Raw genomic sequence first — 57671 nt, 5'->3', positions numbered from 1 at the left:
TCAGTGCTTACACCGCTGTAATCAATTTGTACAGGAATAGAACCTATGATATAATACTTAGCTCCAATTTTATAACTAAACCTGTCAACTGCGTCTGCATCAGAATTAGCTTTAACAGTTCCGTAACCTAATCCTACTTTTACTGCTAGATTGTCCATAAGGAAATATCCACCTTCTAATCCAACATTGAAACGAGATCCGGCATCGTCTGAAAAAGTAGTGAATTGAATGCCAGTATTAGCTGTATGAGCAGCGCCAAAATTAGTGTTAGCTTCGATTAACCATTTCCCTTTAGAAGTTTGTTCTCCATCTTGCGCATTAGCAAAAGCTAAGCTAAATACTGCTACTGCAGTTAAAATTAATTTTTTCATGATAATTGTTTGTTTATAGTTTGAAGCAAATCTATATAAACGGAAAGGGATAATTACCACGGTTTTCAGGGAGTTTTTTTGTTAGATATTCCCTGTAAAATGGGAATTCTATTTTAATGAATTAACTTTTAATCTAAAGAAAATATATGTTCAGATTCTTGTAGTTTAATTCATGGTTTTCTTTTAATATTTTTTATATTCCTCATCTTATGTTCAAATCAAATCACTTTAACTTAAGTAGAAAAAAACTTATATTTCTTATAGTATTCCAATTTTGAATAGTAAATTAAAAATACTGAGCTAATAATTTAGCTTGTATATTTATAAGGATACGTCACTAATAATATTTCTATTCATCCAGCGAAAATAAGTCTATGTGAACAGTTTTATGATCTTTAAGAAATCTATTAGTAATTAAAAGTAAGTGACATTTTATTTGAAAGTAAAAACCCATCATAAAACGATTATAATGGGTTCTTTACTTATTATTAAATATGAATCTTAGAATTTATATACCAATCCAAGATTGACATCATCAAGATTTAACCCAATACGAAATGAATTCGTAGAGTCTGTAGCTCCATCATCTTTTGAAGTAGAGTATCCTAGTGCTCCCCAAAAAGCTTCAAGCGCAAAATGATCACTTAAGAAATAACTTACTCCAGGTCCTACATTGATGTCAAATCCGTCAGTTGTTGAATCAATTGTTGCTAGTTCTGTTTTAGCAGAAAAATAGTTCGCCCCAAATTCGCCAAAAATGGAAAACTTATTAGATGGTGTAAAATAATATCTACCAAATGCACCACCTGTAAATATGTTTGATTTTACATCAGCAGCAAGCGGTGCTTCTCGTTTTTGAGTAGTATAACCTATTCTAGCGCCTACCACAATATTATCTGATACGAAGAAACCTACTCTAGGAGTAATCTCAAAAGAGTTAGACTTGGCGTCACCAGTAGAAGTAGAGTTATACCCAAAAGATCCAGATACAAAAATATCTCCTTTAGCGAACCCTCCATCTTGTGCATTGGCAAAAGCTAAGCTAAGTACTGCTACCGTAGTTAAAATTAATTTTTTCATAATGTTTGTTTATTTGTTTATACCTTCATTAGTTACATTAATTGTGATTTTGTTACTCAAATTTTCTGTATTTTTCCCCTAGTATAGTCTAAGACTCTTAATGTCAGTAATCAATAAAATGTAAAATGTTGATTATTTTTTTATAATCCTTTTTTGATCACCATTTGCGCGTTTCTTTTGAGTTTTAGATAGTAGTTTTTTTATTTACTTATATATGGTTATAAAAAATAAAGCTACTTTTGGATATCAACTTATTTTTAATAATATGAATAGAAATAATTTAATATTACTACTAATTATCTTTGGTTTTATTTCTGGTAATGCTCAGAAAATCTCAGATGAAGATCCCTTATATGCAAGAGCAGGATTTAAAGGAGGTATTAATTATAACAGTATTTTAGGTGATGCAGATGGAACAGAAGCTAGAGTACGTATACATTTAGGTGTTGTGGTAGAATATCCTATTTCCAGTAAATTTTTTATACAAGGAGAATTATTGTATTCGGCACAAGGATATAAAGTAGATGTTGGTAGTCAGGAACAGAAAGTTAGCTTAAACTATTTTTCGTTACCAATTATAACGAAGACATATGTTACTGAACGTATTAGTCTAGAAACAGGACCGCAATTTGCATTATTGACTAATGTAGGAAATGATGATGTAGCTGATAATGATCCATTTTTTGATTCTTTTAATAATTTTGATGTTAGCTGGGCTTTTGGAGCAGGGTATAAGTTAGAAAGTGGTTTGTTTTTTCAGTTGAGATATAATTTGGGTTTAACCAATATTAACGACACAAGTGTGATTGACGTAACGAATAGAAATTCTGTTGCTCAATTATCAATAGGATATTTGTTTAAGACAAAAAATAATCGAAGAATCTTACGAGAACAATAAATGAAACTTTTAATATTAAACGGACCAAATCTTAACCTTTTAGGTAAAAGAGAGCCTAGTGTATATGGTAATCAATCTTTTGAAGATTTTTTTTCAGAATTACAAATGAAATTTAGGAATGTAGAGCTTGGATATTTTCAATCTAATATCGAAGGCGAATTGATAACTAAAATTCAGGAAGCTGATGATACTTATGATGGTGTTATTTTAAATGCAGGAGCTTATACTCATACTTCTATTGGTATTGGTGATGCGATCAAAGCAGTGACTGTTCCTGTCACCGAAGTACATATTTCTAATACATTTAGTAGAGAAGAGTTTAGACATCAATCTTATATTTCTCCAAATGCTAAGGGAGTTATTCTTGGTTTCGGTTTGCAGAGCTATGTGTTAGCGATTCAAAGTTTTTTATAATGCATAAAACCTATTTTAATTGGAGTAGTGGTAAGGATTCTTCTTTGGCATTATATCATATAATGCAACAAGAAGAATTTAAAATCTCTACTTTGTTAACTACTGTTAATAAGGATTATGAGCGTGTTTCTATGCACGGACTACGAGAATCTCTCTTAGATGCCCAAGTAAAAAGCTTAGGTCTTCCGATACATAAAATAAAACTTCCGGCAGATGTTTCTATGGCTTCTTATAACGAAGCCATGAAAAATAATGTAAAATATTTAAAAGATCAAGGAAATACTCATTGTGTGTTTGGAGATATTTTTTTAGAAGATCTTAGGAAATTTAGGGAAGATCAGTTGAAAAGTATTGAAATACAAGGTGTGTTTCCACTTTGGAAACGTAATACTAAAGAATTATTATTAGAATTTATTGATTTAGGATTTAAAGCGATTACTGTATGTGTAAATGCTAAATATCTTGATGAATCATTTTGTGGTAGGATTTTGGATGAGTCTTTTTTAGAAGATTTACCTGACAATGTTGATCCTTGCGGCGAGCACGGAGAATTTCATACATTCGTCTTCGATGGTCCAATATTTAGAAATTCTATTAATTTTGAAATAGGAGAGAAGGTACTCCGCGGTTATACGCCTTCAGATGATGATAATTGCTTTACTGATGACAACGACCAAACTTGGGACACTTCGTTTTGGTATTGTGATTTAATTCCAAACTAATTTTGATGTAGTGTTTTTTTGAATATAATTAGGTGTTTTTCCCCTTTTTTATGGAAGTTTTTTTATATACTTTTAACTATTCACACAGTTTATTCTAAAATATACTCTTATGATAGAACCTATTATCTTATCCAAAACGGATTCTACTCTGGCTAATACTATATTTAATAATTTGTTAGCAAACGAACCAGTTACACTTATATTAGTAATAGGTGATAATACTCAATCAAATGGAGCTGTACTAAAAATAACTTCTTCTATTAATTCCGATGATCATTTTTATAACGGAATACGAGTTGTACAGGCTCCGAATACTAGTTTTATTATAGATACATTAAAAAGATTACACGTTAGTCCTAGACTAGATGATATAGATTGGGATTCTATTGATTCTTATATACTTTTATCGATTTCTAATGATCATAATAATATAGGTAATGTCGTATTAGCTTCTAAATATGATAATCGATCAACCTATTATATAGAAAAATCAATTATGTTGGCAATGGCTTATGACCAAAACTTAAATTCATAATAATATGAGTGTTTTAAAAAATCTCCTTATCTTTTGTATGCTTGCTTGTTGCTATTTTTTAAGCATTAATACAGTTTATGCGCAGGATAAAAGCGAAAATGATGATCAAAAATTAGTGTTTTCTATTTTAGAAAAAGATAGAGATGCTCGATATCAGGATAAAGATTCCTCTTATGTTAATAATCGAATTGTAGATATCAATAGTGTTTTACAAATAGATTTAGATTTAGGAATTATTACATCAAAAATAGAAAGTAATACTACTGGTTTACCTGATAGTATTGGTGAAAAGATAAGTAAGCTTACAAAGGCTTTAAAAGAACGTAAAAAAGTCTTGAAAGCATTTGATAGTCTATTGAAAGGGTATGATTATGATGCATTCAAAAAAGATGCGAAGAAAAATTCAGAATGGGCTGCAGCTATGCAAAGATCGGCGATTTCTGTAGTTGACCTTTGGGATGTAAGTAGTTTTATAGAATTTGGAGACCCAAATGACAAGAATGTAAGTGCCAGACCTGGTCCAACTTATCAAAGAGCACAGATAGAACTAGAGCGCATGAGTAAGGAGGTAGAGGATTTTGCTGTTAAACAAGGAATCTATATTCAATTTGGAGCCTGGTTGTATAGGAAAAACAACCAAAATACTCCTTTACATATTCCAGGTTTTGATTCTATAAAACCGCAAACACCTTATGAGGTGGATAGATGGAGAGTAATCCCAACAAAAGATCAATTGGCTCAATTACAGGAAGCAAGTGCCTTAGCAAAAGAAAATAAGGATAAAGGGTTGTCAGTTCTTAAGGAGACTATTGATATTCAAGTAGAACAATTAGAAGAAGTACTTACAGGGCAGTTTAACTCACTCGTAGACTCATTGAATCAACAAGTACAACAAATAGTTGATGATAGAATTGAACCGATCAATACAGAGATAGAATCTTTCAAAGAAAATCTTGAAGGTTTTAAAAATGAGGTGAAACAACGTATTTCATATTATAAGGATTTGAATATAGACTCTCAACTTTCTATAGTTCAGGTGTTAGCCCAGATAGAAAGTGATGTTGATTTCATTAAAAATCAAGGACAGGCATTACTTAATCAAGCAACTAAATTGTACGATACTATTGAAAAACTAATCGATAGCACAGTTAACAATATCGATACTTTAGAGGAATTTGCAAATAGCATTAAAAACCAATTAAAAACTTGGCTAGATACTACATTAGAAAAAGCTAACATTACTAAAATAAAAGAACTTTTACAGGGAACTCCGGTAGATTTTGGGCTATTAAAATTTAGTGATAAAGTTTTTAGATTATCATTAAAAGATTTACCGAAACAAGCAGATTTGGATTTATATACTGCAGGAATTCGAAAAAGTGGAGACAGGATTGCATTTAAGTTTGAAGTTGCTTCTAAAGAAAAAACTATTTACACGGAAAATAGAGAAGTGTATATGTTTAGAATTTTGCCTCATATAGAAAGTACTGTTGGTGTAATTTTTGCTGATCCTCTGGCTAGGACAAATGTAAAAACACAATTTCAGATGGCTCCTTATTATAATTTGATTCTAAAGGGGTTATGGGATCAAAAAATAAGAAGAAAAAGTGTAGCGTATAATAGAATCTTTGATTGGGGTATAGGACTTCATATTTCTGCTCCTGATTTTGATGGCGATGATGTTCCTGAGTTAGGTGCGGGATTAGTAATATCCATACTACATGATTATGTGCAAACAGGAGCAGCCATTAATGTATTTACAGGTGATCCATATTGGTACTTCGGATTAAGATTACCAGTACCATCTTTTAATATAGGTTCGATCCCAACAAGTTCGAATTAAACCATACAATTTTTAGTTTTAAATACTTAGTACTATTAGTATTTACATACTATATGAGTACTCTTGATACGTAATCATGTACCAGAACAATTAATTAACAAAATGAAAAGATAACAATATTGGTGATTTAGATACTAATCTAGAAGAAATCTTTAATTATATCAGTAATGTGAAAAAAATTAATGTAACTATTTTACTTCTTTTGGTTTCTTTTATCAGTTATGAGCAGAGAAACAATATCAAATATGGAATAAAAGCTGGAGGTAATATAGCAACTATTGCGGGAAGGGAAATATTCGATGAAAATAATCCAAGATTCAGCTTTCATATTGTAGGATTATTAGAAATTCAATTGAGTGAAAAATTCTCATTGCAACCAGAATTGTTATATTCACAACAAGGATCGAGATTTGTGCAAACAATAGAATTTAGATCTGGTCCTAATGATGAACCGATGTTATTCGACATTGATTTTGATTTTAACCTAAATTATATACAATTCCTATAATATTTAAATATAGGCAATCAGAACATTTTAGTTTTAATTTTGGACTTCAAGTTGCCTATCTCATTACTGCAAAAGAAAAAAGTAGTTTTTCAGAAGAATTGGAAGGAGGGCAGGAAATAGAGAATGATATCAAAGATGGTTATAAAAATATTGATATAAGTGTAAAATAGGAGTAGCGTATAATTTTGAGACGGGAATTTTCTTAGAAGCATCCTAAGGATTAAGTGTTTTTAAAATTAATAATTTTTTGAAACTCCCTTAGAAGATAATGCTCAAAGAAATAGCGTTTTTCAGCTGTCTACCGGATATAAATTTTAAATAAAAGAGCCTTGTTTACAAAAAACAAGGCTCTTTTATCAAATTATTTAATACTTATTTTCTGTTTTATAAATGAATCACTTCATCATAAGCATCAGCTACAGCTTCCATAACCGCTTCACTCATGGTAGGGTGAGGGTGTATAGTTTTTAGTACTTCGTGACCAGTGGTTTCTAACTTTCTTCCTAAGACTGCTTCTGCGATCATATCAGTAACACCAGCTCCTATCATATGGCATCCTAACCATTCACCGTATTTAGCATCAAAAATTACTTTAACAAAACCATCTTTGGTACCAGCTGCACTTGCTTTACCAGAGGCTGAGAATGGGAATTTACCAACTTTAAGCTCATAACCGGCTTCTTTAGCTTGTTTTTCTGTCATCCCGACACTTGCGATTTCTGGAGAAGCATAGGTACATCCAGGAATATTACCATAATCGATCGCTTCTACGTGCATATCGGCTATTTTTTCTACACAAGTAATACCTTCTGCAGAAGCAACATGTGCTAATGCGGGACCAGATACAACATCACCAATGGCATAAACACCAGGAATATTAGTTTGATACCAATCATTTACCACGATCTTGTCTCTATCTGTAGCAATTCCTAATTCTTCTAATCCTATATTCTCTATATTCGTTTTAATTCCTACTGCGGATAATACAATATCAGCCTCAAGAATTTCTTCTCCTTTTTTAGTTTTAACAGTAGCTTTTACACCATCACCACTAGTATCTACACTTTCTACAGAAGAATTAGTCATTACTTTAATTCCAGCTTTTTTGAAACTTCTTTCAAATTGCTTAGAAACTTCTTCATCTTCTAGTGGTACTAGGTTAGGAAGGAACTCTACGATGGTTACTTCTGTTCCCATTGCATTATAAAAATGTGCAAACTCTACCCCAATTGCTCCAGAACCTACTACAATCATTTTCTTAGGTTGAGAGTTCAAAGTCATTGCTTCTCTATACCCGATTACTTTTTTACCATCTTGGGGTAAGTTTGGTAATTCTCTTGATCTTGCTCCGGTAGCAACAATGATATGTTTTCCTTCATAATCAGAAGCCTTTCCGTCCTTATCAGTAACAGTTACTTTACTACCAGATTTTAGTTTACCAAAACCTTCGATTACGTCAATTTTATTCTTTTTCATTAAGAATTGAACACCTTTGCTCATTCCTTCTGCAACGCCACGACTACGTTTTACTACTGCATCAAAATCTTTGTCAAATTTCTCCACTGTTAAGCCATAATCCGAAGCGTGTTTAAGATAGTCAAATACCTGAGCACTTTTTAACAATGCTTTTGTTGGTATACACCCCCAATTTAAACATACACCTCCAAGGCTTTCTTTTTCAATAATAGCAGTTTTAAACCCCAATTGAGAAGCTCTAATAGCAGTAACATAACCACCAGGTCCACTTCCTAATACGATAATATCATATGCGCTCATAAATGTGAATTTTTTGAAGACACGAATTTACGGATAATTAGGTTAACCAAAAAAGGTTTTAACCATTCCGTTTTTGTAATTATTTACATAAAAAAAACACTATCATATTGATAGTGTTAATTTTTTAAAAATATTAGCTTTTGTTAACATCTAAGATGTAGCTTTCATATTTAATCTAATGAAATTTTAACGATGTCATTTGCATTTAGTTTTAATGAAGATAGAACGTTTTCCATAGTATAAAGATCTATATTCTTATTTTGTGCAAAAGCGCCTGGTACAATTACGATCCTGAAGATTTGATTTTGTGTAAAAGACGTATCTAATGTTGTGAAATTATCTGATTCTAAAATGATTTCGAGATCAAATATACCACTCGGGTCGTCAAAAATAAAGTTATATCTGAATTGCGCAAAACCTCCATCAGTAAATAAAAATGTTCTTGGAAGCGGTTCCCATACTTCAACTCCATTATTAGCTGCTGTTGCAATTGGATCTACTACAAACACCAATGCTACATCAGATTCAAATACTTCAATTTGATTGGGGATAGTCACACCTATTGATGCGCTTATACCATCCGTAGAAGCAAAATCTACATTGTCTATTTCAAATACACTGGCAACATCTCCAGCCGGTCCTTCTGGTCCAGGTAAACCATCAAATCCTGGAGGTCCCTGATCTCCTTCACAAGCTGTAAATAGTATTGATGATAAAAATAAAAGTGTGAAAATCTTTTTCATAATGTGTAATTATTTGTTGTTTTGATATTGAATATGTTTATCAATAAGTGTTCCAAAGTATAAATTTTATTTTTTTTATGATTTATTAAAGTCGATACTTATTGAATTAACACAATAACGTTGCCCTGTTTCTGTAGGCCCATCATCAAAAATATGCCCTAAGTGGCTACCACAATTAGCACATAAAATTTCTGTTCTTATCATGCCATGAGTCGTATCTTTTATATACTCTACACTGCCTTCAATAGATTCATCAAAACTTGGCCATCCACATCCAGAGTCAAATTTGGATGTACTTTCAAATAAATGAGCATGACAACCCATACACTTATAGGTTCCATTTTCTGAGTGAATATTGTATTCTCCAGTAAAAGGACGTTCTGTTCCTTTTTGTCTCAATACTCTATATTGCTCTTCAGAGAGTTCTTTTCTCCATTCATTTTCTGTTTTATCAAAAGGGTATTTATTCATTATTTGGTTTGTTTTGGCTCGAAAATTAAAGCATCTCCATTAATACAATGTCTTTTTCCAGTAGTTTCTCTTGGGCCATCATTAAATACGTGTCCTAAATGCCCACCACAAGTTTCGCATACAAGCTCAGTTCTGGCATAGCCTAACTTATAATCCGTATCAATAGACACATTTCCTTTTACAGCTCTATCAAAACTTGGCCAACCTGTACCACTATCAAATTTATGTTCACTCTCATATAAAGGAGTGTTACATCCGGCACAATGAAAAGTTCCATTCGCATAAATTTTATTTAATGGACTGGAGAAAGGTCTTTCGGTACCAGCTTGTCTAAGGATGTAATATTGATCATTAGTTAGGATTTCTTTCCATTCTTTATTCGTTTTAGAAATAGCATATTCTTTCTGCTCTTTTTTGGTTTCTTTTTGGGCATTACCAGTACAACTTATCGTTAAAATGCTGATGAATAGTATTAAAATCTTTTTCATTTTATTCAAATTATAGTTTTATATATATATAGTCGTATATCAATGCCGTCCATAACACAAGAATTTCTATTCTGTAATAAAGTCAATTATTTTATCGATCACTTTCTGATTTCCAAGAATTTTTCTATGTCCTAATTTCTCAGTTAATAGTAGTTTCCCTTTGATTAATTTTTTAATAATCTCTAAAGCCTCTGTATATTGTACATCTACATCATTTTTATCATGAACAACTAATGTTGGAATTTTTACAGCTTCTGCAGAGATTCCACCAGAATAATTGTCAAGATCTTCTCCATAACGTTCATCGAGGTACTGTTTCATTAATCTACCAGTTTTCTGGCTTAACTGTAAGTTTCTAACAAATTCTTTAGTTATTTTAGTCACACTATTTGCCGTACCTATTATTACCAATTTTTCAATCATTAAACCAAATTTGGTAGCCCGTAATAAAGACATTCCTCCTAATGAATGCCCAATAGCACTATAAAATGGACCATGTGTTTTTTCTAACTGATGTATGGTCTCAATAAAATGTGGCATATTACTTCTTTTTCCGGGAGCTTCTCCATGTGCAGGAGCATCAAAACTTACTGTACTAAAACCTTTATACAATAATTGATCTGCAACCTTAGAAAGCTGAGTACCACTACCTGACCATCCGTGTACTAACAAAATCTTTTTATTCGAGTTTCCGTAATTATAAACAATTACTTCTCGATTTATCTTTTTTATTTTTACTTTTTCTTTCCGACTTTCTATTGCCATAGTCTTTTCTCGATCAGGCCTTTTGTACTTAAACGGAGTTAAGAATAAACGTGCCCCAAATCTAGAAGCTAAAAAAGGTGAAATCCAATTTAATACTTTACCTGTATATAAAATTGGTTTAGGTATAAGTAATGCTTGAACGGGTATTAGATCTTTATCAATCTTAGTCATTAATTAATGAATCAATTTTTATTTAAAATTAAAAGAACCAAAATGGTTGTAAGGAATATTATGAATAATTAACACTTTAGAAGAGGTTTGATGAATTAAAACGAAATATATTCTACTAATTCTTTTATATAAGTTTATAAAGTGCTTAATTTTGTTATCTTATTTTTTAATCTAAAAGCAAATGCGGGTGAAACCCACTGAAATAGAAAAAAAGGAACAGAAAGTACTTTATAATTATCAGGCTAGAGATATTGATAAGATCTTTGGACGTTTGCAAGAGTTTCCGAAAAGCTATAATTTACTCTATCAACTGCCTACTGGTGGAGGTAAAACGGTGATTTTTTCAGAAATTGTAAGAAGATACATAGAAACTACGAAGAAGAAAGTCGTAGTCCTAACACATCGTATTGAACTTTGTGATCAAACTTCTAAAATGCTTACTGAGTTTAATGTTAAAAATAAGATCATTAATAGTAATGTAAAAAAGCTTGAAGATCAGCATGAATATATGTGTTTTGTGGCTATGGTGGAGACACTTAATAATAGACTTAATGATGATCAATTAGAGATTGATAATGTAGGAATGGTGATTATTGATGAGGCACATTATAACTCTTTCCGAAAGCTTTTTCGTTTTTTTAATACTTGCTTTATTCTTGGAGTTACTGCCACCCCTCTTAGTTCTAATATGAAGCTCCCAATGAAAGACAACTACCGGGAGTTGATTGTGGGAGATACTATTAACTCTCTTATTGGAAAAGGATTTTTAGCTAAACCGATAACTTATACATATGATGTAGGTCTTGGTTCTCTTAAAATTGGTATGAATGGCGATTATACCGTAAAATCTTCCGAAGACCTGTATACAAATGCGCTGATGCAGGACAAGTTGCTAAAAGCTTATGAAGAAAGATCAAAGGGACAAAAGACATTAATTTTTAATAATGGTATAAATACATCTATTCAAGTATATGATGTTTTTAATAGAGCAGGATATCCGATAAGACACTTAGATAACACCAATGGTAAACAGGAACGATCAGATATACTAAAATGGTTTAAGCATACGGATAATGCAATTCTTACTTCAGTGAGTATTTTGACCACTGGTTTTGACGAACCTACGGTAGAAACAGTAATTCTTAACCGAGCTACGAAATCCTTAACACTTTATTTCCAGATGATTGGTAGAGGATCCAGAATACTTCCAAAAAAACCTGAGTTTTCTATTATCGATATGGGAAATAATACAGCTCGTTTTGGACTTTGGAATGGAGAAATGGATTGGCAGTCTATCTTTAGATCTCCTGATTTTTATTACGAGAGCTTAGTTAGTGATGATGATATAGAACGTAAGTTTAAATACGTAATGCCGGAAGAAGTCAGAAAACAATTTGGTAACTCTACTGAAATAGATTTTGATATCGAAGCAGAATATGCCAATACCAAAAAATATGGTTTACGTAGTAAAAGTGTTTTAGAAAAATCTATTGAACAACATGCTAGGATGTGTGTAGAAAATAGTGAAGATGTTTTTGATGCACGAATTCTTAGTAAATTATTAGATCAAGATATTGAATATAGAGTTCGTCGATATTCTTACTGCATTAGCAAAAGCACCAAAAATTATAGAGATTGGTTACAAGAGGACTATGGTCGAAAATTACGTTCCAAAATTAATCAAATGTTCGTATAATTATTTTATACTTTCACAATTAGTTTACCTAGGCTTTTTCCAGAAAATAGCATATTGAAAGCTTCCGGCAATTGATTAAATCCTTAAACAATAGTTTCTTTATATTTGATCAAACCATCTTGCACCAAAGGAGTTATTTCTGAAAAGTAATTTATCAATTCTTTGGCTGTCATTACATTTTCTTTTAATGCATAATGACGTTTATCAACTAATTTTTCTGGCCTTTTGGTATAAATTCACTGTTTGTTGCGAAATTCGTTCACTTTTTTGAAATGTATATTTTTCGATTGATAGTTCGGTTGTTGATTAATTCTTTAAGGCAATTTCAACAGCATTTTCGGCATGAATTTTTGTTGTATCAAATATTGGGATATCTACATCGTCTTGTTTTATTAATAAAGGTATTTCGGTGCAACCAAGAATAATCCCTTCAGCTCCGTTGTTTTCTAAATCTTTTATAATTCGTTTATATGCTTCTCTCGAATTATTTTTAATATTGCCAAGAACCAATTCCTCATAAATAATCTTATGTATGAGCTCTCTATCATTAGCATCTGGAATTATAACATCAATCCCATATTTCGCAAGAATTGTTCTATAAAAATCCTTTTCCATGGTGAACTTAGTACCCAAAAGTGCAAGTTTTTGCAACCCTCTAGATTTAATTTTTTTACCTGCAGCATCGGCAATGTGTAGAAATGGAATCCTTATATTTTTAATTATTTCATCACTGCATAAGTGCATTGTATTCGTACAAAGAATTATTAAATCTGCTCCAGCATTTTCTAATTGTTTTGCGGATTTGATCATGTGTTCAGTTAAACTATTCCAATCATCTTTTCTTTGTAAACTTTCAATTTCTGCAAAATCTACAGAAACCATGATAGATTTTGCAGAATGAAAACCGCCTAGTTGTTCTTTTATTATTTTGTTTATTAGTTCATAATAAACAGCAGAGGATTCCCAACTCATACCTCCAATTAATCCAATAGTTTTCATAAATCACTTTTTTTTTAAATTTCTATCTCCCCAATTAAATAAGGAACTGAGTATCCACTAAGAAAAACACGATCTCCATCTAGTTTACAGTGAATTTCACCACCTCTTTTGGATAATTGATATGCTTTTAGTTCTGTTTTGCCAAGTTTTTTTGCCCAAAAAGGAACTAAGGCGGCATGAGCAGATCCTGTAACTGGATCTTCTAGAGAGATTTCAGGATTGGCATCGAATACTCTAGATACAAAATCCGAATTTTTACCTTCAGTAGTAATAATTGTACATAGATAGGGGAGCCCTTTTAGAAATTCTAATTTTGGTTCTTCTGCTAATACTTCTTCTTCAGAACCAACAGTAATGATAAGATCTCTTCCAGCAAAAGCTTTTAATGGTTTAGCTTGGAAAGCTTGAAACACTTCTTTTGGAATATCAACAGGTTTAGGAGGTCGCGAAGGGAAATCCAATGTAATTGACCCATTATCTTCTTTTTTAGCTTTTAGAATACCACTTTTAGAAGAAAATGTTACTTCATCAATAGTTTTATCAATATAATTAAAAATTACATAAGCAGAAGCTAAGGTTGCGTGACCACATAAATCAATTTCTGCATAAGGCATAAACCATCTAATTTCATATATGTCGTCTCTTTTTACAAAATAACCTGTCTCTGCAAGATTATTCTCTATAGCAATATTTAATAATGTTTCATCATCTAACCAATGAGGTAAATGACAAATAGCAGCCGGATTACCCCCAAAGAGTTTTTGTGTAAATGCATCGATCTGAAATATTGGAATTTTCATAAGTTAATATATTTTTAGAATTTGACCTGTGTTTTTATTGGTTAGTATGTACTCATATATTTTTGTAACATCTTCGATTTCTACGGGTAGATACCCTGCAAATTTTTGATCTTTAGGAAAATCACCTGCTATTGCTCCAGGAGCGACAGTATTAAGTCGAATACCACGAGTAAGTTCTTGGGAAGCCGCATTAACAAAACTATGAATGGCACCATTAACTAAAGAAAGAGCTACTGCATTAGGCTCATAATGCTCCGCAAGAATCCCTGTGGTTAACGTTATTGAACCATTTTCTTTTAGGTAGTCTTTAGCTATATGAACAAGGTTTACTTGTCCCATTAGTTTACTTTTAATTCCTAGGTAATAATCTTCTTCTTTAAGATCAGAAAGTGATTTCCACGAGGCAGTACCAGCAGCGTTAATAACTGCATCTAATTGAGGTAATTTCTCAAAAAGTGATTTTATAGAATCTTTATCTGTAATATCAATAGGGTAAGAGTTATTGTTTCTATGTGCTGCATAGACTTCGTGATTTTTTTTAAGAGAATTATAAATTTCTTTTCCAATGGTTCCTGTTGCTCCTATAACTAAAATCTTCATAATTATATATTTAGTTTTATAAATATGTATCTATAAATTTTTTATAGATTATCTTTTATTTCGGTAATATATTCTTGAATAATTTCTTCATTTCTTTTAAAATATGTCCACTTTCCATGTCTAGTGGGTGTAAGTAAACCAGCTTTGTTCATAGTAGCTAGATAATGAGAAATAGTAGGCTGCGACAAGCCTGACTTATCCTGAATTAACTGGCCACAAACCCCAAAATCGAAATGTCCTAATTCTGCGTGTGGCGGAAAATTAGAATTTGGATCTTTTAACCACTTTAGTATATCCAATCTGGTAGAATTAGCTAAAGCTTTTTTTATTTCTAATACTTTTTCCTTATTCACAGGTCAAATATACATATTTAATTTTATAAATATGTTTGGTTAACATAATTTTGTTCAAAGTATTTTGCAAAGTATAAATTATGTCATGTGTGTTTTATTAAGACATTGGTATATCTATTAAGGTTTTTCAGAACGATTTCACTTCCTTTGACAACAACTTCCAATGGATTTTCTCCTTTGTATACTGGTAACTCTGTGGTTCTAGAGAATCTTTTATCAAGACCTCTTAACATAGATCCACCTCCTGTTAAAAAAATACCAGTATTGTAAATATCTGCAGAAATCTCAGGAGGAATATCGGATAAAGTATCTAGTACTGCATTTTCTATCTGTGTAATAGATTTATCAATGCTTTTCGCAACTTCTTTATGAGTGATATAGACTTGTTTTGGCTTACCTGTCAGCATATCTCTACCTTGTACAGGTATTTTTTCTGGTGGTGATTCTAAAATATCTACTGCAGAACCTATCTTGATTTTAATATCTTCAGCAGTACCTTCTCCAATATGTAAACTATGATTTTCCCTTACATATTGAATGATATCATCGTTAAAAACATTTCCCGCTATTTTTACAGACTGACCAGATATAATTCCACCAAGTGTTATTACTGCAATTTCTGTGGTACCACCTCCAATATCTATAACCATATGACCTTTAGGTTGTAACACATCAATTCCGGCTCCAATGGCTGCAGCCATTGGTTCTGCAATTAAATATACTTTCTTTGCATTAAGACGTCTTGCAGAGTCCCTTACGGCCCTCATTTCAACCTTAGTAATTCCACATGGAATCGCTATGATCATTTTGTAAGATTTAATAAAAATAGCACTGCTTATGTCCGATAATCTTTTGATGAGAATTTTGAGCATCTTTTCAGATAAATCAAAATTAGCAATGACTCCATTTCTTAGTGGATAAAAGGTTTTAATATTCTTGTGGATTTTACCCCGCATAGAACTTGCCTCTTTTCCGACTGCAATTATTTTTCCGCTAATTCTGTTAACAGCAATAATCGAAGGAGCATCAATTGCTATTTTACCTTTGTGTGTTATTAGAGTGTTAGTTGTTCCTAAGTCTACTGCTATTTTATCAGTTAAAAAATCAAAAAAGCCCATAGTTGTTAGTTAAGTTAGATTGATTTGAGTTGTATAAATATATAATAGTTCGATCATATTCATACATTTGGGTTGCTAATCCATGATAACTCTTATATAGATATAATATTGTTGGTTGTTTTTTAAGTATCTGATAGTTAGTGTTTTGTTTGAATTTTTATTTAAAAATATGATTTAATAATAGGTAGAGCAAAACTGTTAATAAATTTTTATCCGGTATTATTTTTAAGTATGTCTTAGGTTTTATTTAATGCCTCGTAAAATTTTTATCACTTACTATCGTTTTCCAGATAGTTTCTTTTATTTTTGCTGCTAATGATGCGTAAATACATATTTCTGGTAATACTTTTTTTTACCGCTTTGACCTATTCACAAATAGGAGGGAGATATACCTATCAATTCTTGAATTTGGTTTCATCACCAAGACAGGCAGCACTAGGTGGTAAGTATGTTACTGGTTATAATTCGGATCCCACTTCTGCGATGCTTAATCCAGCGGCAATTAATATTGAAATGGATAATCAATTAGCTGTAAACTACGTGAATTATATTGCTGATGTTAACTACGGATCGGTGTCATATGCAAAAGCTTTTGGTGAAAAAAGACGAGTATTTCATGCCGGAATTACCTATATAAATTATGGTAAGTTTGATGGTTTTGATGAATTTGGAAATGAAACTGGAGATTTTGGAGCTGGTGAAGTAGCAATATCCTTGGGATATGGGTATGCCATACCTAATTCGAATTTTCATGTAGGTGCCAGTGGAAAATTTATTTCTTCTAAGTTAGAACAATATACATCTTTAGGAGGAGCATTAGATTTAGGATTGATATATCATAATCCTGATTCAAAATTTGATTTTGGATTGGCAGTTCGTAACCTAGGAACACAATTTACTACGTATGAAAATACAAGAGAAGATTTACCATTATCTGTGGATATGGGCTTTGCTCAAACATTAAAAAATGTACCTATTCGATGGAATTTGACTCTTGAAAATCTGCAGGTATGGGATGTTGCATTCCAAAATCCTGCGCGTGATATTACGGATTTAGAAGGAAATGTGGAACCAGATGATCCTAGTTTTTTTAATAATGCGTTACGGCACGTTGTAGTAGGACTGGAGTTTTTTCCAGAAAGTGGATTTAATATCCGGCTGGGATATAATTTCAGAAGATCAGAAGAATTAAGGATAGTGGATCAACGATCTTTTGCAGGACTTAGCGGCGGTTTTTCTTTAAAACTCGGAAAATTTAAATTTGCTTATTCCTATGCTCGTTATAATTCTGCAGCTTCTTCTAGTACTTTTGGTGTAAATGTAAATCTTTAATAGTGGACACAAAAATAATCATTGCAATAGATGGTCATTCTTCTACAGGTAAAAGTACTGTAGCAAGACAATTGGCAAAAGAATTAGGGTATATTTATGTGGATACTGGAGCTATGTATCGCGCAGTTACTTTATACGCGATGCGACATAAGTTTATCAATGAATCTGAAATTGATAGCAAAGCTTTGGAAAAGAGCCTTCCTTTAATTAATATTAGGTTTGAAGTTAGTTCTAAAACAGGACTTGCAGAAGTAATGCTTAATGATGAAAATGTTGAAAAAGAAATAAGAACATTAAAAGTTTCTAGACAAGTAAGCCCTATTGCTGCTATATCAATGGTTAGAAAAAAGTTAGTAGAACAGCAGCAATTGATGGGTAAAGACAGAGGAATAGTAATGGATGGCAGAGATATTGGAACAGTTGTTTTTCCGAATGCAGAATTGAAATTATTTATGACAGCAACTGCAAAAGATAGGGCTGAACGAAGATATAATGAACTTTTAGAAAGAGGTGAAAATGTAACTTATGAAGATGTTCTGAAAAACGTAGTTAATAGAGATCATATCGATAGTACAAGAAAAGACTCTCCTCTTCGTAAAGCTGAAGATTCTGTAGTAATTGATAATTCTAATCTTACTCTTGTAGAACAATTTGATCAAATATTAACTATAGCAAACGGTGCAATTGCTAAAAAAGCTAATTAACACTGATCAAAATAGTAAAAATTGTCTTTAAATTTACTCTGAGTCTTTAGATTCTCTAAGTTCATAGAATGTCATTTTTCCTTTTATCCATTCTATAAGTTCTTTTTTTTCGTCCGCTTCCTTAACCAATAGTACTCGATTGAGAATAAGTGTTTTGTTTTTGATAATATATCTTAAGGGGATAGACGTATCAGTTACAGCATATAAAGGCGTTTCTTTAAGAATCTTATATTCCTTACCGTTGTTCATTACCACAACTTTTTTGGATTCAAAAATAATTTTCGTTTTGGATAAAGCTTGCCCATAACCAAATATTGTGAACATTAAGAAGAATGAAAATAAAATTGATTTCATAATTATTTACAAATTTTTGACGGGACGTTTATTACGGTAAAACCTCAAAGTTAAGCATTTTATTGTTTTTGACCAGTATTTTTTAACAAACACCTATGTTTTATTCTTTTGGTATCATGATGATTACAATTTTCAATGAATATTTAGCGAAAAAAAGGCCTTCCAATAATTTTTGGAAAGCCTCTGTATATAAAATATGTACTAAAATGTATCTTATAGATTAGGAATAATTAATTCTTGATCAGGATGAATAACATCAGGGTTTTTAAGAATATGAGTGTTTGCAGCAAAAATCTCTTTGTACTTCATAGGATCTTTAAAGTAATGCTTTGCTATTTTACTTAAAGATTCTCCACTTTTTACTGTATGTCTGTGATATATAGAGTTATCTGCTACATCAATATCCGCTACAATATCCGCTGGAGCTTCTCCTCCGATTTCTTTTATTTTATCCCAAAGCTGATTTTTTTCATATTGAGTATTTGCAGTTCCTTTTACTTTAAGGACTCCATTATCTTCAGAAACGTCTCCATTTTGGATATTTAATTCTTGTCCTAGATCCAAAACATCTTGATATTTTGCTTTAACCATAACTAAGTTGATTTTTTAAATTATTATTTAGATTTACTCAAATATAATAATTTATAAAGTTGATTTTATATTATTTTCTTATTAAAAAACATCTTATAATCGATGAAATGCATAATTTATCTATATTCGAATGCTTATAAATAAAAGTTAAGATGTTTCGAAAACGATTCTATTATATCATTCAACTTCAATATTTAGGATTTAGATATCATGGGTGGCAAAAACAGCCAAAAGTGAATACTTTACAACGAATGGTAGAACGTACTATAAATTATGTATTGGAGACTAAAGATTTTAAGATATTAGCAGCTGGACGCACAGATGCTAAAGTTTCAGCAAATGAAGCTTATGTAGAATTATTTGTAGATCATACGCCATTGGAACTAAAGGACTTTTTTGATTTATTTAATCAAAATTTACCTCAGGATATAAGGGCAATCAGTATACAGGAAACAGACGAACGTTTTAATATTATACAACATCCTAAGATTAAAGAATATATATATCTGTTTTCTTATGGAGAAAAATTCCATCCTTTTAGTGCTCCATTTATGTATAATGTTATGGAAGAACTGGATATTAGTTTGATGATAACGGCGGCTAAATTGTTTGAAGGAAAGCATAATTTTAGATCATATTGCCATAGACCGAATGAACATACCATTTTACAGGGAGAGATCACACAATGTGAAATAGTTAGAAATACATTATATACAGCTAGTTTTTTTCCCAAAGAGAGTTATTTATTAAGAGTAAAGGGAGAAGGGTTCAAAAGAAACCAAATTCGATTGATGATGGGAGCATTATTAGATTTAGGAAAAGGGAAAACTGATATAGATTTTATTAAACGTACATTAGATCCAAAGGCCGAAGAGATTACTTTAGAACATATTGTTCCAGGTTCTGGGTTGATCTTAAACTCTGTAACACTTAAAAAGGAAATATCATGAAAGTAGTATCTACTAATATTGGAGAACCTCAAACTATTTCGTGGAGGGGAAAAGAAGTGAAAACCGGAATCTATAAATACCCTGTTGATAAACCGATTTTTCTTGATACAGAAGATGTAAAAGGAGATCACGTTATTGATAGGCGTGTTCACGGTGGAGTAGATAAAGCGTGTTATTTATATGCAGCAGAACATTATCCATATTGGAAAGAAAAATATCCTGATCTGAAATGGAATTATGGCATGTTTGGTGAAAATATAACAGTTTTAGGTCTTGATGAGCGTCTTATTAAAATAGGGGATGTATATCAATTAGGAAATGCTATAGTTCAGGTTTCTCAACCAAGACAACCTTGTTTTAAACTAGGAGTGCGTTTTGGAACGCAAACTATTTTAAAACAGTTTATTAAAGCAATGATGCCAGGTGTATATCTAAGAGTTTTGACTGCTGGAGAAGTCAAAATAGACGACATTCTGATACCAAAAGAAATGCATAAGGAAGGAATATCGATTCGCGATATGTATGCCTTATTATACGATCAAAACTCACATTTAGCTTTAGCAAAAAGGGCACTTGATAATCCTTTTGTTACTGTAAATAATAAAAAAAGTATACTGAATCGATATGGAAGTTCTATTTCTGAGTAAGTTATGGAAGTTAAAGAGATTAAAAATTTAATTATTGGAGCAGGACCAGCAGGTCTCGCAATTGCAGGGCGTTTTAGGAAAAAAAATATTCATTTTGAAATAGTTGAGAAAACAAATAAAATAGCTTGGAGTTGGCATCATCACTATGATAGGTTATTATTACATACGGTGAAAGAACTTTCGCATTTACCTCATTTAGAATTTCCTGATGAATATCCTAGATATGTTCCGAAAGCCAAACTAGCTCAATATTATGAGGATTATGCTAAGCATTTTGACATAAATCCTCAATTTAATATTGAAGTCCAATCTATAAAGAGGGAAGAGGATCATTGGAATGTGATCACTAATAAACAAAACTACCACACAGAAAATGTTATTCTTGCTACTGGTGTAAATAGAGTCCCTTTCTATCCTGTTTGGGAGAATCAGGAAGATTATAAAGGAGAAATTATTCATAGTCGAAATTATAAAAATGTAGTACCTTTTAAAGGAAAGAAAATATTGATAGTAGGAATGGGAAATACAGGTGCCGAATTGGCGCTTGATCTTAGTGAATACGATATTGATGTAACCATTTCTGTAAGAAGTTCATTGCTTATTGTTCCTAGAGATATTAATGGCAGACCTGTTCAAACTACAGCTAAAAAATTAGAGAAGTTACCTTTCGGATTAGGAAGATGGATTGGTAAGCAAGTAAGAAGATTTATTATTGGTGATCTTTCTAAGTATGGAATTTCAATTTCTAAAAAAGATCCTATTATTCATCTAAAACAAACTGGAAAAACACCGATTATTGATTTGGGCACAGTAAAGCAAATAAAATCGGGTAAAATAAAGGTGATAGGCGATATAGACTTATTTTATGAGAAGGGCGTACGGCTAAAAGATGGAACTAAATTAGAGGCAGATGTTGTAATTCTTGCCACTGGATATCGTGCTAAAATAGAACAGTTTATAGAAAATACAGAAGGATTATTAGATAAATATGGTATTCCTAAAAATATAATTGGAAAAGGAAAACATAAAGGCATGTTTTTTGTTGGTTTTGATACCTACAAACTTGGTGGGATTCTAGGAACAATCTTTAATGATTCTAAAACGATTGTAGCCGATATTTTGAAAAGTTATAAGTAATATCACTGTTTACAGCGTATGATTAAGATAAATATTTTAAGAAGTTTGAAATATATTTTATAAGCTAATTTGATGTTAGAAATTGATGAAACATAAATTATTTCTTTTTCTGTTATTGTTAATTACGAGTAAGTTATTAATCGCTCAAGAAAAAACCTTCAAACCTTTTGTTGACCATTATGGAGATAATTTGGTTTTGGATAATTTTCCCGCAGTTTCTGAAGATGGGTTATATTATCTTATTATCTATAGTGAATATTCTTGTTGTTTAGCTTTAGGGTCTTCGTTACAAAAGATACGTTCCATAGATGGAGAATTGTTAAATGAAATAATTCTGTCACCAAGCGAAGAAGCCGGTCAATTTACGGTTGCAGAACAAAAATCTATTTATGAAAATGTGAAAAAACTATTAGAAAGTGATAACTATTACGCATTAAAAGAGGTTCTGAAATTTAATCAAATGGTAGATCCAATTGATAATAAGATATATTTAGAAGTCAATGTATCTGATAGGGTGTATAGAAGTGAAAAATTCTCTTTACCTCAAATACAATCACATGGTTTTTGTTGTAATGGAGGCTCTGATATGCATGAAAATTGTTTGCTGTATCAAGCCTTAGTAAATATTTATTTTTCTATCAAACATAAGATGTTTTTGATAGAAACAGGTCTAGCTCAAGTCACTGATGGTTGTGATCATGGGCCATTTTACCATATGATTCCGATTACTAAAAATTAACTATTATGATTATTCGTTTTCCAAAATTGTCAAAGCCAGTTTAATAGTATTGTAATCCATGGCTTGTTCGAAATGTTCAAAATAGGATTTTAAGGTTTCTGGATTATCCAGTACTTTTTTTGCTTCTTTTACCGAAATGATATCTTCTTTATTTATAAATTGTTTTAGATCAATGTCTTCGCCATCATTGTATAATTTCATGATATGAGAAAAGACGGTAGACTGGGCTAATTTTCTTTCTTGCGCAATTTCTTCTATTGATAATCCTTTCTGATACAGGTTCAAGGTTTCTTTATGAGAATTTCCTTTATTTTTATTGGTTTTCTTCTTCTTTTTAGTTTTTTCTGCAGAAAAGTCAATGATAGCTTTTATGAATTGGTATCCATAGTTTTGCATTTTCAGTTTACCTACACCGTTAATTTGCATGAAATCATCATCACTCATAGGTCTGGATTTTTCCATTTCTTTTAAGGATGCATCATTAAAAATTTGATATGCTGGTATACCAGCTTCTTTAGCTAGTTCTAAGCGCAGTTCACGTAACTTATCGAACAATGTACTTGCTTTTATTTTTTTAACCTGTTGAGCGGCTATTTCTTTAATTTTTTCAAATTCTGCAAGATTTGCTAAACTAACTTTTTCATCCTCAAAAAGTACTTTTTTAGAAAGTGAAGTCAGTTTAAGCTTGTTATTAAGATGAAAAGCAATTTCTAGATATCCTAAATTAATCAACTGTATAATATATTGCTGCCAATCTCTCCAAGAAATATCATTAGCAATGCCATAGGTTTTCAGGTTTTGATATCCTTTATCTAATACCATTGCGTTTTGAGCTCCTCTAAGAACATCAATTACAGTTCCTATTGGTTCTTCCTCTTTAATTCTTGCTACTGTAGATAATGCTTTTTGTGCGATAATAGTTCCATCAATAAAACTTGGAGGGTTTTTACAGACATCGCAATTGCCGCAATCTTCTTCAATTAATTCTCCAAAATAGCTTAGCAATATTTTTCTCCGACAACTAAGCGAATCTGCGTATTGCTTCATTCTATCCAACTTGGCCATTTGCACTTCTTGATTGCCAGATGTAGTTGCAAATTTTTGTAATTGTACTACATCAGCATAACTGTGAAATAGTAGAGTAGAAGAAGGTAGTCCATCGCGACCGGCACGTCCAATTTCTTGATAATACCCTTCTATGTTTTTTGGTAAATTATAATGAATCACCCAGCGAACATTAGATTTATCGATTCCCATACCAAAAGCAATGGTAGCACATACAATTTGTACGGTATCATTTATAAAACCTTCCTGTACTTCAGCTCTTTTCTTATGATCTATACCAGCATGATAAGCTTCGGCAATAAATCCTTGACTCTGGAGTTTTTCTGCCAACATTTCTGTTGTTTTTCTGCTTAAACAATAGATAATACCAACATCGTTAGGTTTATCTTCAAGAAAAGCCATAATCTGTTCGATTCTTTTATTTCCTGGACGAACTTCTAAGCTAAGGTTTTTACGATCAAAAGAAGCTAAAAATTGTTTTGCATTACGTATGTTTAGTTGATTGCAAATATCTTGTCGGGTTGCCTTATCTGCTGTTGCAGTTAACGCAATTACTGGAGTATCAGGAAACCTGTTTTTTAAGTATCCAAGTTGTGTATATGCTGGTCTAAAATCATGACCCCACGCCGATATACAATGCGCTTCGTCAATAGCAATTAAACTTATGGTAATTTGTGAAAGTATTGTGTCCAAAAAACTCAAACTCTCAGGGGCAACATAGAGTAGCTTAATATCTTTATCCAGAAGCTTTTGATATATTTCTTGTTGTTCATTTTCGTTTTGACTACTATTTACAAAAGCAGCTTGCACACCATTGGCTCGCAACCCATCCACCTGATCCTTCATTAATGCAATTAATGGAGAAATCACTAAGGTGATACCGGGAAGTAATAACGCGGGTAATTGGTAACAGATTGATTTTCCTCCACCAGTTGGCATGATAACCATATTATCCAATCCCTCGAATATAGAATCAATGATTTCTTGTTGTAACGGTCTAAAGCTGTCGTATCCGAAATACTCTTTTAAAGTGCTTAGAATTTGTTGTTGTTCTGGCATAGTTGCAAAGAAAGGAAAAATGACTTCAAAAAATAAGTCATAATGACATAGCTTATTAACTTCTTTGAGTTTTTTAAAACTATGAGGTCAATTTAACTTTGAAATTGGTATTAGATATGTTGATCTAATAAAATTGTATTTCCATCTGGATCAGTTATTACAATGCTTCCTGGACCACTAGAATTTTCATCTGTCTCTTGTTCTAACTTTATGCCTTTCTTTTTCAAATACTTTTGAATTTCTCTTACATCATCAAAATTTTTGAGCGTATTAGCCCCAGTATCCCAACCAGGATTGAAAGTCAGGATGTTGTTTTCAAACATTCCTTGAAAAAGTCCAACCAGAGAGTTTTCATTTTTCATTATCAAATAATTCTTTTCTATATCTCCTGCAAAAACTTCAAAGCCTAAGTTCTCGTAAAATTCTTTAGACACCTTTATATCCTTTACATTCAGACTTATTGAAAAAGCTCCTAATTTCATCTTTTAGTGATTTTTGATTTATATGGTTTAATTGCTTTCACCATGGTTTATTCAATTTTTTGACCTAATGAAAGATACTAAATTTAAGTTGGCAAAAGTATTTATGTAATAGAAAACAAATTAATGATAATGATTGTGAATAAAAGCGGTTATTATAAACCACAGAATAATTAAAATTGTTATACCCTATTGTGTGTATGTATTTTTTAGTCGTATTGACCTTAATATTGATAATTTATATATTTATTATTAATATGAAAATAGTAATATTTGTTACATTTTTCAGGACTATGGATATTATATTTGAACAATTACAAGGTATCTTTTATACTTTGTGTATACTAATAGAATGTTTATGAAAAAGGGAGGATATGAAATTAAAATAAAAAAGAAACCTTGGCCAACTAAAGATGCGATGGAACAGATTTATGAAAAAAATCTTTGGGGGAGTAATAATTCTCGCTTTTATTCAGGGGAGGGATCGCATAATCCTGAAATAGTAAACCCATATATAGATATTTTGATATTGTTTTTTGAAACATTAAAAAGGCCTATCACTGTTTGTGATTTAGGTTGTGGAGATTTTAATGTTGGAAAACAATTGGTAAAGCATACTAAAAAGTATATTGCAATTGACATTGTATCTGAGCTTATAAAGTATAACAAAGGAAAATTTAAGGAAGAAAATTTAGAATTTCATTGTTTAGATATCACTAAGGATGATTTGCCTTCTGGGGATTGTGTTTTATTGCGACAGGTGTTACAACATTTATCCAACACTGAAGTAGAGCGAGCGTTAAGTAAGTTAACTAATTTTAAATATATTATTTTAACAGAACATGTGCCTGAAGGAGATTTTGAGCCCAATAAAGAAATTATTTCTGGGCAAGGAATTAGACTAAAAAAACAAAGTGGTTTGAATTTATTAGCCCCACCATTTAATTTTAAGGTAAAAGAAGAAAAACAGTTATTATCTACTATTTTAAATAATAATAAAGGAGTTATAATAACGACGCTTTATACCATTTTTTAAACAGTATCTTGATTGGATGTATCCGTATTAATTATATTCAAAAGTATAATTACGTTATTCCTGAAATAAAACCATCATTGAAATAGGAGGTATGGTTACCTTGTTTTTTACACTTTTTGTTCCCTCCAGACTAAAGCTGTCTCCTAAAACCGCTACTTGCCAAGTTTCATTAAGTTCATACGCTGCAACTTTTGGGTTAGCATTATATACTACAAGAATGTTTTTCCATTTATCGCTATTAGCATTATTCTTAATCTGATAACCAATTAATCCATTTGTTTCTTCCTTAAACTCTAAATTTATTCTCACATCATTTGCATTCGTCATTCGGAAAGCAGGATGTGCTTTTCTAAGTAAAATAAGGTTTTTATAGTAAGTAACGACATCAGCATGTGTGTTTTTCCAACTCCAATCTATCTGATTGATACTATCTGGTAGATTGTAAGAGTTATGTTCTCCATTTTTAGTACGTAACATTTCTGCTCGAGCATGGATAAAAGCAACTCCTTGAGAGGTCATTACAATCGCATTCGTAAGTTTTTGCATTAAAATAAGCTCATCCTTTGTTGCATCTCTTCTAGAGACTTTTAGTTTATCGAATACAGTATGATTATCGTGACAAGAAACGTAGGATACTGATTGCCACGGTTCAATTGCCCAGGGAGCTTTTGAGTAATTCACTTTTGTGTAATCAATCTGTGGATGCTTTATTGATCCTACAATTCCCATTTTTACGGATTCTTCTTCATTTTTAGCTCCACTAACAAAACCTGTACTTTCTTCTTTAAAAACAGAACCTTTTAGTCCATCGCGTAAGTCATCACTAAAAGCAGAAATTTGAGGCATAGCCAATGTATTCTTTTTTAGAGCTCTTTTTTCTTCTGGTAGTGGAGAATCACCAGCAGTCCATCCCTCACCATAAACAAAAATATTTGGATTTATAGTTTTTACCGTTTTGGCTACTTTGTTCATAGTTTCAGTATCGTGGATTCCCATCAGATCAAAACGAAAACCATCTAAGTGATACTCTTCTGCCCAATATGCTACGGATTCTGTAATATACTTTTGCATCATTGCTCGGTCTGAAGCAGTTTCATTTCCACAGGCAGAAGCATCCGAAGGTTTGCCATCTTTCCATTGACGATAATAATAACCAGGAACTTCTAAATTAAAATTAGAATCCTCAGTTCTTCCAGTATGATTATAGACTACGTCTAAAATGACTCCGATTCCGTTATCATGAAATGTCTTAACCATTTGTTTAAATTCCTTTATTCTTACCTCGGCTTTATACGGATCAGAAGAAAACGAACCTTCTGGGACATTATAGTTTTGCGGATCATATCACCAATTAAATTGTGGTGTATCTAATTTTGTTTCATCAATAGAGTAGTGGTCATACGTTGGTAAAAGATGTACGTGAGTGATCCCTAATTCTTTTAGATGATCTATTCCAGTAGCTAGGCTATCAAGACTTTTAGTGCCTTCTTCGACTAATCCTAGATATTTACCAGGCTTACTGGATCCAGAGAGCGGATGTACTGTCATATCTCTTATATGAAGTTCATAAATAATCGCTTCATTTGGATATGTAAGAGTAATGCTTTTATCTTGATCCCATCCTTCAGGATTTGTCGTTTCAAAATCCAAAACCATAGCTCTTTTACCATTTACTCCAGTAGCTTTTGCATAAATACCGGGGGTTTCTTCTAGCCATTTACCATTGATCATCGTTTGATATGTATAATAAGTACGGTGTAAATCTTTATCAATCTGTAAAGTCCATATACCTTTTTCCTCCTGTTTCAACGCTTTGGTTTCCAAGGGTACTCCACCATTACCTTCTTTGTATAAATGAAGTTGTATTTTTTCTGCAACCGGAGACCATATTTTAAAAATAGTCACCTCTTTAGAATAATCAATCCAAAGATTAGTTTCTACGGGTGTTGGATACTCTTCAAAACTAGTATATACTGGTTTCTTTTTGGAGCAAGAAATTATAATGGACGAGATAAAACAGTACATGAAAATACGGTTCATATGTTTATACTTATGGTTTGTAAATGGTAATGGTTGGTTAACTATAGGTTTTAAAAATGGATCATTTACGAAAATAAATCTGAGCTTAGATATCGATCTCCGCGATCACAAATGATGGCTACTATAACTCCACTATCAAGGGTTTCTGATAGTTTTAATGCTGCTGTGACAGAACCACCACTACTCATCCCAGAAAAAACACCTTCTTCTTTTGCTAGTCTTTTAGCCATTTCTGTAGCTTCTTCCTGACTAACTTCTATAACTTGATCGACTTTATTTGGATTAAAAATTTTTGGTAAATATTCTTTTGGCCATTTTCGGATCCCGGGAATTCTGGATTCATCCGTGGGTTGTACACCAACTATTTGTACCGCCTTAGATTGTTCTTTTAGATACGTAGAAGTTCCCATAATAGTTCCAGTAGTTCCCATAGAAGAAACAAAGTGAGTTATCTCACCTTTAGTATCTTTCCAGATTTCTGGCCCTGTTGTTTTGTAATGTGCTTTCCAGTTATCATCATTGGCAAACTGATTAAGCATAACGTAGCCATCATTAATTACTTTAGCTTCAGCATAATCACGTGCTCCTTCGATACCGACGTCTTCAGAAGTTAGTGTAACCTTTGCTCCATATGCGCGCATTGTTTGCACCCGTTCTTTTGTAGAATTCTCAGGCATTACCAGCTCTATATTCAATTTAAAAATTCCAGCAATCATAGCCAGTGCAATTCCTGTATTTCCACTAGTTGCTTCAATAAGTTTAGTGGTTTGATCTATATCGCCACGATCTAATGCAGATTTGATCATGTTGTAGGCTGCACGATCTTTTACACTTCCACCAGGATTATGTCCTTCTAGTTTTAGATATAAGGTAATATTCGGGTTCTTAATTATGGAAGTGGCCTTAACTAAAGGAGTATTTCCGATAAGGTCTAAAATGCTATGCGACATTAAACAACTTTTTTGATCTTGATTTCTGAAGTATTTGATATAATAGAGTTTTCCGGGACAGAAGATGTAATCCATGCATTACCACCAACAGTGCTATTAGCACCAATTATTGTTGTACCGCCAAGTATAGTTGCATTGGCATAAATGGTTACATTATCTTCTACCGTTGGATGTCTTTTTACGTTGCGTAGTTTCCTATCAACATATAGACCACCTAACGTAACACCTTGATATATTTTTACGTTATTTTTTATAATTGCTGTTTCTCCTATAACAATTCCTGTAGCGTGATCGATAAAAAACGATTCTCCAATTTCTGCACCCGGATTGATATCAGTACCTGTTAACCTATGGGAATACTCAGTCATTAATCTAGGAATCAATGGTAGACCAAACTTTAATAGTTCGTGACTTAGTCGGTATATTGCGATTGCATAAAACCCAGGATATGCCAAATAAACTTCTTCAATAGAATTAGCCGCGGGATCGCTTTTTATAAAAGAGTCCGCATCTTTATTTAGTTTTTGCAAAACCTCTGGTAATTTTTCTAAATAAGATTGCCAAATACTACTACAAGGTTTTTCAGTTTCCCAGCAGGCAAGATCAACTAGTTCTAAAAAAGTTTGCTCTAAAATATCAATATTCTTTTTCACTTCGGTGTCCGAATCGAATAAGGTATAGAAAAGTAGATTCGTAAAATACTCGGTTCTTTCTTTTAGCTTTAGTCTAAGGTTGGGATTTTTTTTCTGTTCCTCAATTTTAGCTATGATTTGATCTTTTGCTTTCGTCATTGCGCCTTTTTTGAAAAGTCTAGTAAATATATAGAATAAAGAATATAATCGTCGTAATATGCCATAATTCCTTACATTTTTACAATAATAATAACAAAGAACAGCGTGAATTGATAGTAATCCATAAAATTTGGTTAAAAAGTTAGGAGGGTTTGATATTCTTTAAAGATCAATTACCTTTATAAAAGGTTTACAAAAAAGAAGCTCGGTCTACATTTTTTTGTGCGTAAATAAAGCTAATCATGAGTCCGTACTAGAAAAAACCTTAATTTATTTAATAAGAATTACACAAATTATGAAAAAACTCAAAAAGGAAGATATCAAACAGGAGGTGTTCAATTTATATGATGAGTATGCTCATAATAAGATTCAGAGAAGAGAATTTATTGAAAAGTTGGGTATTTATGCTGTAGGAGGAATTACAATTCCTTCTTTGATGAGTTTTTTAATGCCTAATTATGTAGATAACCTGTTGGTCGATAAAAATGATGCTAAATTAGATTCTAATTACATTACGTATAATGCTGAAAAAGGCGGAGGAGAAATTAAAGCCTTACTTTCCAAACCCGCAGGTATAAAACAAAAATTAGGAGGGATTGTAGTAGTGCACGAGAATAGGGGTTTAAATCCATATATTGAAGATACTGCTAGGAGAGCAGCGTTGGATGGTTTTATTACCATTGCACCAGATGCTTTATCCCCTCTAGGAGGATATCCAGGTAATGATGATGAAGGAAGAACACTACAAAGAAAACGAGATCGAAATGAAATGTTAGAAGATTTTATAGCGGCATATCAATATCTAAAAAATCATGAAGAATGTAATGGCAAAATTGGAGTGGTGGGATTTTGTTTTGGAGGATGGGTTTCTAATATGATGGCTGTAAAAATAGCGGATCTATCTGCTGCAGTTCCTTTTTATGGAAGTCAGCCCAAAGAAAATATTGATAAAATAAAAGCTTCGTTGATGTTGCAATTTGCTGGTCTAGATAAACGCGTCAATGAGGGTTGGCCTGATTATGAAAAAGCTCTGAAAAAGGAAAACAAAGAGTATTTTGCTTATACGTATCCAGAAGTAAATCATGGCTTCCATAATACGAGTACTCCAAGATATGATAAAGAAGCAGCAGAGTTGGCTTGGAACCGTACCATCCAATTTTTTAAAGAAAAGTTACTATAAAACATTCGTGTCAATAAATTAAAGATTCAATAATTAAATCAAAATGTATGCAGATTAGAATTCCCGAATTGGCATTCGAGTTTTTAAAAGACCTAAAGAAAAACAATCATAGAGATTGGATGCAAGAACATAAAAAACGATATCAAACCAATGAAAAGGAGTTAAAAAGTTTTTATGCTTCCGTTGTAGAGAGACTTAATGAGCATGATGAAATAGAAAAGACGAAGGTTTTTAGGATCAATCGTGATGTTCGTTTTAGTAAAAATAAAACACCCTATAATGTTCATAGAAGTGTAAGTTTTAGTAGGGCAGGAGCTCATCGTCGAGGAGGTTATTATCTGCGTTTAGAACCGGGTAATTCTTTAATGGCCGGTGGTTTTTTTAGCCCAGAACCTAAGGATTTGCTTCGTATACGTAAAGAATTTGAGATGGATGATCAAGAAATTAGACAGATCTTGGCCAATTCAGATTTCAATAAAGCATTTGGAGGATTTGACGAAACATATCAGGTTAAAACTGCTCCAAAAGGTTTTAGCAAAGATCATCCTTCTATTGATTTGATTAAAAACAAATCATTTTTTGTAAATCATCAGTTTTCGGATAAAGAAGTATTTGCTCCAGATTTTCTCGACAAACTAGTGTCTCATTTTGAGTTATTACGCCCATATTTTGATTATATGAGTGATGTATTGACGACTGATTTAAATGGAGTGTCATTAATAGATTAGTATATGTAATTTTTAGTTGTTTTAAACGACAACTATAGAGTATTTATAACCACATTTTAAACCAACAAAAAAGTAAAAAAATATGAAAAGAATAGCAATTAATGGATTCGGAAGAATAGGTCGTGCAGCGCTAAAAGTCATTATGGAAGAACCAGATTTACAAGTGGTTGCTGTAAATGACTTAATGTCTATAGAGAATGCACAGTATCTTTTAAAATATGATAGTGTGTATGGTATTTATGATAAAGAAGTTCGTGTTCACGAAGATCATTTACATGTTGATGGTCAAAAAATATTATATTTTAATCAGCGAGATCCTGAACAGCTTCCATGGAAAGAAAATAACATTGATATTGTTATAGAAAGTACAGGTTTTTTTACAAATAGAGAAGATGCTGAGAAGCATATAAAGGCAGGTGCGACTAACGTTGTTATTTCTGGTCCAACCAAAAGTAAGGATACGCCAACGGTTGTGCACGGAGTGAATACTAAAGATGGAAAGACTGCTATATTCTCTTGTGCAAGTTGTACTACTAATAATATTAGCCCTGTTGTAGAGATATTAGGAAGAACCATTGGAATTAAAAAAGCCATTCTTAATACAATTCATGCGTATACAGCATCACAGACATTAGTAGATTCACCTTCTAAGAAAAACCCAAGAATGGGTAGAGCAGGGGCAGTCAATCTTACACCTACGTCTACGGGTGCAGCCGTTGCTACGACTAAAGCGTTACCACAGTTTGAAGGTAAGTTTGATGGTATAGCCATTAGAACGCCGGTTCCTGTAGGTTCTATTAGTGATGTTACATTTATTTCGGAAAGAAATACTACTGCAGAAGAAATTAATGAAATACTTCAGAAAGAAGCGAATACAGATAGATATCTTAAAGTATTGGATGTTACTTATGAACCTATCGTTTCTTCAGATATTCAGATGAATCCATATGCTTCTACTCTTGATGCGTCTATGACCAGAGTTGTAGATGGTGATTTAGTTAAGGTAATGATCTGGTATGATAATGAATGGGGTTTTACTAATCAAATGATTCGACAGATTTTAGAATTATAATAGTTTATTAAATTTTACTTTTTCCAAAGCCTGTACTTGCTTGTTTGTAATAATTTTAACATAAAGTTAATTTTTGTATTCTATTTTTAAGAATTCAATATTAAAAACAAGCAAGTATCATAAATTAATACGAAAGTTTCAATATGAGGTTTTGGATCATTCTAATCTGCATAGGCTGCGGATATCAAAATTTTGCTCAATCAAACAATTCTAAAAAAAAATCTTTTGTAGTAGGAACAACAAGTGAAACTATGAATATAGATGGCCAATTAGATGAGGCTATTTGGACAAAATTAACTCCAGCAAATGATTTTGCTCAATATTTTCCTAATGATTCTTTGCCTGCTGCTGCACAAACAGAGATTTATATGTGTACGGATAAAAAGAATTTGTATATAGGGATTAAATGTTATGCGAAAGGAAATGATTGGGTTGTAGAATCTTTGCGAAGAGATTATAGAGCAGGAGGAAATGATAATATCACATTATTGTTTGATACTTTTGATGATCAAACAAATGCTTTTTATTTTGGAATTAACCCAGAAGGTGTTTTAAGAGAAGGAACTATTAGTAATGGAGGAAATATGTCTCAAGACTTTTCTACTTCATGGGATAATAAGTGGAAAGGAAAAGCTAAGAAGTTTGATGGTTATTACACCGCTGAGTTAGAAATTCCTTTTAGCACATTCAGATATCCAATACCTTCAAAAAAGTGGGGTTTTACAAGCTACCGTTTCGATACACAGTCTAATGAGATTAGTACGTTTCCCGGCACACCTCGTAATCAGGTTGTATTTACGCTAGCTTATACTTCGGATATGATATGGGAGGAAGATTTGACAACCAAAAGTAGCGCGGTTTCTCTAATACCATTTATATCTTCGGGAATTAATAAAGACTATGAAAATGATACTCCTACTGATGAGATCTTTGAAGTTGGTGGTGATGCCAAGATTGCTTTGACACCAGGATTGAATCTTGATCTAACCGTAAATCCGGATTTCTCTCAAGTAGAAGTAGATGAGCAGATTACAAACCTTGATCGTTTTGAAATCTTCTTTCCGGAACGAAGGCAATTTTTTTTAGAAAATGCCGATCTTTTTGGGCAATTTGGTTTTTCTAATATTAATCCATTCTTTTCCAGACGTATTGGAGCAGCAGAGGATGTCGTTACAGAACAATTAGCACAGAACAGAATTTATGCTGGATTGCGTATTAGTGGAAAACTGGACCCTAAGACGAGAATAGGTTTGCTAAATATGCAAACCGCATCTAGTAAAAAACAGGGCATACCTGGAACCAACTTTGGGGTAGCCGTTGTACAGCGGAAAATAGGGGTGCGATCTAATATCGGAGTCATTGCGGTCAATAAACAAGCAGTTAATTTTGATGAAAATTTGGATACATTAGATATTAATCGTTATAATAGAATGGTCGGTATTGATTATAATTATTCTACACGAAGTAATACTTGGTTTGGTAAAAGTTTTGTTCATGGAACTTTCTCTCCTGATACGGAAATAGCTTTTGCTCAGGGAACTACTATAAATTATAATACAAGAAAGTTTGGAGCTTTTTGGAAACATGAATATGTTCATGAAGATTTTAATGCAGAAGTTGGATTCGTACCGAGAACTGATTATTTCAGGATAAGTCCTAATGCAGAACTACGTTATTACCCACAGAATGATTTTTTGAATAATCATAGTTACGGAGTAGAAGCAGATATTTTTTGGCGACCAGGATTTGGTAAAACGGATCATTTTTTATCCGTTGGATGGGGAGCAGAGCTAACTCAAAGATCTAACTTTGGATTTAACCTGAATCATAGCTATGTATATTTATTCGATTCGTTTGATCCTACAGGTACTGATTCAAAGGAGCTTGTAGCTAATCAAGATTTTTCTTGGGTTAGTTTTACCGGAAATTATAGAAGTGACAGAAGAAAAGTATTCAGTTGGAATTTGAGCCCATACATTGGAGAATATTTTAATGGTTGGCGTTATGGTACTAGAGGTGGTTTTAATGTACGTTTTCAGCCTAAGGGGTTCTTCTCCTTAAACTATGCTGTAAACGTTTTTGATTTACCACATTTGAATGGAACGAGAGAAACCTATTTGATTAGTCCAAGAATAGACTATACTTTTTCCAAAAGTCTTTTTACTTCCGTTTTTGCACAATATAATTCGCAAGATGATAATACCAACATCAATGCTCGTATTCAATGGAGGTTCGCACCAGTATCTGATCTGATTCTGGTATATACGGATAATTACTTAACTGGAGATGTAGATCCTATGAATCGTTTTGGATTTGATGTACGTACTCGTTCTATAGTCTTAAAAATCACATATTGGTTAAATTTGTAAAAAGTAAACCTTTCAAATTATAAGAATCTGAAAGGTTTACTACTTTTTTTGAATAGGTAAATTTAACTATATTTGACTTAACCCACCATCTACTTCCAGTTCAATTCCATTAATATAAGATGCATCGTCAGAGGCTAAGAATAAAGCGGATTTTGCTATTTCTTCTGATGTTCCGAAACGCCCTAGAGGCACTTGTTGCGCAAACCCTTTTCCCATTTCTTCTACAACATCTTCTGGTAATCCCATTTTTCCATAAATAGGTGTATCAATAGGCCCAGGAGCAATGGCATTCACTCGGATTCCTCTGGATTTCACTTCAGATGTTAATACCCTTTGATATGCACGTAAAGCTCCTTTAGATGCAGAATAGATTCCTAATCCGTCAAAACCTTTTTGATGTACAATAGAGTTTGTAAAAAGAATTGTTCCACCATCGTTGATATGCGGTAAGGCTTCTTTTGTAGCGATAATAGGACCTTTTACGTTAATATCGAATATATGATTATAATGTTCCTCCGTAATATCTGTAGTGGGAGTAGGAGGTGCAATTCCTGCGTTTAGAAATAGAATATCTATTTTTCCATATTTGCTGGTTGCTTCTTGAATTAAATGTTTATTGTCTTCTACTTTAGCTACATCTGCTTTAACGGTAATGAAATCTCCTTCAAGTTCCTTAGCTACTTGATCCAAAGCCTCTTGTCGTCTTCCAGAAACTACTACTTTGGCACCTTCCTTAAGATATAATTTAGCTGTTGCTAATCCAATACCACTATTTGCTCCTGTTATAACCGCTACTTTATTTTTTAATTTATTCATTTTATTTAAATATTAAATTGATAATTTCTTTATTTGAGTTTTTGCGCTATCTAAAATTTTCTCTGTATCTGTCATAATAAGATCAGAGTTGATGTATTCTATATTTGTTATTCCTAAGAAATTTAAAAATGTGGTCATATAACCAGTTACGTAATCTACTCCTGTACCTAATTTTGTTCCTCCGGTAGTAATGATTACATATGCTTTTTTATCTTTTAATAATCCTTGCGGACCATTTTCTGTATATTTAAAACTAATTCCTACTCTCGAGATAAGATCTATATATGTTTTTAAACCTGCAGAGACACTGAAATTGTACATAGGAACAGCAAATAAGTAAGTATCCGCATTAGCAAATTCTGTAGCTAATATATTTGACGCTGATACCGCTTCTTTTTGCGATACAGATTGTTGATCTTCTGGAAGAAAGTAAGCAGTAACACTATCTTCATTTCCTAGTTTTATTAATTGATCATAATAAGTGTCTCTATAAGTCGTGGAATATGTAGCTTCACTTTCTAGTTTTGTTTGTAATACATCTGCAAGCTGTCTGCTTATGGATGATTCTTTTCTTGGACTACTGTCTATTCTTAATAGTTTTTTCATTTTTATTATTTTTTATTTGGAACAATCGTTTCAAATTAAGTTAAAAAAAATTAATATAATACCTTTAGTACTGTTTTTATTATAGTCTTTAAGTCTTCTTCGTTTTTATTTAAAATTCCAGTCATTCTTAATCCCTGAACGGATGTATATAAATACAATGCATACTCATTCGCAGTCTGATCGATATTGAAGATTTTTTCCATCTGACCTTTACTGACGATATCTTCAAGCATGGCTATCATTCTATCTTGATTCTTCTCTATGAATGATTTAATAGTAAGATCTTGATTTGCCATTTCAGATTTACAATTAACAATCAAACATCCTTTTCTAGCATCGTCATCGATAATATCATTAAGGGTTAATTGAAAAATAGCCTCAATAGCGTCGGTAGCATTATAAGCTTCTGCTAATCCCTTTCCGAAGTTATGGTTGGCTCCTTTTTGATAGAAATCGAGTACCTCCATAAATATCCCCAATTTACTTCCAAAAGAATTGTAAATACTAGATCTATTAAGATCCGTTGCATCTACCAAATCTTGCATAGAAGTACCATTATATCCGTTTCTGTGGAATACTTCTGTTGCTTTTTGCAATACATTGGTTCTATCAAATGTTTCTACTTTTGGCATGATTTATTGAAATGATCGTTTCAAAAATAAATATAATCTTGAAGCTTTATTGTTATAAAAATACTAAAGTTTTGAAAATTATCATAAAAAACACTTCATCATAACATCTGTTTGTTTTTCAGAACCTAACATAAATGTATGTTTATCAAATATTTTGAATCCATTTCGTTCATAAAATTGGATAGCTCTTGTGTTCTTATCCCAAACTCCTAACCATATAAATTCCAAAGCTTTTTCATTTGCCATTTGTTTGGCGTAGTCAAAAAGGTATTGGCCAATACCCTGACCTTGGTAAGACTTTATTATATAAATCCGTTCGATTTCTAATGATTTTCCTTGTACAATTTCTGTTTGGGCTACTCCGGAATTAAATTTTATATAACCAATAATTTGATTGTTACATATGACAAAGAAAAATTGAGATTCGGGATGTAGAATCTCATTAGTGATTTTTTCTAATGTAAAATTTTTATTTAAATAAGATTGAATATTTTGTTCACTATTGTGGGGAGGGCCGAAAGAATTATAAAATGTTTGAAGACCAATCTCCAGAAGTTTATGGTTATCCTCCGGAAGAATTTTTATTATTTTTAATTCTTTGGATTCCATAACTCAATTCTTTTAAATAATTCTTTTAATAACCCTTAGTTTATGAGTATACAAACGTTTTTCTCCGTTAAATATACCTGTATGATCTATACGATCCACCCGCACTTTACCATGCGCGTGGATAATATAGTTATCTTTCATAATAACACCAACGTGTGTAATTGCTCCTTCGTCATTATCAAAAAAAGCAAGATCTCCTGGTTCACTTTCCTCTATAAAGCTTAATGGTTCTCCTTGAGTTGCCTGTAAAGATGCATCCCGTAATAGTTTATAACCGTTTAGTTTATAAACCATTTGTGTAAAACCACTACAATCGATACCAAAGTTTGTCTTTCCTCCCCATAAATAAGGAGCATTTAGAAAAAGAAATGCCGTTTCTACTAATTTATCTTTTAGTTGCTTTTTAGTAATTCTATTCCCATCATATTGATGTTCAAAAAAATCTAAAGCTCCTAATGAAGATCCTAAAACAATCGGCATTAGCTGATTATCTTTACAACTCACAAAATCAATTAAATCTGCTGTTAGATCTAATGGTTTCTTATCAAAATCCTTATATTCCTCTTCTGTAATTTCTAGATACTGTTTATTATCAATCCAACCTTCGTAGGTATCGAAAGCTAAACGGATTCGACTCCATTTTTTTCGTTTTTCTAAAATTTTAAAATGCTCACCATATAAAACTTGTGATACCATTTCGCTGGGATCACTGGGTTCAAAACGCAAAGGAACAATACTGAGATTACAAATACCGTATAGCATGAATCTTTATAGATACTAGATATTAAACATTTAATAAAATTACAATGATGCTTATTTTTTAGTTAAACACGTTCGATCACCATTGCAGAAGCACCACCACCACCATTACAAATAGCTGCGGCTCCTGTTTTTGCATTATTTTGTTCTAACACGCTCATTAAGGTAATTAAAATACGAACACCAGAACATCCTAATGGGTGTCCTAAAGATACTGCTCCACCATTTACATTAGTATTAGAATCATTTAAACCAAGTATTTTCATGTTAGCAAGTCCCACTACTGAGAATGCTTCATTAAACTCAAAGAAATCAACATCATCTAATGTGATTCCTGCTTTATCAATCGCTTTTGGTAATGCTTTTGCAGGTGCTGTTGTAAACCACTTAGGTTCTTGTGCTGCATCGGCATAACTTTTAATTTTCGCTAAAGGTTTTAATCCAAGTTCGGCTGCTTTTTCTGCACTCATTACTACTACAGCTCCTGCACCATCATTAATTGTAGAGGCATTAGCTGCTGTAACTGTTCCTTCTTTTGTAAAAGCAGGACGTAAGGCAGGAATCTTCTCCATTTTTACATTTTTATACTCTTCATCTTCTGTAACCAATACAGGTTCTCCACGACGTTGTGGTACTGGAACAGGAACAACTTCATTAGCAAATTTACCTTCTGACCATGCCTTTGCAGAACGTTCATAAGATTGAATTGCAAAAGCATCTTGATCTTCTCTGCTAAAATTGTGCTCTGTTGCACATAAATCGGCACAAACCCCCATAGCATTTTGATCGTAAACATCCACCAAACCATCACGCTGCATTCCATCTTCAAGTGTTTGAGAACCAAATTTATGACCTGTTCTTAATCTAACATAATGAGGAATTAGACTCATATTTTCCATTCCACCAGCGACTACAATATCAGCATCTCCTAGTGCGATAGCCTGAGCTGCTTGCATTACGGCTTTCATTCCACTAGCGCATACTTTGTTTACAGTTGTACAAGGCACGGTGTCACTTAATCCTGCTCCTAAAGCAGCCTGTCTAGCTGGCGCTTGTCCGTTTCCTGCTTGTACTACATTACCCATAAATACTTCTTCAACCAAAGAAGGATCTAGATTGATTTTATCTAATGCACCTTTTATCGCTATTGATCCTAATTGTGTAGCTGGAACTGTAGATAAACTTCCTAAAAAACTACCTATCGGAGTACGTGCTGCTGATACTATTACAACGTCTTTGCTCATTATATTCGAATTTAATATATGTGTGTTTGTTATTTTGCGAATTTAAGGATTTTTGGAGGATATACATAGCGAAGTTATTCATAGGATTTACTAATCCTAAATTATACCTATGCGCTATTTTTTCACCTTCTTTATACTGACTTATTTTTTAGTACTTTTGAGTAATCTATATGAATATCCTAGTGAAAAATTTTTTAAATAATTTTTATAAAAATCAATCCTTTTTATACAAAGGTTTTCTTTTTGTAAGTACGTTGATTCTCATAGTATATCTATTTCCAAAAGGAGGGGTTTTTAAATATGAGTTTACAAAAGGGAAACCATGGCAGTATGAAAACTTATATGCTCCATTTGATTTTGCCATTGCAAAAACTCAAGAGGATATTGATGCTGAGAAAAAACGTATCGAAGATAATAACATACCATATTTCGAGTATGATACTATTATCGCCAATATTGCAAAAGATAATTATAATACAGCATTCAAAAATAATTTAGAAACTTTAGATCAGAGTAGTTCTGGAAAACAAGCGAAGCTTTTCGGTAGGATACTTCTTAATGATATTTATAGATATGGTGTTTTGCAAGAATCATATTCTTATGAGAGTAAACGACAGATCTTTCTTAATAAAGGTAATAAGGCAGATGCTATAACTTTTGGACAAATATTAACTCCTAATGAAGTTACTTCACTTATTAGTTCCAGAGTTGATAAAAGTGAGTATGTTAAATTTAAAAGTGGTTTTGTAGCCTTATTTTATGACTTGATTAAACCAAACGTATCTCTAAATCAAAAATTGACCGAAAGTACGTTAGAAAATGAATTAGCTCAAGTACTTACTACTAGAGGTAGCGTTTCTAAGGGAAGCAGGATTATTGCAAAAGGAGAAGTGGTAGAAGGCAACAGATTACAGATACTTACATCTCTAAAGGCGGAATATGAGTCTCAGGTATGGAGTGATAAGAATTTTTACTGGATTGTTTTTGGATATGGGATTCTAGTTTCTCTGGCTTTGCTAATGCTATTACTTTTCATTCGAAAGTATAGAAGGGACATTTATGATAATAATACTCAGGTTACGTTTATTGTATTTAACATTCTATTAATGGTTTTGATTACTACGCTAGTAGTTAAATACAAGTCGGATTATATTTATATAGTTCCATTGTGTATTTTACCATTAATTTTGAAGGCTTTCTTTGATTCTAGACTTGGATTATTTACGCACGTAGTAACAGTAATGATTTTAGGTTTTGTTGTTCCTAATAGTTATGAGTACACTTTTTTACAAATTATAGCTGGTATCGTTACCATATTAACTATTTCAGAATCCTATAAAAGAGCAAATTTATTCATTACTGTTGGACAGATTACAGGGATTTACATTTTAGCTTATATTGCTTTTCATATCATTCACGAAGGTAGTATTAGTGATATTGATTGGACGACTATAGGGTTATTCGTAATAAGTGGTTTTGCCACACTAATAGTACATCCGTTGATTTATGCTTATGAAAAGATGTTTGGTCTAATCTCTGATGTTTCTCTTTTGGAGTTGAGCGATACTAATTCTTCTTTATTAAAAGAGTTATCTGATAAAGCTCCAGGAACTTTTCATCATTCTCTTAATGTTGCTAACATTGCAGAAGCTGCGGCTAGTGAAATAGGAGCAAACGTAATGTTAGTTAGGGTAGGAGCCTTATATCACGATATTGGTAAAATGGCTAATCCTACATATTTTACTGAAAATCAAATAGCTTCAGGAAATGCGCACGATGTATTATCTCCTAAGGAGAGTGCTAATATTATTATCAATCATGTAATAAGAGGTATTGAGATTGCCAAAAAGAATAAGCTTCCTGATCGTGTAATTGATTTTATAAGAACACATCACGGAACTAGTACAGTATATTATTTTTATATGAAAGCCAAGGAAATCAACGAGAATGTGAATATGGAAGATTTTCAATATCCAGGACCGAAACCTTTTTCTAAGGAAACTGCGATTTTGATGATGAGTGATAGTGTAGAAGCTGCTTCTAAGAGTTTGAAAAACCCAACTAGTAGTTTAATTGATTCCTTTGTGGAGAAAATTGTAAATAAACAGATGGAGGATGGTCAATTTCTTAATGCTAATATTACGTTTAAGGAAATTCAGCAAGTAAAAAAGGTGTTTAAAAGAAAGTTAACCAATATATACCATTTAAGGATTGAGTATCCTGAATAATACAATAGTTTTTTATAAGGATTGGCACCATGTTTGATTAAGAAATGTTTAACACAAAAGATTTAATCGACAATTATGAAAACTATCAAGTTTTTAACCATTCTTTCTTGTTTTATTTTAGTTCCTGTAGCACATAGCCAAGTAATAATAGATGGAGGAGTGTCTGTAGATGTAAATATCAATTTACCAATTCCGGATGTTGTAGTGATAGGACGCAAAGAAAAACCTAAACCTAGACCTAGAAAACCTGTAATTCATTCTTGTGATCAAGGTTGTAATCATAATAATGCCTCAACTTATGGTGAAATTCAAAATCAAAATGGGCCATATGGGAGGCGTATGTATATGGTAGTACAGGCAAAGTTAGAAGAGTATCATAATGGTTTAGAAAAAGTTATATATCGTCTAGATTCGGGAGATGTTTTAGAGCTCATAATAGTTACTGCTAATGAAAATGATTATAACTATCATAGCTACGCAAATTGCGAATGTAATGAGAATAATAAAATCATTGAAGTGTTGTTGAATGGGCAGTACATTCCACTTAGAGATGGTAGTTTATCTTTGCAACCAAGAACAGAGGGTTTTCATACGGTAATAAACTTGCATAGTCATGAAGAGGGAGATTTTAATGGTACAATTAATTTTTAGTTAGATATTTTCTATCCATCCAGAAAGTTCCAAAAGGAATTATAGAGCATACAAGCACTATTGCTAATGTTTTATAATCCCATCTTTTTTTAGGTTTTATTAAAAAAGCAAATACGATATAGGCAAGAAATAAAAAACCATGTGCCATACCAATTACTTTATTAGGTTCCGGTGATGCAAATAAATACTTCAGCGGCATCGTAACAAATAGTATAGCTAAGTATGAAATTCCTTCGAGATAACTAATAAATCTGAAACTGGTGATCATATTTTGATTTTATTTAAAATTAGATGCAAATTTAAGACTCAGAATATATCCAAACGTTAATAAATACCTATTTTTTATTATTATACTCTAATTCAAATATCTCGAGATCGAAATATGGTATAGCTGATAAAAGATGATCAAAAATATCAGCGACTATTTTCTCATAGTTTTTCCATTCTTTATCATTACTAAAAGCATAAATTTCTAATGGAGTTCCTTGAGCGGTAGGTGCTAATTGACGACTCATAATCATCATTTCATTATTGATATGGGGATGATCCTCTAGATAAGATTCTACATATTTTCTAAATACACCCATATTAGAAAGGTTACGACCATTCATTAAAACTTCTTTGTTTATCTGATTTTCTTTATTATAAGAGTTCACCTTATCCTGTGCTTTATCTAGGTATTCTCTAATAAGCCTTACTTTTTTCAGACGATCTACATCATTTTCAGATAAAAACTTAATACTAGAAGCTTTAATTAAAATGGATCTTTTTATTCTTCTTCCTCCAGAATCCATCATACCTCGCCAATTTCTAAAGGATTGAGAAGTCAAATGATACGTAGGGATCGTTGTAATTGTTTTATCAAAATTCTGAACTTTTACCGAGGCTAGATTGATCTCAATCACATCTCCATCAGCCCCATATTTAGCCATTGTAATCCAATCTCCAATCCTAACGGTATCATTAACAGCAACCTGTATACTTGCAACAAAACCCAGAATAGTATCCTTGAATATTAGCAGAATAACTGCAGACATCGCTCCAAGTGCAGTTAAAAAAGTCCAGATTGATTTTCCGGTAATCAAGGAGAAAATAAAAATAGCACCTATTACCCAGATAAATATCATAAAGACCTGGACATAGCTATCTATAGGCTTATCTCTAAATGATTCTAAAGACTTCAAAAAATCTCTAAACGTTCTAAGGATACTTCTTACAATCCAAATTGTTAAAGCAATAAATAAGATATCAAAAAGAATTTCTAAGTAATTCTCTGCAACAGGAAAAGCTATAAATAATTCGGGTATTATCCAAATACTAATAGATAATGGTGCGATGTGAGATAAATAATCAAAAGTTTTGTTTTTGACCAAATAATCATCAAATGTATTCTTTGATTTTGATGCGTATCTTTTGAAAAGGTTTAAGATTACCTTTCTTATGATTCTATCTAGTACAAATAGTACAAATAGTAAGGTACAAATACCAATAACCACATTTAGGTATTCGGCCATAGTTTCCGAAAAGCCATTAGAAACTAAAACTTTATAAAAATACCGAGTTAGTTTTTCCATAAAAATAAATGAATTCAGATCAGGTTTTTAACCTACAGGTTATCGTTCGGGTAAGTTCTATACCAAACTGAAAATGGCTACAGCATATAAATAGAACCTTACAAAACGTAACAGTCCAAAAAGTAAATAACTAAGAAAAGGATATTTTATCATTCCTGCTGCGATACTAGTAATAGAAAAAGGAATAGGAAGTAATGCTCCTACTACAATTAAAAAACCTCCCCATTTACGAGTATTTCTAATATGTTTGGCCATTTTCACCTCTAAGTAATCATGAACCGAAGGGATTTTGGTAATTGATTTCCCGATGAAATATGAGATGACACCTCCTAAATATGATAATAAGGCAAGTATTGATAAGTATAATATAGGGCTAGCAGTTTTGTCACTCCAAGCGATAAAAATTTCTGGAGGAATAAGACCCAATAAAGATTCTGATGCAAAAAATACACTAAATACTACATAGTCTGCATAGTTTTCTGTAACATAAATCAATAAATCATTGATATTAATAACAAAATAGTTTACTATCAATAAACCTGCTATAAAAAGTAAAATAGGAGGTAATGCTTTTTTTAAACTAGTTCCTAAAAACTTATAGAAACCGGTATAACTATAATATTGATGCAATAGTTGCAATCGTGTTTTTTTTACAGATCGGGGATTCATTTTCATAACAATTTTTCCACAAGGGAACAAAAATAATATATAATTGATTTTTTGACGTTTATAAAATCATAAAATTTGTCGAGAAGTTGTTATAATAATTACAAGATATAAGGAAATTATTCTAAAAACCTCATTATAAAAGATGTAGTGAGTGATTTGCTTATTATATTTAAACGAAAAATACCCTGAAAATAATCAGGGTATTTTTACAATATTTAATCAAATAGTGTTGTTTATTATCTATGCATTCAAGGCATCTCTATAATCTGTCAAATCCATGACGTTCATTTTATTTTTTATATCCTTAAACAGAGAAACAAGATACATAAGGCTTTCTACCGGATTTATATCTTCATTTTTTGTTACTGGTGCTTCATTTTCTTCATTTTCTTCTTCTTCGATAGGCTCATCATCTGGAATAGGGATAAGAAAACTATCATTTTCTTCGATATGTTCGTATGTAAGTCTTAACACTTTTACCACCAATGGTACTTGCTGTTCTAAAGCATAAGATCTCAAAGCTTTAAGATCCTCGATTAGTGTGTCTGTATTGATTCCAGATTTTTCTAGATCAGTCAGAATTTTGTCAATTAATTTGAGCGCCTTTTTATTTTCCAAGGATTATAAAATTAGTTTGTTTTAAAAAATGATTACGGCAAATTTAACCCTTTATCTAAATCTTTGAAATCTTTTAAAACATTAAATTTACTTTTTGATGTAAAAAAATAAATTTAATAAAAATATTCTTTATAAAATAGAGGAATTTTCCCTTCAACATGTTGATCGTTAGTAGTTTATTATTTAAAAAACGGACGTATGCTTATATTCCAGCTAAAGTTTGAGGTTTAACCGTAACCAAAATTCCTTAATCCTTTTTATCTTTGAAAAGTATTCCAATTACAATTTTTCCCTTACTTTTTTTGTTTTCCCCAACACTTACCTCCTTGAATACAGGAGGTAAGTTCTTCTTGGGGTATTTCGTAATTAAAATAAAGTTACAGTTTTGTTTTCATCTTCCTCTTTTATTATAGTTAATAGCTTTCTTTTGCCAAGTATACTTACTTTAAATACTTTAGTACCAGTTGTCCAATTTTCTTTTCTTATTGCTTGTGGCATCATAGGGAAACCATAACTAAATTTCGAACCATCCGGTTTGGAACCAATAACAAAGAATTGATTTCTGGTTAGGGAATTATTCTTAATTTTAAATTTTATATATTTTACCGAGTCTTCCTTGGTTTTCTTTTTATTGTGAACAATCATTTTTTTTGCGTCTCCGTTAATTTTTTTTGGAGTATTCATGATTTTGAGCTTAGCATCTTTACTTATTTTGGTATTTAATTCATTAGTGACATACACTTTTACAAAACCATTACTCCATATATCTACTCTTGCGTTTTCCGCAATCAGGCTGGATGCATCAATAGTAGCAAGTTCTGCTGCGATGCGTAGTTCTTTTGTTTTACCATCCATAAACATTTTACCGATCGGTGCTAAAACTTCGATGTAATTGTTATTAAGGTTAATAATTCTTGTAATATCATGTGTGCCACTTTCTACTTTTCTAATATTAGGAGCACCAATAATGATTTTTGCATTTTCTGATGGCTGTATCCATTCCTTTTGATCTAAATGTAAAGTTTCATTTACTATTTCCTTATCTAAATAGTCAAATAGGTTAGCATCCATTGTAATAGTTAGACTTTCTTCTTTGGATTGATCAATAATTACATGAGCATAAAAATTAATTTTTATGTTTTGGATATTGGCAACATCAAAGGTTTTGGTTACAATTTCTTTATTTCCTTTTATTTGTGATATTGTTGTTAAACTAACTAGTAGTAGTAATAGACTTATGTACTTTTTCATGACTTTATACTTTTAAATGATTTTTTTTGATGTTATTATTGAGTTTTTTTGAACCATTTTTTACTTATTAAATAATCAATTCCGAATTTTCCGGATCCTAAAATGAGGTTGTAGATAGCAATCCATAAGAATCCCATTGCTGGTAGCATAGCCCATAATCCATTATCCGATTTCTGGAAGATTATTGCAACTAGCATTGTACACAGAATAAAAAAAGAAGCAATTCTTGTTTTAAAACCTAGTAAAAGAAATATGCCTCCTATAGCTTCACTGGAAGCACCCATCCAGGCAAAGAACACTGGGAACATAGAAAAAATACCTCCGTATTCTGCAATATCTTTAGGAAACCATTCTACTACTTCTAGAAATGCTAAATCAGATGACCCTTCAGGACTCCAGGGAACTCCGAATTTACTTCCTCCAAAATTCACTGCTAAAAAATAACCACAGAGGATTCTAGGAAATGCAAATAGTAAATCCGAAGACCAATGTGTCATCGTAATTGGAGAAATAATCTTTTTAATGATGTTTTTCATAACTGAAACGATTTTAGATTGTTTGATGTGTCAAATGTCTGAATCAGTTGCGAATACTGCGTCCCAAAACAAAATAGGACGGCTCAAATTATAATTTGAGCCGTCCTATTTAAAGTGAGTCGATATGTTTGTGTACTATTTTTTAGCTTCTAATAGTACAATCTCATTATCGGATTTTATTGTTACACTTCCATCTTTTACTGTAGCATCTGTTCCAGAATAGACATCTTTTAGTAAGATACCATCTTTAAAAATAGAATTAACTTTTAAGGTCTTTGTTCCTTTTCTAAGGTTTAATCCTACGATAACCCCATCATTAACACCATCTTTACTATATGTTCTTGAAAAGGTATATGGAGTTTCATTAATCATTTTGTGTTTTCCTGCACCAATTGCTGGATGATTTTTTCTGAATTTTCCTAATTTTTGCCAATGTTCTAATAGTAATTTGGTTTCTTCTGTTTCTAAATCATCCCAGTTCATGTTAGATCTTAGTGTTGCATCTCCTTGTGCTCCTTCGATAATCAATGATCTTGCAGTTTCATCACCATAATATACTTGAGAAATACCTGGAGTTAATAAAAGCTTGGTTGCAGATTCATAGGTTTTACTTCTTTCTTTATCAAATGGATCACCATCATCGTGAGAAGTAATATAGTTCATTACACTTTTACCAATCAAACCAGTTTGTAATGCAGTACTATATTTGCTGTATAATTTTTCATAATTTAACTGTTTTGCATCATATTTAAACTGAAAATTAATAAGATTATCAAATCCATTAGCGTAATAATCTACTTTACGATCTCCAAAATCATAAAAGCGCTTTCCATCTATTCCATATCCATATAATTCTCCGAGAACATAAAATTCATTGTTATCTAATACTTTATCAGGATTGTTTTTCTTCCATTCTGAAAAGGCAGCTTTTGCCTGTTCTGCAAGTACGCTCCAAACACCTTCTTCTACATGTTTTACGGTATCTACACGATATCCATCGATACCTAATTCTTTAACATAATCTGTTAACCATTTAATGATATAGTTTTTAGGTGATCGTTTAAGGCCCGTTTTTGCAAAAAAGATTTCTAATTCATCTATTTCGGCTTCTAACCGACCTTCTTTTTCCCATTTTGCTTTTAATGCTTCAGGAAGTTTTACTTCTTCATTACTTTCTGTTTTGATATCAGGAAGATTCTCAACTAATGTGCATTTTACTGCAGTTTCATAATTTTTATAAGAACATTTTGGAGTAGTACGTACCCAATCTTCGGACCAAACAGGGTCTTTATCAGTTACAGGACCGGTATGATTGATAACTATATCCATTAATATCCGTATGCCGTTTTTATGGGCGACCTCTACTAATTTCTCAAGATCGTCATAGGTTCCAAAATTAGGATCTATAGTTGTCCAGTCTTTTGCCCAATATCCATGGAATGCATACGTATTACCAGTTCCTTCATCAACACTTTCATGAATTTGCTCTACTAATGGATTCACCCAAAGGGCATTAATTCCCAAATCTGTAAAATACCCGTCTTCAATTTTTTGGATGATTCCTTTTATATCCCCCCCTTCGAAACCACGTAATACTCCGGTTTCTTTTTTTCTTTCTAAAACTTCATCATTGGTGGGATCTCCATTTTTAAATCTATCAGCTATTAAAAAGTAAACATTCGCACCTTCCCAAATAAAAGGCATATTTTCCGTAGTTACTGGTTTAAAGGTCCTTAATGCTGCAGTTTTAATTGTTGAAGATTCTGTTTTGGTATCACTCTTACAGGAAATAAGGATACTAAAAAGTCCCAAAAATGTAGTTGTTAATAAATGTTTCATGTGCTTGTTTTTGTGTTTCAAAGCATTCTTGCCTTAATTATAATAGAGGCAGGATAAAAGAATTGAAACAATAGTAAATACTGGTTTAAGGTGCTAATCTATAAAATTGAACATAAAAATTCATCTTTGTAGAATTGTGAAATTCGTAAAAATCACAAATTAAGCTTTGTTTTGAGAAGCTAAGTATTGTGAAGGTGAGGTATTTGTTAGTTTCTTGAATACTCTATTAAAGGTTGCTTTACTATTAAAACCGCATTCATATGCGATTCCTAAAAGAGATAATTGTTGCTGTTTTCCTTCTTGTAACATGGTTTGTACTGCTTTAACTCGGTATGAGTTTATAAAATCATTGAAGTTTTTCTCAAATCCAGAATTTATTGTATCTGATAAGGTCGAAGTATTGATTTTAAGCATTTTAGAAAGTTCTGTAAGATTTAAATCAGGATTGAGAAATGGTTTTTCATTTTTCATGAACGCTTCAATTTTTTCTTTGGTCTTAATAACATCTTCACTAAGTTCAATTTGTGAAGTAGCAGTATTCTCTTTTACAGTCACTGAAAAATTCAAGTTATTTAACTTATTAGTATCTGTAAAATATCCTTTAATTCCAATATAAATGATCGCCACAGCAGTAAAGAAATGATACCACCATCGCTGTGTCCAATGTAAATCTGTAATCACAGATCCAATAACCCCTTGAAAAACACTATATAAAAACAAGAATGAATAAATAAAAAGAAAGTTTCTAATCCAGTTTAGCTCCAAGCTATAGGTGTTAGAAAAAAACTGTTGGATCTTTTTTCTGTATATATAATATAGCTGAATGGTAAAAGCTAGGTACAATAACATCTGTAGATTTTCTACAATTCCTATCAGTGGGCTAATATATTTTTCATCTAGAAAGACTTTTAAATACCCATTTTGTGTTTCATTAAACCCTGGTTGTGCAGCGTCATAGATAAGAATAGATATCTTATAAATAATGTATAAGCTAACGGGAATAAAATGTATGAAATCCTTTTTTCTAAACTTAAAATTAGAAGTTGTTATCGATTTTACATAAAAATAAAGCAAGGGCCCAATAGCTAATGATAGTGCAATGAGCCAATAATTGATCTTAGTATTTCTATAGGTATCATACCAATCCATAAAACCAATGGTATAAGTCGTTCTATGATATCCAGTAATAAAAATAAGAATAGATAATATGAAGGCTGGGACATATTTCTTTTTAAAGTATCTCACTAAAAGAAGGAATGCAAATACAAAAGCTTGAAATACTAAAAGTAACAATGGTGTACTATATAAATTAAAAGAAGGAAACTCTAATGGTAATGGAATTGGCATAATGCTAATTTAAATAATTCGTAGAAGTATTTTTTATTTTTTTTTTAATTAAAATACTGTTCCTTTGACTATAATTTAATTCGAATGATCAAATTCAAAGCTTGGATCTCGGCCGCACGGCTTCGTACATTACCATTATCTATATCGGGAATTATTGTGGGATCATCTATAGGTGTCCGATTTTTATATGAAGATGTTTTGAAATTTGTAGAAACTAAAAATCATTTAATTTGTTTATCTGGGCCAAATTTTTTTGATAAATCAATATTTTGGTTAGCAATAGCCACAACTTTAGGTTTACAGATCCTTTCCAATTTTGCTAACGACTATGGTGATGGGGTAAAAGGAACTGATAATGAGGATAGAGTAGGACCACAACGTGCATTACAAAGTGGTGCTATTTCCAAAAAAGAAATGTTCAGAGGTATTGTTATTACTGCTATGATTACATTGATTTTGGCAATTTTATTGATCTATGTATCCTTTGGTAAAGAATATTTTTTATACTCTGTTTTCTTTTTCTTATTAGGACTAGCAGCTATTATTGCAGCTATAAAATATACAATGGGAAATACTGCTTATGGATATCGAGGATTAGGCGACGTGTTTGTTTTTTTATTTTTTGGATTGGTTAGTGTGGTAGGGTGTTATTTTTTATTTACTAAGAATTTAAATTGGTTGGTGTTTCTGCCAGCAACCACCATAGGTTTGTTAAGTGCTGCAGTTTTGAATCTTAATAATATGCGCGACCACGATAGTGATAAAAAAGCTGGAAAAAATACGGTTGTAGTAAAAATGGGATTACTAAAAGCTAGAAAATATCATTATTTCCTAGTTATAGGGGCTATGCTATCTATGCTTATCTTTTCATTTTTTACATATGAATATTATACGAATCTGCTCTTTTTGATAGCCTTTATTCCATTATTAATTCACCTAAATAAGGTGGCAAAGACAAAAAATGCCGTTAATTTAGATCCAGAGTTGAAAAAAGTAGCGTTATCAACATTTTTACTGGCTGTATTATTTAGTTTAGGTCAGATTTTTTAATTTAGTTCCACCTTATTTCACCGCAGAGTGGAATTTATAAATAACAAGTAAAAAACTCACATAATGAAAATTACATTTTTTGGGCATAATACATTATTAGTAGAAATTAAGGATATCAAAGTTTTAATAGATCCTTTTATTACTGGTAATCCATTAACTAAAGATACGCTAGATATCAATGATTTTAAAGTAGACTATATATTATTAACTCATGCGCATCAGGATCATACCTTAGATGCTGAGGCCATTGCAAAAAATAATAATGCAACTATTGTTTCTAATTACGAAATCGCCATGCATTATCAGGCAAAAGGGATAGAAGTACATCCTATGAACCATGGAGGTAATTGGGAATTTGATTTCGGGAAAGTAAAATATGTAAATGCAATTCATACCAGTAGTTTCCCGGATGGAAGTTATGGAGGTCAACCGGGAGGATTTGTGATCGAGGGTGAACATAAAAACATATATATTGCTGGCGATACGGCTTTAACAATGGACATGAAATTAATTCCCTTATCTACTAAATTGGATTTAGCCATACTTCCTATCGGTGATAATTTTACCATGGGAATCGATGATGCTATTATTGCAAGTGATTTTTTAGCATGTGATAAAGTATTAGGAGTTCATTATGATACTTTTGGATATATAGAGATTGATCATGATGAAGCCAAAAAAAAGTTTTTTGCTAAGGACAAGGATCTTATGTTGTTAGATATCAGTCAGAGCATAGAACTATAATGAACGCTACTTATCATAAACATATTTTAGAGTTCAAAAGACCAAGTGGGACTTCTCGCGGAGTACTGAAGACGAAAGAAACTTGGTTTATTGTTATTACTTCTAAAGAAAAACAAGGTATTGGAGAATGCGGGATTCTAAGAACCTTAAGTATTGACGACAGGCCTGATTATGAAGAAAAATTACAATGGACTTGTGATAATATTCATTTAGGAGTTGATCAACTTTGGCAAGAACTAAAAGAGTTTCCTAGTATTCAGTTTGGTGTAGAGATGGCTTTTAAATCTTTAGAAAGTGAATCCCCGTTTTTGTTATTTCCTTCTAAATTTACGAAAGGAGAAGAGGCCATTCCTATCAATGGATTGATATGGATGGGAGAGAAAGAGTTTATGAAAGATCAGATATTAGAGAAGCTGGATCAAGGGTTTGATTGCATAAAAATGAAGATAGGGGCTATTGATTTTCAGGCAGAGTTAGAACTTCTTTCTTATATACGTTCTCAGTTTTCTAAAGATGTCATCGAACTTAGAGTGGATGCTAACGGAGCTTTTTCTTCGGATAATGCATTAGAAAAACTATTGAAATTAAATAGTTATCATCTTCATAGTATCGAACAACCAATAAAACAAGGACAATCTGAGGAGATGAAGACTTTATGTGAGATGACTCCATTACCAATTGCGTTAGATGAAGAATTAATTGGTGTTTTTGATGTAACGGATAAGAAGAAATTACTACTAACAATACAACCTCAATATATAATTTTGAAACCAAGTTTAATAGGAGGTCTTAAAGGAACACAAGAGTGGATTGATCTTGCTGAAGAATTAGGCATTGGATGGTGGATCACTAGTGCGTTAGAAAGTAATATTGGATTAAACGCAATAGCTCAATATACTTTTACTTTAAATAATAGAATGCCGCAAGGTTTAGGAACAGGAGGTTTGTATACTAATAACATAGAAGCACCTTTGATAGTGGATACAGGAACATTAAAATATCGACCTCATAAGAAATGGGTGGTATCATATTTAGATTAATAAAATAATTATAGATGTATATAGAACAAGGGAGAAAAGGAAAACTTGGAATGTGGAAATATTTGTTTCCCCCACTTGGATTTTTTGGTTTAATGATTTTGAATTTTGTAGTCAGTTTATTAATGGGAGCGGATACAGAAACTGTTATGCAAAATCAAATAGAGACTTTAGGAAAGCCTTTATTTTTTCTTGTAGCGGTTGGTCCTTTTGTTGTTTTTTTAGTCGCATTATTTTTTTGGGTGAAAATTGTACATCAGCAAAGTATTACTTCATTAACTACTTCTAGAAAAAAAATAGATTGGAAGCGAGTATTTTTCATGTTTGGATTAATGTCATTATATATTGGTATTACTACATATATCGGATATATTATGGCTCCAGATGACTATGAAATAAATTTTGAACTACAACCATTTTTGATATTAGCAATAATGGCAATAATATTAGTGCCAATACAAACCAGCTTCGAAGAATATTTTTTTAGAGGATATTTGATGCAAGGGCTTGGTATTGCTACAAAAACGAAATGGATTCCTTTTGTAATTACTTCTGTTACATTCGGATTAATGCATATTGCTAATCCCGAAGTAGGTAAATTAGGCCCTATTATTATGGTTTATTATATTGGGACAGGGTTTTTCTTAGCAATTATGACATTAATGGATGAAGGATTGGAATTGGCATTAGGATTTCACGCAGCTAATAATCTAGTAACGGCCATGTTAGTAACATCTACCTGGACTGCTTTTCAAACAGATTCTTTATTATTATATACAGCAGAGCCAGAGGTTAATTTCGAAATTCTATTTCCAGTGTTAATTATATTTCCTGCTTTTTTATTCATTTTAGCTAAAAAATATAAATGGTCAGGATGGAAAAATAAATTATTCGGAAAAATACGACCAGAACTACAAATAGAAGAATGATAACAAATTCATAATATACAATTTACGTAAGCGTAACCTATGGATATGTTAGAAAATTGAAATTTGGATATGCAAACAGAAGATACATTTTCTACCTCAAAAGTACATCTCGATTTTAGTATTAATAGGCAAACTTTGGATAAAAAAAGTTTGAAGGAAATTGCTTATGATTTTATTAAAGAAGGAGAAGTTTATGAACAGGAAGTAGGTAATTTCTTGTTAGATTGGCTGAATGATAAAGATTATATTGTCGTAAAGACATCAGGTTCTACAGGAAAACCTAAAAAGATAAAGATCTACAAACAGCACATGGTCAATAGTGCCAAAGCTACAGGTACTTTTTTCAAAGTGAATGAAGGTACAACAGCATTATTGTGTTTGCCTGCCACTTATATTGCAGGTAAAATGATGTTGGTGAGAGCAATGGTATTAGGATGGAAAATTGATTTAGTTCCGCCGAAAACAAATCCTTTGGATACTGTGTACAAGCAATATGATTTTTGTGCTATGGTGCCTTTGCAACTAGACAACTCTATCAATAGACTTCATTTACTTAAAAAATTGATAGTAGGAGGAGGAACCGTTTCCGAAAATCTAAAAGAACTCATACAAGGAATCAAAACTAAAATTTTCGAAACCTACGGAATGACCGAAACTGTAACCCATATCGCCGCAAGAAGAATTAACCCAAAGAAGAAAGATAAAAAAGATAGTAAATACTTCAAGGCTTTACCAAATATTACATTAAACGTAGATGATAGAAATTGTTTGATAATCAAAGCGCCTCTATTAAATGGCGAAACAATAGTAACTAACGATGTTGTAGAATTAAAAACCTATAAAAAGTTTATTTGGAAAGGAAGACACGATAATGTTATTAATAGTGGAGGTATTAAATTATATCCAGAAGAGATCGAAATAAAACTACAATTATTAATAGGACATCGTTTTTTTGTAGCATGTGTTCCTGATGATTCATTGGGCGATAAGGTAATCTTAATCGTTGAAAATGATTACAATGAATTAATGTATACAACTTTGAAAGAAGCTATACACAGTATTAAAACACTTTCTAAATACGAAATACCAAAGAAAATTTATTTTATCCCCCAATTTATAGAAACAGATAACGGAAAAATTCAGCGCACTAAGACATTAGAGTGTGTAGTGGGATAATGGTAACAGTTACGAAATAATCCCACCACAAACTTATCTTTTACTTGTTGTTTATCTCAATACTTTTGAAAATTTTCTATTCTAATATTTCTTCTATAACTATAACTGAATATGAACCGTATCAAAGTTGATTATTCCCTCTATTCATCATTGTAATATGACACAAAATTAAAAATATTATTATAACTGTTTTTAACAGCTATAATATAGATGAAATCGAAACTTACCGAATTCATTTTAGTCATATTAATTCTCTATAGTATTCACTTTTTTTACTAATAAACTCTTTATTTAAAATTGTATTATTCCCCGATTTTATGATATGTTACTATAATTGGTCTAAACAATATTTAAGCATAATTACTTTTAAGTGTAAAAGAATGAATAACCGATTTCGTTTACAGGTAAATTACTTGTAAAACAAGTATTTATACTGGTTGTTCTCATGTTGATTAGGTTGTAGATTTGTAATATAGTACTATAGAAACAAGTTTGGATACCTAATTCCAAGCATAAAAAAGGGGCGATTCTTAATGTTTTTTATGAACAAAAAACGACATCAATGGTGTCATCATTTTTATAAGTTATGGTACAATCGATTTTCTAATATAAAATGATATTTCATAAAAAATATATTCAAAATTAAAATATAATTGATCACTATATTTTTTCTATTAAGGGTGGCTTTATTAAGTATAATTTAATAATTAATAAAACAAAATTATGAGCACAAATGGTATTTCAACAGCCGGTGGGAAATTGTTTTTTTCAAACCCTCCTCATCCAGATTCAAGTCATAAGCCTGAATTAAAAGATCTTGATCAAATAAAAGATTTTAAAATAGAAACTACTACCAAAAGTAAAAGCTTAGCCAAATCAAATTTACCCAAAGTAGCGGTTTATAAAGTAGCTCCAGATGTTGTGGTTACTGCTGCTAACCCTTTGGTTATTTCGGGAAGTGGTCCTGTTTCAGTTGGCTTTGGAAAGGTAACGATTGAACCAGGAGGACAAATTAGAGTATTGACAACGGCGGATATTAGAATCGACGAATTAATAAAAAAATAATTAAAAAACATTCGAAATGAGCAATTTAACAGGTGATATAATCATAGCCGGTGCTGACGGTGCAGCAGGTTCAAATGGAAAAAGTCAAACAACTCCTGCGCATAGTGGAGATAATGGTAGGAATGCGAACTGTGATTGGGATTCAGTATGCCGTCCAAGTTCAAGTTCCGGTACTTCAGGAAGTAGTGGAGTAGCAGGAGGAACTGGATCTTCTGCTGGAGATGGTTCAGACTGTCCTTCAGCTACGATTACGATAGGACAACTGACAGGAACAATTAGTGTTTCTGCTGCTGCTGGAAGTGGCGGAGATGGTGGAGATGGCGGCACTGGGCAAGCTGGTGGAAGTGGTGGAGATGGTGGAAAACCCTCTGGATGTCCTGCTGGTTCTGATTGTGGTGGTAGTAATGGTGGAGACGCAGGAACTGGCGGAGATGGTGGAAATGGCGGAAATGGTGGAAATGGCGGAAATGGTAATCAAATTGTAGTACAATACCATGGTGGAAACATTTTAACCTCAACTCCAACACCAAAGGGTGGATCTGGAGGTGTGTCTGGCGTAGCTGGCGTAGCCGGCAAAGCTGGTTCTCCAGGAGGAAAGCCCGCTAGTGGAGGTGCTGCCGGAGCAGGTGGTACTGCAGGAAATAATGGTACGCCAAGTAATATTATTACTCAACCAGTATAATAAAAAGCGTATTTATGAATGATACTAAAGAAAAT

The 57671-nt window shown here is 32.0% G+C and carries 61 protein-coding genes and 1 pseudogene (2 of these 62 only partly in view); 28 read left to right on the top strand and 34 right to left on the bottom strand.

The window, feature by feature from the left end; all coding sequences use genetic code 11:
• Positions 1 to 371, bottom strand: the 5' portion of a protein-coding gene (locus tag Q0921_RS03580) for a hypothetical protein (protein ID WP_299253384.1). The gene continues 163 nt to the left of window position 1, outside the view; the window shows 371 of its 534 coding nt (coding positions 1-371); its start codon is at positions 369 to 371; its stop codon lies off the left edge, out of view.
• A 501-nt stretch (positions 372 to 872) separates the two neighbouring features.
• Complete coding sequence (locus Q0921_RS03575) at positions 873 to 1451, bottom strand: outer membrane beta-barrel protein (protein WP_299253382.1); 579 nt, start codon at positions 1449 to 1451, stop codon at positions 873 to 875.
• 214 nt (positions 1452 to 1665) lie between these two features.
• Here Q0921_RS03575 and Q0921_RS03570 point away from each other — a divergent pair, with 214 nt between their 5' ends.
• From Q0921_RS03570 to Q0921_RS03545, 6 genes are all read left to right on the top strand, one after another.
• The gene (locus tag Q0921_RS03570; RefSeq protein ID WP_299253380.1) at positions 1666 to 2349 is read left to right on the top strand and encodes a porin family protein; all 684 of its coding nucleotides are present in this window, start codon (positions 1666 to 1668) and stop codon (positions 2347 to 2349) included.
• Complete coding sequence (gene aroQ, locus Q0921_RS03565) at positions 2350 to 2763, top strand: type II 3-dehydroquinate dehydratase (protein ID WP_299253378.1); 414 nt, start codon at positions 2350 to 2352, stop codon at positions 2761 to 2763.
• On the top strand, positions 2763 to 3485 hold the full coding sequence (locus tag Q0921_RS03560) for a diphthine--ammonia ligase (RefSeq protein WP_299253376.1): 723 nt from the start codon (positions 2763 to 2765) through the stop codon (positions 3483 to 3485). The genes aroQ and Q0921_RS03560 overlap by 1 nt, the downstream gene beginning before the upstream one ends.
• Before the next feature lie 109 nt (positions 3486 to 3594).
• On the top strand, positions 3595 to 4020 hold the full coding sequence (locus tag Q0921_RS03555; RefSeq protein WP_299253374.1) for a hypothetical protein: 426 nt from the start codon (positions 3595 to 3597) through the stop codon (positions 4018 to 4020).
• Between the two features lie 4 nt (positions 4021 to 4024).
• Positions 4025 to 5863, top strand: coding sequence for a hypothetical protein (locus Q0921_RS03550; RefSeq protein ID WP_299253372.1), 1839 nt, complete (start codon positions 4025 to 4027; stop codon positions 5861 to 5863).
• Between the two features lie 169 nt (positions 5864 to 6032).
• Positions 6033 to 6371: an outer membrane beta-barrel protein gene (locus Q0921_RS03545; protein WP_299253370.1), complete on the top strand. Its 339-nt coding sequence runs from the start codon at positions 6033 to 6035 to the stop codon at positions 6369 to 6371.
• A 384-nt stretch (positions 6372 to 6755) separates the two neighbouring features.
• Here Q0921_RS03545 and lpdA read toward each other — a convergent pair whose 3' ends face one another.
• The 5 genes from lpdA to Q0921_RS03520 all read right to left on the bottom strand — a co-directional run bounded on the left by lpdA (position 6756) and on the right by Q0921_RS03520 (position 10785).
• On the bottom strand, positions 6756 to 8147 hold the full coding sequence (gene lpdA / locus Q0921_RS03540) for a dihydrolipoyl dehydrogenase (RefSeq protein WP_299253368.1): 1392 nt from the start codon (positions 8145 to 8147) through the stop codon (positions 6756 to 6758).
• A 170-nt stretch (positions 8148 to 8317) separates the two neighbouring features.
• Positions 8318 to 8890: a collagen-like protein gene (locus tag Q0921_RS03535; RefSeq protein ID WP_299253365.1), complete on the bottom strand. Its 573-nt coding sequence runs from the start codon at positions 8888 to 8890 to the stop codon at positions 8318 to 8320.
• A gap of 75 nt (positions 8891 to 8965) precedes the next feature.
• Positions 8966 to 9361, bottom strand: coding sequence for a peptide-methionine (R)-S-oxide reductase MsrB (gene msrB, locus Q0921_RS03530; RefSeq protein ID WP_299253363.1), 396 nt, complete (start codon positions 9359 to 9361; stop codon positions 8966 to 8968).
• Positions 9361 to 9849 carry a peptide-methionine (R)-S-oxide reductase MsrB gene (gene msrB / locus Q0921_RS03525; protein WP_299253361.1) on the bottom strand — a complete coding sequence of 163 codons (489 nt, stop codon included), beginning with the start codon at positions 9847 to 9849 and terminating at the stop codon, positions 9361 to 9363. The genes msrB (Q0921_RS03530) and msrB (Q0921_RS03525) overlap by 1 nt, the downstream gene beginning before the upstream one ends.
• Positions 9850 to 9915: 66 nt before the next feature.
• The gene (locus tag Q0921_RS03520; RefSeq protein ID WP_299253358.1) at positions 9916 to 10785 is read right to left on the bottom strand and encodes an alpha/beta hydrolase; all 870 of its coding nucleotides are present in this window, start codon (positions 10783 to 10785) and stop codon (positions 9916 to 9918) included.
• Between the two features lie 181 nt (positions 10786 to 10966).
• Here Q0921_RS03520 and Q0921_RS03515 point away from each other — a divergent pair, with 181 nt between their 5' ends.
• Positions 10967 to 12481: a DEAD/DEAH box helicase family protein gene (locus tag Q0921_RS03515; protein ID WP_299253356.1), complete on the top strand. Its 1515-nt coding sequence runs from the start codon at positions 10967 to 10969 to the stop codon at positions 12479 to 12481.
• Between the two features lie 306 nt (positions 12482 to 12787).
• On the opposite strand, the gene Q0921_RS03510 is transcribed toward Q0921_RS03515, so the two are convergent.
• The 5 genes from Q0921_RS03510 to Q0921_RS03490 form a co-directional block, all read right to left on the bottom strand.
• Positions 12788 to 13480 carry an aspartate/glutamate racemase family protein gene (locus Q0921_RS03510; protein WP_299253354.1) on the bottom strand — a complete coding sequence of 231 codons (693 nt, stop codon included), beginning with the start codon at positions 13478 to 13480 and terminating at the stop codon, positions 12788 to 12790.
• Between the two features lie 14 nt (positions 13481 to 13494).
• Positions 13495 to 14280 carry a PhzF family phenazine biosynthesis protein gene (locus Q0921_RS03505; RefSeq protein ID WP_299253352.1) on the bottom strand — a complete coding sequence of 262 codons (786 nt, stop codon included), beginning with the start codon at positions 14278 to 14280 and terminating at the stop codon, positions 13495 to 13497.
• 3 nt (positions 14281 to 14283) lie between these two features.
• Positions 14284 to 14880: a short chain dehydrogenase gene (locus tag Q0921_RS03500; RefSeq protein WP_299253350.1), complete on the bottom strand. Its 597-nt coding sequence runs from the start codon at positions 14878 to 14880 to the stop codon at positions 14284 to 14286.
• A 41-nt stretch (positions 14881 to 14921) separates the two neighbouring features.
• Positions 14922 to 15233 carry a helix-turn-helix transcriptional regulator gene (locus Q0921_RS03495; RefSeq protein WP_299253347.1) on the bottom strand — a complete coding sequence of 104 codons (312 nt, stop codon included), beginning with the start codon at positions 15231 to 15233 and terminating at the stop codon, positions 14922 to 14924.
• A gap of 83 nt (positions 15234 to 15316) precedes the next feature.
• Positions 15317 to 16351, bottom strand: a complete 1035-nt coding sequence (locus Q0921_RS03490) for a rod shape-determining protein (protein ID WP_299253345.1) — start codon at positions 16349 to 16351, stop codon at positions 15317 to 15319.
• 315 nt (positions 16352 to 16666) lie between these two features.
• Here Q0921_RS03490 and porQ point away from each other — a divergent pair, with 315 nt between their 5' ends.
• Entirely contained in the window at positions 16667 to 17683 is a 1017-nt protein-coding gene (gene porQ, locus Q0921_RS03485) for a type IX secretion system protein PorQ (protein ID WP_299253343.1), read from the top strand.
• A gap of 2 nt (positions 17684 to 17685) precedes the next feature.
• Positions 17686 to 18387: a (d)CMP kinase gene (cmk, locus tag Q0921_RS03480; protein ID WP_299253341.1), complete on the top strand. Its 702-nt coding sequence runs from the start codon at positions 17686 to 17688 to the stop codon at positions 18385 to 18387.
• 33 nt (positions 18388 to 18420) lie between these two features.
• Here the strand turns inward: cmk and Q0921_RS03475 are convergent, their stop codons facing one another.
• Positions 18421 to 18741, bottom strand: coding sequence for a hypothetical protein (locus Q0921_RS03475; RefSeq protein WP_299253339.1), 321 nt, complete (start codon positions 18739 to 18741; stop codon positions 18421 to 18423).
• 213 nt (positions 18742 to 18954) lie between these two features.
• Positions 18955 to 19332, bottom strand: coding sequence for a LysM peptidoglycan-binding domain-containing protein (locus Q0921_RS03470; RefSeq protein ID WP_299253336.1), 378 nt, complete (start codon positions 19330 to 19332; stop codon positions 18955 to 18957).
• Between the two features lie 152 nt (positions 19333 to 19484).
• On the opposite strand from Q0921_RS03470, the gene Q0921_RS03465 reads away from it, so the two are divergent.
• The 4 genes from Q0921_RS03465 to Q0921_RS03450 all read left to right on the top strand — a co-directional run bounded on the left by Q0921_RS03465 (position 19485) and on the right by Q0921_RS03450 (position 22805).
• The gene (locus tag Q0921_RS03465) at positions 19485 to 20282 is read left to right on the top strand and encodes a tRNA pseudouridine(38-40) synthase TruA (protein ID WP_299253334.1); all 798 of its coding nucleotides are present in this window, start codon (positions 19485 to 19487) and stop codon (positions 20280 to 20282) included.
• Positions 20279 to 20929 carry an MOSC domain-containing protein gene (locus Q0921_RS03460; protein ID WP_299253332.1) on the top strand — a complete coding sequence of 217 codons (651 nt, stop codon included), beginning with the start codon at positions 20279 to 20281 and terminating at the stop codon, positions 20927 to 20929. Before Q0921_RS03465 ends, Q0921_RS03460 begins: the two co-directional genes overlap by 4 nt.
• Positions 20930 to 20932: 3 nt before the next feature.
• Positions 20933 to 22066, top strand: coding sequence for an NAD(P)/FAD-dependent oxidoreductase (locus Q0921_RS03455; RefSeq protein WP_299253330.1), 1134 nt, complete (start codon positions 20933 to 20935; stop codon positions 22064 to 22066).
• Between the two features lie 85 nt (positions 22067 to 22151).
• Positions 22152 to 22805 carry a hypothetical protein gene (locus Q0921_RS03450; RefSeq protein WP_299253328.1) on the top strand — a complete coding sequence of 218 codons (654 nt, stop codon included), beginning with the start codon at positions 22152 to 22154 and terminating at the stop codon, positions 22803 to 22805.
• A gap of 9 nt (positions 22806 to 22814) precedes the next feature.
• Here Q0921_RS03450 and recQ read toward each other — a convergent pair whose 3' ends face one another.
• Together recQ and Q0921_RS03440 are read right to left on the bottom strand one after the other, a co-directional pair.
• On the bottom strand, positions 22815 to 24929 hold the full coding sequence (gene recQ, locus Q0921_RS03445) for a DNA helicase RecQ (protein ID WP_299253326.1): 2115 nt from the start codon (positions 24927 to 24929) through the stop codon (positions 22815 to 22817).
• Positions 24930 to 25039: 110 nt separating this feature from the next.
• Positions 25040 to 25411 (bottom strand): VOC family protein, encoded by a 372-nt coding sequence (locus Q0921_RS03440; protein ID WP_299253324.1) that lies wholly within the window; start codon positions 25409 to 25411, stop codon positions 25040 to 25042.
• Between the two features lie 355 nt (positions 25412 to 25766).
• Between Q0921_RS03440 and Q0921_RS03435 the strand changes: the two genes are divergently transcribed.
• A complete protein-coding gene (locus tag Q0921_RS03435) occupies positions 25767 to 26444 on the top strand; it encodes a class I SAM-dependent methyltransferase (RefSeq protein ID WP_299253322.1) in 678 nt (225 codons plus the stop codon).
• Between the two features lie 54 nt (positions 26445 to 26498).
• Here the strand turns inward: Q0921_RS03435 and pulA are convergent.
• The 4 genes and pseudogenes from pulA to epsC form a co-directional block, all read right to left on the bottom strand.
• Positions 26499 to 27776, bottom strand: a pseudogene (gene pulA, locus Q0921_RS03430) (type I pullulanase); the annotation flags it as partial.
• Positions 27777 to 27788: 12 nt separating this feature from the next.
• The gene (locus Q0921_RS03425) at positions 27789 to 28484 is read right to left on the bottom strand and encodes a hypothetical protein (protein WP_299253320.1); all 696 of its coding nucleotides are present in this window, start codon (positions 28482 to 28484) and stop codon (positions 27789 to 27791) included.
• A gap of 65 nt (positions 28485 to 28549) precedes the next feature.
• Entirely contained in the window at positions 28550 to 29434 is an 885-nt protein-coding gene (gene cysM, locus Q0921_RS03420) for a cysteine synthase CysM (RefSeq protein ID WP_299253318.1), read from the bottom strand.
• Positions 29434 to 30225 carry a serine O-acetyltransferase EpsC gene (epsC, locus tag Q0921_RS03415; protein WP_299253316.1) on the bottom strand — a complete coding sequence of 264 codons (792 nt, stop codon included), beginning with the start codon at positions 30223 to 30225 and terminating at the stop codon, positions 29434 to 29436. The genes cysM and epsC overlap by 1 nt, the downstream gene beginning before the upstream one ends.
• 295 nt (positions 30226 to 30520) lie before the next feature.
• Between epsC and Q0921_RS03410 the strand changes: the two genes are divergently transcribed.
• From Q0921_RS03410 to Q0921_RS03395, 4 genes are all read left to right on the top strand, one after another.
• Positions 30521 to 31405 carry a dienelactone hydrolase family protein gene (locus tag Q0921_RS03410; RefSeq protein WP_299253313.1) on the top strand — a complete coding sequence of 295 codons (885 nt, stop codon included), beginning with the start codon at positions 30521 to 30523 and terminating at the stop codon, positions 31403 to 31405.
• 47 nt (positions 31406 to 31452) lie between these two features.
• Positions 31453 to 32133: a DUF2461 domain-containing protein gene (locus Q0921_RS03405; RefSeq protein ID WP_299253310.1), complete on the top strand. Its 681-nt coding sequence runs from the start codon at positions 31453 to 31455 to the stop codon at positions 32131 to 32133.
• A gap of 82 nt (positions 32134 to 32215) precedes the next feature.
• On the top strand, positions 32216 to 33205 hold the full coding sequence (gene gap, locus Q0921_RS03400) for a type I glyceraldehyde-3-phosphate dehydrogenase (RefSeq protein WP_299253307.1): 990 nt from the start codon (positions 32216 to 32218) through the stop codon (positions 33203 to 33205).
• Between the two features lie 143 nt (positions 33206 to 33348).
• Positions 33349 to 35574: a DUF5916 domain-containing protein gene (locus Q0921_RS03395; RefSeq protein ID WP_299253305.1), complete on the top strand. Its 2226-nt coding sequence runs from the start codon at positions 33349 to 33351 to the stop codon at positions 35572 to 35574.
• Between the two features lie 66 nt (positions 35575 to 35640).
• Here the strand turns inward: Q0921_RS03395 and Q0921_RS03390 are convergent, their stop codons facing one another.
• The 6 genes from Q0921_RS03390 to Q0921_RS03365 form a co-directional block, all read right to left on the bottom strand.
• Entirely contained in the window at positions 35641 to 36390 is a 750-nt protein-coding gene (locus tag Q0921_RS03390; protein WP_299253302.1) for an SDR family NAD(P)-dependent oxidoreductase, read from the bottom strand.
• A 12-nt stretch (positions 36391 to 36402) separates the two neighbouring features.
• The gene (locus tag Q0921_RS03385) at positions 36403 to 36996 is read right to left on the bottom strand and encodes an NAD(P)H-dependent oxidoreductase (protein WP_299253299.1); all 594 of its coding nucleotides are present in this window, start codon (positions 36994 to 36996) and stop codon (positions 36403 to 36405) included.
• A 50-nt stretch (positions 36997 to 37046) separates the two neighbouring features.
• Positions 37047 to 37628, bottom strand: a complete 582-nt coding sequence (locus Q0921_RS03380; RefSeq protein ID WP_299253296.1) for a TetR/AcrR family transcriptional regulator — start codon at positions 37626 to 37628, stop codon at positions 37047 to 37049.
• A gap of 81 nt (positions 37629 to 37709) precedes the next feature.
• The gene (locus tag Q0921_RS03375) at positions 37710 to 38237 is read right to left on the bottom strand and encodes a GNAT family N-acetyltransferase (RefSeq protein WP_299253293.1); all 528 of its coding nucleotides are present in this window, start codon (positions 38235 to 38237) and stop codon (positions 37710 to 37712) included.
• 12 nt (positions 38238 to 38249) lie between these two features.
• The gene (locus Q0921_RS03370; RefSeq protein WP_299253290.1) at positions 38250 to 38999 is read right to left on the bottom strand and encodes a C40 family peptidase; all 750 of its coding nucleotides are present in this window, start codon (positions 38997 to 38999) and stop codon (positions 38250 to 38252) included.
• Positions 39000 to 39061: 62 nt separating this feature from the next.
• On the bottom strand, positions 39062 to 40240 hold the full coding sequence (locus Q0921_RS03365; protein ID WP_299253287.1) for an acetyl-CoA C-acyltransferase: 1179 nt from the start codon (positions 40238 to 40240) through the stop codon (positions 39062 to 39064).
• Between the two features lie 182 nt (positions 40241 to 40422).
• Between Q0921_RS03365 and Q0921_RS03360 the strand changes: the two genes are divergently transcribed.
• Both Q0921_RS03360 and Q0921_RS03355 read left to right on the top strand, forming a co-directional pair.
• Positions 40423 to 42468 (top strand): HDIG domain-containing metalloprotein, encoded by a 2046-nt coding sequence (locus tag Q0921_RS03360; RefSeq protein WP_299253284.1) that lies wholly within the window; start codon positions 40423 to 40425, stop codon positions 42466 to 42468.
• A gap of 75 nt (positions 42469 to 42543) precedes the next feature.
• The gene (locus tag Q0921_RS03355) at positions 42544 to 43119 is read left to right on the top strand and encodes a hypothetical protein (protein ID WP_299253282.1); all 576 of its coding nucleotides are present in this window, start codon (positions 42544 to 42546) and stop codon (positions 43117 to 43119) included.
• Here the strand turns inward: Q0921_RS03355 and Q0921_RS03350 are convergent.
• From Q0921_RS03350 to Q0921_RS03315, 8 genes are all read right to left on the bottom strand, one after another.
• Complete coding sequence (locus tag Q0921_RS03350; RefSeq protein ID WP_299253279.1) at positions 43109 to 43387, bottom strand: DUF3817 domain-containing protein; 279 nt, start codon at positions 43385 to 43387, stop codon at positions 43109 to 43111. The two genes, Q0921_RS03355 and Q0921_RS03350, sit on opposite strands and share 11 nt — an antisense overlap.
• A 67-nt stretch (positions 43388 to 43454) precedes the next feature.
• On the bottom strand, positions 43455 to 44693 hold the full coding sequence (locus Q0921_RS03345) for a mechanosensitive ion channel domain-containing protein (protein ID WP_299253276.1): 1239 nt from the start codon (positions 44691 to 44693) through the stop codon (positions 43455 to 43457).
• Positions 44694 to 44750: 57 nt separating this feature from the next.
• Complete coding sequence (locus Q0921_RS03340; protein WP_299253273.1) at positions 44751 to 45368, bottom strand: VTT domain-containing protein; 618 nt, start codon at positions 45366 to 45368, stop codon at positions 44751 to 44753.
• A 234-nt stretch (positions 45369 to 45602) separates the two neighbouring features.
• Entirely contained in the window at positions 45603 to 45980 is a 378-nt protein-coding gene (locus tag Q0921_RS03335) for a hypothetical protein (RefSeq protein ID WP_299253270.1), read from the bottom strand.
• Positions 45981 to 46346: 366 nt separating this feature from the next.
• Complete coding sequence (locus tag Q0921_RS03330) at positions 46347 to 47231, bottom strand: DUF2807 domain-containing protein (RefSeq protein WP_299253267.1); 885 nt, start codon at positions 47229 to 47231, stop codon at positions 46347 to 46349.
• A 35-nt stretch (positions 47232 to 47266) separates the two neighbouring features.
• Positions 47267 to 47767, bottom strand: coding sequence for a DoxX family protein (locus tag Q0921_RS03325; RefSeq protein ID WP_299253264.1), 501 nt, complete (start codon positions 47765 to 47767; stop codon positions 47267 to 47269).
• A gap of 135 nt (positions 47768 to 47902) precedes the next feature.
• Entirely contained in the window at positions 47903 to 49606 is a 1704-nt protein-coding gene (locus tag Q0921_RS03320) for an alpha-amylase family glycosyl hydrolase (RefSeq protein ID WP_299253261.1), read from the bottom strand.
• A 159-nt stretch (positions 49607 to 49765) separates the two neighbouring features.
• A complete protein-coding gene (locus Q0921_RS03315) occupies positions 49766 to 50953 on the bottom strand; it encodes an AraC family transcriptional regulator (RefSeq protein WP_299253258.1) in 1188 nt (395 codons plus the stop codon).
• Between the two features lie 84 nt (positions 50954 to 51037).
• Between Q0921_RS03315 and menA the strand changes: the two genes are divergently transcribed.
• The 8 genes from menA to Q0921_RS03275 form a co-directional block, all read left to right on the top strand.
• On the top strand, positions 51038 to 52003 hold the full coding sequence (menA, locus tag Q0921_RS03310) for a 1,4-dihydroxy-2-naphthoate octaprenyltransferase (RefSeq protein ID WP_299253255.1): 966 nt from the start codon (positions 51038 to 51040) through the stop codon (positions 52001 to 52003).
• 63 nt (positions 52004 to 52066) lie between these two features.
• Positions 52067 to 52747, top strand: coding sequence for a metal-dependent hydrolase (locus tag Q0921_RS03305; protein ID WP_299253252.1), 681 nt, complete (start codon positions 52067 to 52069; stop codon positions 52745 to 52747).
• On the top strand, positions 52747 to 53787 hold the full coding sequence (locus Q0921_RS03300) for an o-succinylbenzoate synthase (RefSeq protein WP_299253249.1): 1041 nt from the start codon (positions 52747 to 52749) through the stop codon (positions 53785 to 53787). Before Q0921_RS03305 ends, Q0921_RS03300 begins: the two co-directional genes overlap by 1 nt.
• A 14-nt stretch (positions 53788 to 53801) precedes the next feature.
• On the top strand, positions 53802 to 54713 hold the full coding sequence (locus tag Q0921_RS03295; protein ID WP_299253246.1) for a CPBP family intramembrane glutamic endopeptidase: 912 nt from the start codon (positions 53802 to 53804) through the stop codon (positions 54711 to 54713).
• Positions 54714 to 54782: 69 nt separating this feature from the next.
• Positions 54783 to 55889 carry an AMP-binding protein gene (locus Q0921_RS03290; RefSeq protein WP_299253243.1) on the top strand — a complete coding sequence of 369 codons (1107 nt, stop codon included), beginning with the start codon at positions 54783 to 54785 and terminating at the stop codon, positions 55887 to 55889.
• A 723-nt stretch (positions 55890 to 56612) separates the two neighbouring features.
• Positions 56613 to 56954 carry a hypothetical protein gene (locus tag Q0921_RS03285; protein WP_299253240.1) on the top strand — a complete coding sequence of 114 codons (342 nt, stop codon included), beginning with the start codon at positions 56613 to 56615 and terminating at the stop codon, positions 56952 to 56954.
• Positions 56955 to 56970: 16 nt separating this feature from the next.
• Positions 56971 to 57636 carry a hypothetical protein gene (locus Q0921_RS03280; protein WP_299253237.1) on the top strand — a complete coding sequence of 222 codons (666 nt, stop codon included), beginning with the start codon at positions 56971 to 56973 and terminating at the stop codon, positions 57634 to 57636.
• Positions 57637 to 57650: 14 nt separating this feature from the next.
• Positions 57651 to 57671, top strand: partial view of a hypothetical protein gene (locus Q0921_RS03275; protein ID WP_299253235.1) — the 5' end (the start) only. 1008 nt of this gene lie beyond the right edge of the window; 21 of the gene's 1029 nt are visible here — the first part of the coding sequence; its start codon is at positions 57651 to 57653; its stop codon lies off the right edge, out of view.

Source organism: uncultured Aquimarina sp., assembly GCF_947496855.1.
In the GTDB taxonomy this organism is placed as follows: Bacteria; Bacteroidota; Bacteroidia; order Flavobacteriales; family Flavobacteriaceae; genus Aquimarina.
The sequence above is the reverse complement of the archived record's forward strand: the minus strand, read 5'-3'. Positions and strand labels throughout refer to the sequence as shown.

Excerpts from the sequence above, each read along its gene's own strand:
- Q0921_RS03575 (WP_299253382.1), bottom strand. The coding sequence starts at position 1,451 with ATGAAAAAATTAATTTTAACTACGGTAGCAGTACTTAGCTTAGCTTTT.
- Q0921_RS03570 (WP_299253380.1), top strand. The coding sequence starts at position 1,666 with ATGGTTATAAAAAATAAAGCTACTTTTGGATATCAACTTATTTTTAAT.
- aroQ (WP_299253378.1), top strand. The coding sequence starts at position 2,350 with ATGAAACTTTTAATATTAAACGGACCAAATCTTAACCTTTTAGGTAAA.
- Q0921_RS03560 (WP_299253376.1), top strand. The coding sequence starts at position 2,763 with ATGCATAAAACCTATTTTAATTGGAGTAGTGGTAAGGATTCTTCTTTG.
- Q0921_RS03555 (WP_299253374.1), top strand. The coding sequence starts at position 3,595 with ATGATAGAACCTATTATCTTATCCAAAACGGATTCTACTCTGGCTAAT.
- Q0921_RS03550 (WP_299253372.1), top strand. The coding sequence starts at position 4,025 with ATGAGTGTTTTAAAAAATCTCCTTATCTTTTGTATGCTTGCTTGTTGC.
- lpdA (WP_299253368.1), bottom strand. The coding sequence starts at position 8,147 with ATGAGCGCATATGATATTATCGTATTAGGAAGTGGACCTGGTGGTTAT.
- Q0921_RS03535 (WP_299253365.1), bottom strand. The coding sequence starts at position 8,890 with ATGAAAAAGATTTTCACACTTTTATTTTTATCATCAATACTATTTACA.
- msrB (WP_299253363.1), bottom strand. The coding sequence starts at position 9,361 with ATGAATAAATACCCTTTTGATAAAACAGAAAATGAATGGAGAAAAGAA.
- msrB (WP_299253361.1), bottom strand. The coding sequence starts at position 9,849 with ATGAAAAAGATTTTAATACTATTCATCAGCATTTTAACGATAAGTTGT.
- Q0921_RS03520 (WP_299253358.1), bottom strand. The coding sequence starts at position 10,785 with ATGACTAAGATTGATAAAGATCTAATACCCGTTCAAGCATTACTTATA.
- Q0921_RS03515 (WP_299253356.1), top strand. The coding sequence starts at position 10,967 with ATGCGGGTGAAACCCACTGAAATAGAAAAAAAGGAACAGAAAGTACTT.
- Q0921_RS03510 (WP_299253354.1), bottom strand. The coding sequence starts at position 13,480 with ATGAAAACTATTGGATTAATTGGAGGTATGAGTTGGGAATCCTCTGCT.
- Q0921_RS03505 (WP_299253352.1), bottom strand. The coding sequence starts at position 14,280 with ATGAAAATTCCAATATTTCAGATCGATGCATTTACACAAAAACTCTTT.
- Q0921_RS03500 (WP_299253350.1), bottom strand. The coding sequence starts at position 14,880 with ATGAAGATTTTAGTTATAGGAGCAACAGGAACCATTGGAAAAGAAATT.
- Q0921_RS03490 (WP_299253345.1), bottom strand. The coding sequence starts at position 16,351 with ATGGGCTTTTTTGATTTTTTAACTGATAAAATAGCAGTAGACTTAGGA.
- porQ (WP_299253343.1), top strand. The coding sequence starts at position 16,667 with ATGATGCGTAAATACATATTTCTGGTAATACTTTTTTTTACCGCTTTG.
- Q0921_RS03475 (WP_299253339.1), bottom strand. The coding sequence starts at position 18,741 with ATGAAATCAATTTTATTTTCATTCTTCTTAATGTTCACAATATTTGGT.
- Q0921_RS03470 (WP_299253336.1), bottom strand. The coding sequence starts at position 19,332 with ATGGTTAAAGCAAAATATCAAGATGTTTTGGATCTAGGACAAGAATTA.
- Q0921_RS03465 (WP_299253334.1), top strand. The coding sequence starts at position 19,485 with ATGTTTCGAAAACGATTCTATTATATCATTCAACTTCAATATTTAGGA.
- Q0921_RS03460 (WP_299253332.1), top strand. The coding sequence starts at position 20,279 with ATGAAAGTAGTATCTACTAATATTGGAGAACCTCAAACTATTTCGTGG.
- Q0921_RS03455 (WP_299253330.1), top strand. The coding sequence starts at position 20,933 with ATGGAAGTTAAAGAGATTAAAAATTTAATTATTGGAGCAGGACCAGCA.
- Q0921_RS03450 (WP_299253328.1), top strand. The coding sequence starts at position 22,152 with ATGAAACATAAATTATTTCTTTTTCTGTTATTGTTAATTACGAGTAAG.
- recQ (WP_299253326.1), bottom strand. The coding sequence starts at position 24,929 with ATGCCAGAACAACAACAAATTCTAAGCACTTTAAAAGAGTATTTCGGA.
- Q0921_RS03440 (WP_299253324.1), bottom strand. The coding sequence starts at position 25,411 with ATGAAATTAGGAGCTTTTTCAATAAGTCTGAATGTAAAGGATATAAAG.
- Q0921_RS03435 (WP_299253322.1), top strand. The coding sequence starts at position 25,767 with ATGAAAAAGGGAGGATATGAAATTAAAATAAAAAAGAAACCTTGGCCA.
- Q0921_RS03425 (WP_299253320.1), bottom strand. The coding sequence starts at position 28,484 with ATGAACCGTATTTTCATGTACTGTTTTATCTCGTCCATTATAATTTCT.
- cysM (WP_299253318.1), bottom strand. The coding sequence starts at position 29,434 with ATGTCGCATAGCATTTTAGACCTTATCGGAAATACTCCTTTAGTTAAG.
- epsC (WP_299253316.1), bottom strand. The coding sequence starts at position 30,225 with ATGACGAAAGCAAAAGATCAAATCATAGCTAAAATTGAGGAACAGAAA.
- Q0921_RS03410 (WP_299253313.1), top strand. The coding sequence starts at position 30,521 with ATGAAAAAACTCAAAAAGGAAGATATCAAACAGGAGGTGTTCAATTTA.
- Q0921_RS03405 (WP_299253310.1), top strand. The coding sequence starts at position 31,453 with ATGCAGATTAGAATTCCCGAATTGGCATTCGAGTTTTTAAAAGACCTA.
- gap (WP_299253307.1), top strand. The coding sequence starts at position 32,216 with ATGAAAAGAATAGCAATTAATGGATTCGGAAGAATAGGTCGTGCAGCG.
- Q0921_RS03395 (WP_299253305.1), top strand. The coding sequence starts at position 33,349 with ATGAGGTTTTGGATCATTCTAATCTGCATAGGCTGCGGATATCAAAAT.
- Q0921_RS03390 (WP_299253302.1), bottom strand. The coding sequence starts at position 36,390 with ATGAATAAATTAAAAAATAAAGTAGCGGTTATAACAGGAGCAAATAGT.
- Q0921_RS03385 (WP_299253299.1), bottom strand. The coding sequence starts at position 36,996 with ATGAAAAAACTATTAAGAATAGACAGTAGTCCAAGAAAAGAATCATCC.
- Q0921_RS03380 (WP_299253296.1), bottom strand. The coding sequence starts at position 37,628 with ATGCCAAAAGTAGAAACATTTGATAGAACCAATGTATTGCAAAAAGCA.
- Q0921_RS03375 (WP_299253293.1), bottom strand. The coding sequence starts at position 38,237 with ATGGAATCCAAAGAATTAAAAATAATAAAAATTCTTCCGGAGGATAAC.
- Q0921_RS03370 (WP_299253290.1), bottom strand. The coding sequence starts at position 38,999 with ATGCTATACGGTATTTGTAATCTCAGTATTGTTCCTTTGCGTTTTGAA.
- Q0921_RS03365 (WP_299253287.1), bottom strand. The coding sequence starts at position 40,240 with ATGAGCAAAGACGTTGTAATAGTATCAGCAGCACGTACTCCGATAGGT.
- Q0921_RS03355 (WP_299253282.1), top strand. The coding sequence starts at position 42,544 with ATGAAAACTATCAAGTTTTTAACCATTCTTTCTTGTTTTATTTTAGTT.
- Q0921_RS03350 (WP_299253279.1), bottom strand. The coding sequence starts at position 43,387 with ATGATCACCAGTTTCAGATTTATTAGTTATCTCGAAGGAATTTCATAC.
- Q0921_RS03345 (WP_299253276.1), bottom strand. The coding sequence starts at position 44,693 with ATGGAAAAACTAACTCGGTATTTTTATAAAGTTTTAGTTTCTAATGGC.
- Q0921_RS03340 (WP_299253273.1), bottom strand. The coding sequence starts at position 45,368 with ATGAAAATGAATCCCCGATCTGTAAAAAAAACACGATTGCAACTATTG.
- Q0921_RS03330 (WP_299253267.1), bottom strand. The coding sequence starts at position 47,231 with ATGAAAAAGTACATAAGTCTATTACTACTACTAGTTAGTTTAACAACA.
- Q0921_RS03325 (WP_299253264.1), bottom strand. The coding sequence starts at position 47,767 with ATGAAAAACATCATTAAAAAGATTATTTCTCCAATTACGATGACACAT.
- Q0921_RS03320 (WP_299253261.1), bottom strand. The coding sequence starts at position 49,606 with ATGAAACATTTATTAACAACTACATTTTTGGGACTTTTTAGTATCCTT.
- Q0921_RS03315 (WP_299253258.1), bottom strand. The coding sequence starts at position 50,953 with ATGCCAATTCCATTACCATTAGAGTTTCCTTCTTTTAATTTATATAGT.
- menA (WP_299253255.1), top strand. The coding sequence starts at position 51,038 with ATGATCAAATTCAAAGCTTGGATCTCGGCCGCACGGCTTCGTACATTA.
- Q0921_RS03305 (WP_299253252.1), top strand. The coding sequence starts at position 52,067 with ATGAAAATTACATTTTTTGGGCATAATACATTATTAGTAGAAATTAAG.
- Q0921_RS03300 (WP_299253249.1), top strand. The coding sequence starts at position 52,747 with ATGAACGCTACTTATCATAAACATATTTTAGAGTTCAAAAGACCAAGT.
- Q0921_RS03295 (WP_299253246.1), top strand. The coding sequence starts at position 53,802 with ATGTATATAGAACAAGGGAGAAAAGGAAAACTTGGAATGTGGAAATAT.
- Q0921_RS03290 (WP_299253243.1), top strand. The coding sequence starts at position 54,783 with ATGCAAACAGAAGATACATTTTCTACCTCAAAAGTACATCTCGATTTT.
- Q0921_RS03285 (WP_299253240.1), top strand. The coding sequence starts at position 56,613 with ATGAGCACAAATGGTATTTCAACAGCCGGTGGGAAATTGTTTTTTTCA.
- Q0921_RS03280 (WP_299253237.1), top strand. The coding sequence starts at position 56,971 with ATGAGCAATTTAACAGGTGATATAATCATAGCCGGTGCTGACGGTGCA.